Here is a 57453-nt window from a genome sequence, read left to right on the forward strand (position 1 = left end):
GTTGCTCAGGCCGGGCCCGTCGTCCTCAGCCCACCGACGAATACGCCACCACGCCGCGCAGTACCCCGTCCATGGCCTTACGGGCCGTGCGGGCGACCGTGCCGCCGGGCGGGGCCGCGGCCGCGATCTGGCCGAGGACGTCGATCAGCTGCTTGCACCAGCGGACGAAGTCACCGGCGGGCATCTCGGCCTCGCGGAGCACCTCGTCGAGGCCGAAGCCGGAGGCCCAGCGGTAGGCGGCCCAGGCGAAGCCGAGGTCCGGCTCCCGCTGGCCGACGCCCTCCGCCTGGTTGATCTTGTGGTCCTCCTCCAGGGCATCCAGCCGGCCCCAGATACGGACCATCTCGCCCAGTGCGTCCTTGGCCTTCCCCGTCGGCAGCTTGGGCGCCACCGCGTCGTCCGCCTGCCGCGCCTCGTACACCAGCGCCGAGGCACAGGCCGCCAGCTCCGCGGGGCCCAGCCCCTCCCAGACGCCCTCGCGCAGACACTCGCTCGCCAGCAGATCCAGCTCGCCGTAGAGCCGGGCGAGCCGGCGGCCCTCGTCGGTGACGGTGTCGCCTTCGAGGTAGTCCAGCTCCGTCAGCAGGGCGCAGATCCGGTCGAAGGTACGGGCAATGGTGTTCGTCCGGCCCTCGATCCGGCGCTCCAACTGGCGGGTGTCACGCAGCAGTCGGTGATAGCGCTCCGCCCAGCGGGCGTGGTCCTCCCGCTCGGCACAGCCATGGCAGGGGTGCGCCCGGATCTCCGTACGCAGCCGGGCGATCTCACGGTCGTCGGCCGCCTCCGAACGGGGCTTACGGTGCCGCGAGGGGACCATGTGGCCGGCCTTCGTCCGCAGCGCGGAGGCCAGATCACGGCGCGACTGCGGGCTGCGGGCGTTGAACGACTTGGGGATCCGCATCCGGTCCAGCGCCTTGACCGGCACCGGGAAGTCGATCGAGGCCAGCCGCTTGACCTGCCGCTCGGCGGTCAGCACCAGCGGCCGCGGCCCGTCCTGCGCATCGAAGCCGCGGTGGCCATTCGTCCGCCCCGAAGGCATCCCGGGGTCGAGGACGAGCGCCAGGCCCGCGTACTTGCCGGTCGGCACATGAATGACATCGCCGGGCTTCAGCTTCTCCAGCGCCGTCGCGGCCGCCACCCGCCGCTGCGCCGCGCCCTGCTTGGCCAGCTCCGTCTCCCGGTCCTTCAACTGCCGCCGCAGCCGGGAGTACTCCTCGAAATCACCGAGGTGGCAGGTCATCGAACCGCGGTAACCCTCCAGCCCCTCCTCGTTCTTCTGCACCTGCCGCGAGATCCCGACCACCGACTTGTCGGCCTGGAACTGCGCGAAGGACATCTCCAGCAGCTCCCGCGAACGGTGCCTGCCGAACTGCGAGACGAGGTTGACCGCCATGTTGTACGACGGCTTGAACGAGGACCGCAGCGGATAGGTACGCGTCCCGGCGAGCCCGGCCAGCGCGCCCGGGTCCATCCCCCGCTGCCACAGCACCACCGCGTGGCCCTCGATGTCGATACCGCGGCGCCCGGCCCGGCCGGTCAGCTGGGTGTACTCGCCGGGGGTGATGTCGGCGTGCTGCTCGCCGTTCCACTTCACCAGCTTTTCCATCACCACGGAACGCGCGGGCATGTTGATGCCCAGCGCCAGTGTCTCGGTGGCGAAGACGGCCTTGACCAGGCCCTTCACGAACAGCTCCTCGACGACCTCCTTGAAGGTCGGCAGCATGCCGGCGTGGTGCGCGGCGATGCCCCGCTCCAGGCCCTCCAACCACTCGAAGTAGCCCAGCACATGAAGGTCGTCATCCGGAATCCCGGCCGTCCGCGCCTCCACTATGCGGCGGACCTGCTCGCGGCCCTCCTGGTCGTTGAGCCGCAGGCCCGACGCCAGGCACTGCTGGACGGCCGCCTCGCAGCCGGCCCGGCTGAAGATGAAGGTGATCGCGGGCAGCAGGCCCTCGTTGTCGAGACGGTCGATGACCTCGGGCCGGCTCGGCGTCCAGATCCGGGCGCGCTGCCGCCGCTCCCGCTCCCGGTCCGCCTCGCGCATATTGCGGCCCCGGCGTTTGTCCCGCCCGAACGTCGGCCGGCTGTTCTCCATCCGCGCCAGCCGCTCCAGATCGGGATTGACCTCACGGCGCCCGCCGCGCTGCCCGTCCCGCTCCTCGAACAGGTCGTATATCCGGCGCCCCGCGAGCACGTGCTGCCACAACGGCACCGGCCGGTGCTCGGAGACGATCACGGCGGTGTCGCCACGCACCGTGTCCAGCCAGTCGCCGAACTCCTCGGCGTTGGAGACCGTCGCCGACAGTGACACCAGCGTCACCGACTCGGGAAGATGGATGATCACCTCTTCCCAGACGGCGCCACGGAAGCGGTCGGAGAGGTAGTGCACCTCGTCCATGACCACATAGCCGAGGCCGACCAGCGACTGCGACCCGGAATAGAGCATGTTCCGCAGCACCTCGGTGGTCATCACGACCACCGGAGCCTCGGAGTTGACGCTGTTGTCGCCGGTCAGCAGACCGACCTTCTCGGCACCGTAACGTCTCACCAGATCCTGGTACTTCTGGTTGGAGAGCGCCTTGATGGGCGTGGTGTAGAAGCATTTGCGGCCCTGCTCCAGGGCCAGGTGGACGGCGAATTCGCCGACGATCGTCTTGCCGGATCCGGTAGGAGCCGCGACCAGCACGCCCTGGCCGGCCTCCAGCGCCTGACACGCCTCGATCTGGAACGGATCCAGCCCGAAGTCGTACATTTCACGGAAAGGGGCGAGTGCGGTGGCCTGCTCGGCCGCCCAGAGCTTGGCGGCGGCATAGCGCTCAGCAGGGGACATGTCCTCGGTCATCGTGCTTACGAGCCTACCGGCCACCTCTGACAACGACCCGATCTCTATCCCGCGCATTTGCCGGTGGCTGGGCGCCGTTCGCCTACGGCGGTGGGTGGCGGGCCGGAGGGGACGCCCGGTACCCCGCCCTCGGCGCGGGCGGCCCTGCTCCCAGAGGTAAGGCACCCCGGCGTTCGCTCCGGTCCTGCGGGCGGGGCACCGGACATCCCCTCCGACCACCGTCCGTACGCGGCTGACCCGCCATACGGATCACCGTTACGGCAAGGCAGCGGCACCCCTTGGCAGGCACCTGGTCCGGCCACGCCCCGCAGCTTGGGCGCGGGCCGAGCTGGTCCGTGACGGGCGGTGCCACCGGCCGGCAGTCGGCAACGGGGGACGGGCGGAGGGGATGTACCGGGGCCCGCCCGCAGGACCGGAGCAAACACCGGGGCAATCAAACGCTCGTAGCCGCGTCGCCCGCGCCGAGGACGGGTCCCGGTGCGTCCCCTCCGCCCCCCGCGGCACCCACGCAACCCGCAAAGGCGCCAGCCACAACGGCCCCGCACCAAACAACGTACGGCGACAAAACAGGGGCGCGGGGAACGGCGCGCCCAGCCACAACCGCACCCGCAGCCAACCCACACGCGCCGCTACCCCAGGTCACAACCCATCACGTGAAGTCGTCGTACCCCCCACGACGCCCCGCATCCCGCTCACTCGCCTCACCACTAGCCTGCTCCGGCAGCATCCGCTCCGACGCAACCGGCTCGATCTCCCCGACCTCGCCGGGCGTCAGATCGAGCTCCGACGCCTCGTCGTCGCTCAGCCCCGCGTCCGGGTTGCCGCGCTTGCGGCGACGGTCGTTGAAGAGGCAGATGCCGACGGCACCGAAGTACAGCACCACGATCGGCGCGGCCAGCAGCCCCATCGTCAGCGGATCACCGGTCGGCGTGGCGAGGGCCGCGAACACCGTGATGCCCAGCACCATGAACCGCCACCAGCTCATGATCCGGCGGCCGGTGAGCACTCCGCCGAAGTTGAGCAGCACCAGGAGGAGCGGCAGCTCGAAGGCGAGGCCGAAGACCAGAACCATGCGCGTGACGATGTCGAAGAACTCGTCAGCGGGGAAGAAGTTGGCCCAGTCGCTGGGGGTCAGGCCGACCAGCGCGCCCGCGGTGGTCGGCAGGACCGCGTAGGCGAGGTACGCGCCGCCCAGGAAGAGCGGGGCACCGGCACCGACGAAGCCGAGGGCGTACTTCTTCTCGTGCCGGTGGAGACCCGGCGCGAGGAAAGCCCAGAGCTGGTAGAGCCACACCGGGGTGGAGATGACGACACCGGTGGTGAGGGACACCTTGAGCATGATCGTGAACGGTGCGAGCAGACCGTTCGCCACGATCTGGGCACAGGGGTGGGTGCGCGGGCCGGAGGGCGCCTTGTCGCAGCCGACCGAATCGATGACCGGGCCCGTGACGAAGTGGGCGATGGCGTCGTACTGCCACATCGCGATGACGGTGATCACCATGATCGCCAGCACCGATTTCAGCAGCCGGTTACGCAGCTCACGCAGATGCGCCGCGAGCGGCATCCGCCCCTCGGGGTCCTTATCCTGCTTGCGGGCAGACTTGGGCAACCCACTTCCTCGTCTCGTACATCAGCCGCTGCCGACCGGGCCGGTGCGACGGGGTCGGTTCGGTCAGCTCTGGTTGGTGCGGTTCGGCTCGGCCACGGGGCGCGAGCTGCTCACATCACCGGGAGCCGCCTGAATCGTACGAGGGGCCTGCTGGGCAGCATCGGCGGAAGCCTCGGAGGAGGTGCCGGTCGAGGCGGCACCGTCCGCGTCGCCGTCCTTCTTCATCGCCTTGGCCTCGCTCTTGAGGATGCGAGCGGACTTGCCGAGCGAACGCGCCATGTCCGGAAGCTTCTTCGCACCGAACAGCAGCACAATGACGACGAGGATCAGAATGATCTCGGGGGCCCTCAAGTTGCTCAACATCTGCGACTACCTTCTCGCCGGGGCGGCGTGTGCTGTGGTGCCTGCCGAATGGGGGTCGGACTGGCGTCCTGGTCCTGGCTCGCTCGATCGTAACGTTTCGTGGTGAACGCTGGGCAATGCCCATGCATCTTCCGAATTGCCTCGACTGCCGCGCGCTGTGAACCGCAGGAGGAAGCCTACCCCTCTGCTCTGCGGCGGAGCAGGGGCGCGCATCCGGACGGCGACGCCTCAGTCCCGGCCGGCCTCGTGCATCCGGGAGGCGAGCGGCACCGCCGCCCGCTCCAGGTCCTCACTGGCCCGCTGGATCCGCTCCGAGGTGGCCCCGACCTGGCGGGCCAGCCGTCGCACCTCGACGAAGACGCGGATGGCGAGGATGCCGAGCACGGCGATCCCGGCGAAGCCGAGGGCGATTGCGATCATGGGCCAGAGCATGGGACGAGCCTAACGGTCAGCCCATGTGCAGCCGCAGCGTGCGGACGCCGCCACCGGTGAGCAGCTCGACGATCCGCTCGCCGGCCGGTTTGCGCACCGCGCGGCGGCAGTCCGGGCAGGTGAAGGAGTAGAAGGTGGTGCGGCTGCTGGCGCCGATCGCCAGCCGGAAGGCATCCGAGGCCAGTTCGAAGCGGCCCCGGCAGTCCGGGCAGGCTGCCTTGTAGAGCACCGGAGCGGGCCGGGCCGGCACGGTGGTGGTCGCCATCGTCATCCTTCGCTGCCTCGTCCTTCGCCCCGCGCGGTTCGGCTCGCCCGGCCCGCCGAACGGCCCGCCGCGCTCACTCGCCGTACGCCACGAGGGCCTGCTCGGCGGCCTGCCGCGAGCTGTCGGCGAGGGCCTGCGGCGCCACGATCCGGCCGTCCCGGCCCAGCCGCAGGGCCAGCCGCCGCAGCGAGGCCGGGTCGGGGGTGCGCAGGGTGATGCGCAGCCCGCCGTCGGGCAGCTCCTCGGCGCTGTCGTGCGGGTAGTACTCGGCGACCCAGCGGCCGCCGGGCCCGACCTCGATGGAGACCTCGGGGTCCTCGGCCGCGGGCTGCACCAGGCCCTCCGACAGATCACGCAGCTCGACCGGGGGCGGGTCGGCGGGCGCGTCCAGCAGCTTGATCTCGGCGACCCGGTCGAGCCGGAAGGTGCGCCGGGCCTCCGAGAGCCGGCACCAGGCCTCCATGTAGGTGTGGCCGACGGCGAAGAGCCGGATCGGGTCCACCTCGCGCTCGGTCAGCTCGTCGCGGGCCGGGGAGTAGTAGCGCAGCCACAGCCGCCGCCGCTCGGCGATGGCGCGGTCCACGTCGGCGAACACCCCGCCCTCGGATTCGAAGGTCACCGAGAGCCGGGAGCTGGCGCCGGCCGCCTCACCGGCCGCCGCCTCCAGCTTGGCGGTGGCGCGCAGCAGTGCCTGCCGGTCGCCCTCGCGCAGTCCGGGCAGGGTGGCCACCGCGCGGGCCGCGACCAGCAGCGCGGTCGCCTCGTCGGCGGCCAGCCGCAGCGGCTCGGCGACATCGTCGGGGTTGTGCCACCAGATGCGGTCGCCGTCGGTGTCGATGTCCAGGAGGTCGCCGCCGCGGAAGCTGGTGCCGCACATCGGCAGGATGTCGAGGTCGGCGATCAGCTCGTCCTCGGTGATGCCGAAGGCGCGGGCGACGTCCCCGACACGGGCGCCGGGGCGCTCGCGCAGGTAGGTCACCAGGGACAGCATCCGGCGGGTCTGGTCGATCGCGTTCGTCGCCATGGGTCTCGTATCCCTCTCAGCCCTTGGCCACGGCACGCAGCCGGTCGATGACATCGGCGCGCAGTTCGGCCGGTTCCAGGACGACCACGTCGGGGCCGAACTCCACGAGCCAGGCGTCGAGTCCGTGCCCGTTGGGGATCTCCAGCTCGTCCCAGCCGTCGCCCAGCTCGCGGACGGTGAGCGCACGGGCGCGCAGCGGGTACCCGTGCTCGGCGCGCAGCTTGATCCTGGCGGTGCCGGTGGCGGTCTCGCCGGCCCAGCTCTCGACGGTCTCGCGGACGGTGACGTGATCGGGCACCGGCGCGGTGAACGCCCCTTGCCGGGAACGGACCTTGCCGGTGATCCGGGAGAGCCGGAAGACCCGCTCGGCCCGGCGCTCACGGTCCCAGCCGGCGACGTACCAGTGGCCCCGCCAGCATTCGAGGATCCAGGGTTCGACCTGCCGCTGCTCGGGGTGCGCGGCATTCGACTTGCGGTAGTCGAAGACGACCGGCCGGCGGTCGCGGCAGGCCAGCATCAGCGGCTCGAACGCGGCCTCATGGGCGGGGATGCGGGGTTCCAGCGCGCTGTGCGGCTGCCCGGCGTCGTAGTCGGCACCGTCCCCGGCCAGCGGCATTCCGGCGGCACGCAGCTTCTGGAGCGCACCGCTGGCGGCGCCCGCCAGCCGGGCCTGCTGCCAGATCTTGGCGGCGAGCCCCAGGGCGGCGGCTTCCTCGGCGTCCAGGGTGATCGGGGGCAGACGGTTGCTGTCGCGGCGGGCGAGGTAGCCGATGTCGCCCTCGATGCCCTCGACGGTCTCGATGACCAGGCCCAGCTCGCGCAGATCATCCTTGTCCCGCTCGAACATGCGGTTGAACGAGTCGTCGCTGCTCGCCTCGATATAGGCCTCGATGGACGACCGCAGTTCACGTTTGGTCAGTGGGCGTCGCGTCCCCAGCAGGCACAGCGCCAGATTCATCAGCCGCTCGGCCTTGGCAATGGCCATCGACGCCCTTTCTCGTTTGAACTTCCGATCGTTGACCGTACCGCTCGCGGTGGTCAGGGCAAAGCCGGACGGAGTAAGCCCCCACTCCTTCCGTCCGCCCGACGGGCGCTGCCGGCGGCGTCCGGCGCGTGTGCCAGAGGCCGTCGGCCGGAAGGGAGTGGGGGCTTACTCGTCCGAGGGCCCGTGCCATGACGGCACGGGCCCCGGTCACGTCAGCAGCGGCCGCGTACGGCGACCGGCACCTGGTCTCAGACGGAGACCAGGTCGCAGACGAAGATCAGCGTCTCGCCGGGGGCGATCAGGCCGCCGCCGGCGCCACGGTCGCCGTACGCGAGGTGCGCGGGGATGGTCAGCCGGCGGCGGCCGCCGACCTTCATGCCCTGCACGCCCTGGTCCCAGCCGGCGATGACCTGGCCGGCACCGAGCTGGAACTGGAGCGGCTTGCCGCGGTTCCAGCTGGCGTCGAACTCCTCGCCGGTGCTGAAGGACACGCCGACGTAGTGGACGGAGACGGTGTCCCCGGCCTTGGCGACCGGCCCGTCGCCTTCCGTCAGGTCCACGATCTCGAGCTCGGTGGGAGCCGGGCCCTCAGGAAAGTCGATCTCGGGCTTGTCGATGCTCACGGATGTGCTCCTACTTACGAATCTTTACGATTACGGCGCCAGTCTCGCAGATCAGCGTCAGTTCACGCTGAGGACGTCCACCGAGAACACCACATCGGAACCGATGGACTTCTGCTGGTCAGGGCTCAGCTTGCTCTTCGGGACCACGACCAGCACCCGGCTGCCGGCCTTCTGGCCCTTGAGCCCTTCCTTCCAGCCCGGCAGCTGTGCGACCGGCACATCCTGCGCCCCGGGCTGCCCCGGCGCCCAGGTGTCGGCTACCACCTTGCCGTCCTTCCAGGTGACCGCCGTGTAGTGGGCCCGCACGGTGCTCTTCGCATCGACCGTCGCGCCCTTGCCCTTGATGATCGTCGCGCTCTCGATGTCCTTCGGCGCGTCCTGGCCCTTGGGGAGGGTGATCTTCGGCGCCTTGCCGTCGATGTTGGTCCCGACCTTGGGGAGATCGCTGTTGTCCTGCGCGACCGGCTTACCGTCGATCTTGCTCGGCATGATCTTCTTGAGGTCGACGACGAAGACCAGCGTGGAGTTGGCCGGAATGCTCTGCTGAGCCTGCGCGCCGTACCCCTTGTCCGGCGGGATGACCAACTCGACGCGGCTGCCGAGCTTCTGGCCCACCAGGCCCTCGTCCCAGCCCTTGATGACCTTGCCGCTGCCGATCTCGAAGGTGGCCGGCGCGCCGCGGTCCCAGCTGTTGTCGAAGGCCTTGCCGTCCCAGGTCTGGCCGAGGTAGTTGGCGTTGAGGGCCTCGCCCTTCTTCACCGCCGGCCCGTCGCCCTTTTTGAGGACCTTGACCTGAAGCTTCTTGGGCGGGGTGCCCTGGCCCTTCTCGACCTTGGGCTTGGCATCCGCCTGCCCACTCACCTTCGGCGCTGAGCCGCCCTCGGATGAGTCGTCATTGCCGCAGGCCGCTGCGGAAACGAGGAGCAGGGGCACGGCGATCAGGGCTGCGATTCGGCGTCGGCGCACGTATATCCCTCAAAACGGGCTGCGATCAATGAATGGACGAAGCCACTCTAGCCACGCCAAGCGGAAGTGGCGGGGCCGTGCCACACGGACCCCGCCACTCTCCCATCCGGTCGGCACTCTCACCGGCACCACACGCTCGGGACACCGTCACTCGACCGGGTCGGATCCCCACCCTGAGTTACGCAGGGAATCCGCCCCCGATACCGGCAGCGGCATACGTCCCGCAGCCCGCTCACATTCCTGCGATCAGCTTCTCCACCCGGTCGTCCACGGAGCGGAACGGGTCCTTGCACAGCACCGTGCGCTGCGCCTGGTCATTGAGCTTGAGGTGCACCCAGTCGACCGTGAAATCGCGGCGCTGCTCCTGCGCCCGGCGAATGAAATCGCCGCGGAGCCTGGCACGGGTGGTCTGCGGCGGCACCGACTTGCCCTCGAAGATCTTCAAGTCATTGCAGATCCGCGCCGCTTGACCCTTCCGCTCCAGGAGGTAATAGAGCCCCCGGCGGCGGTGGATGTCGTGATACGCGAGGTCTATCTGCGCCACTCGTGGGTGGGACATGGTGATGTTGTTCTTTGTCCGGTACCGCTCGATGAGCTGATGTTTCATCACCCAGTCGATCTCGGTCGAGACCCGGTCGAGCTCCTCGTCCCGGATCGCTTCGAGCGTACGGCCCCACAGTTCCAGGACCCGCTCGACGAGGCCCGTACGGATTCCGCGGCGGTCGCAGAAATCCACGGCCTTTTCGTAGTACTCCTGCTGGACCTCCAGCGCGGAGGCCTCGCGCCCGCTGGCCAGCCGCACCTTGCGCTGACCGGTGATGTCATGGCTGACCTCACGGATGGCCCGGATCGGGTTCTCCAGCGTCAGATCGCGCATGACCGTGCCCGCCTCGATCATGCGCAGCACGAGATCGGTGGCACCGACCTTCAGCATCATGGTCGTCTCGGACATGTTGGAGTCACCGACGATGACATGCAGCCGGCGATAGCGCTCGGCGTCCGCATGCGGTTCATCGCGGGTATTGATGATCGGGCGGGAGCGGGTGGTCGCCGAGGAGACGCCCTCCCAGATGTGCTCCGCGCGCTGGCTGACGCAGTAGACGGCGCCGCGCGGAGTCTGTAGCACCTTGCCCGCGCCGCACAGCAGCTGACGGGTGACGAGAAACGGAATGAGGATGTCCGCGAGCCGGGAGAACTCGCCATGGCGGGCGACGAGATAATTCTCGTGGCAGCCGTAGGAGTTTCCCGCCGAATCGGTGTTGTTCTTGAAGAGATAGACGTCGCCCGCGATTCCCTCCTCATGCAGGCGGCGCTCGGCGTCGACGAGCAGGCCTTCGAGAATGCGCTCGCCGGCCTTGTCGTGGGTGACCAGCTCGGTCACGTTGTCGCACTCGGGAGTTGCGTATTCCGGGTGCGAACCCACGTCCAAGTACAGGCGGGCGCCGTTCCGCAGGAAGACATTGCTGCTGCGGCCCCATGACACGACACGGCGGAAGAGGTACCGCGCCACTTCGTCAGGCGACAGTCGGCGCTGTCCCCTGAACGTGCACGTGACGCCGTACTCGTTCTCCAGCCCGAAAATGCGGCGGTCCATGACTGAACATTACGCCTGATGGCCTGCTCTGAAACCGGGTTCGGCGGCCCCGTTTCGATCATTTTCCGTCGTGGGACCACCCGGCGTACGCCGCACGGGATCCCCGAGAAATCGCTTCGTCGACAAAAGGACGAGCATCGCGGCGATCCCGCCGGCCCCCGCCACCGCGAAGCCCGCGACCGCGCCGCCGCTCTCCACCGCCGGGCCCACCACCGCGGCCCCCACCGCCGCGCCGACGCCGAACGTCGTCACCAGCCAGGAAAACGCCTCCGTCACCGTGCCCTTGGGCGCGTGCCGGTCCACCACGACGAACGCGCAGGCCAGCGCCGGCGCCAGGAACACACCGGCGACACCGGTCAGCACCGTCATCCCGGCCACGTCCGGCACCAGCACCAGCGGCACATAGCCCACCGCCAGCAGACAGACCAGCAGCCGCAGCCGGCTCTCCGGCCGACCCGGCCACTCCCGGGCGCCGTAGACGAGACCGCCGGCCAGCGCACCGACCCCGAGCGCGGACAGCAGCACGCTGGAGACCATTCCGCCGCCGTGCTCATCGGCGTACGCCACCGCCGCGACCGCGATCGCCCCCATGGCCAGCCCCACGAAGAGGAACGCCCCGATCAGCACCAGCATCCCGACCGAGCGCAGCGCCCCCAGCCAGTGCGCCTCACGGGGCCCGCTGCGCCACTCCCGGGACGGCCTGGACACGACGACGGAGAGCGCGCCAAGCACCCCGAGCAGATTGATCACCAGCAGCGCCACCCCCTCCGACCAGGCCGCCACGCACAGCGTCACCAGCAACGGCCCCACCGCGAACATGACTTCCTGGGCCACCGCGTCCAGTGCGTAAGCGGCGTGCACCCGGTCCGCGCGCTTGAGGACCCCGGGCCACAGCGCCCGCAGACCGCCCTCCAGGGGCGGGGTGAAGAGACCGGCGATCACCATGGCGACGTAGGCGAGCCACAGCACATCCAGGCCGACGGCCGCCAGCAGCGCCATGCCGAGCGCGGAGAGCACCGCGGCGGGCAGCATCACCCGCGGCTGCCCGTAGAGGTCCACGGCCCGGCCGAGCAGCGGCTGCCCGATGGCGTTGCAGACGCCGTAGACCGCGGAGAGCGCACCGGCCAGGGCGTAGCTGCCGCCCTCGGCGCGCACGAAGAGGACCACGGCCAGCGCCGCGGTGGCGTTCGGCAGCCTGCCGACCAGCGTCCCCGCCAGGAGCCGGGCCGCATGCCGGGTCCTGAGCAGCTCCGCGTATCCCGCGGCCATCCGCGCCCCTTTCCTGTCCGGCCGGACCGGACGTGTTACGTATAACCTGCGCCGTTATACGTATCATGACGACCACCCGTGGTCCACCCGCGGTGGCCGAACGTGAGGAGCGAAACACCCGGTGAGCAGCAACGAGGCCGCACCGTCCCCCGGTGAAGACACCGTTCCCCCGGCTCACGAATCCACTGGAGCAGGGCAGGCCCCCCTCACCGGAGCGGCCGGCGCCGCGCGCCCCGGCGGCCCGGCCACCGCCCGCGTCACCAGCCGGGACGTGGCCCGCGCCGCCGGGGTCTCGCAGGCCGCCGTCTCGCTCGTCCTGGGCGGCAAATGGCGCGGCCGGGTCTCCCCCGGCAAGGCGGAAGCCGTCCGCGCCGCCGCCCGCGAGCTGGGCTACCGGCCCAACCTCGCCGCCCGCAGCCTGCGGATGGGCCGCACCCGTACGGTGCTGCTGGTCGTCCCCGCCCTGACCACCGAGTTCTTCGCCCGCGTCTACACCGGCGCGGCCCGGGTCGCCGCCGAGCACGGCTTCGGTGTGGTCCTCTACCCCTCCCCCGAGGGCATCGGCCCGGCCCGCGACCCCTTCGACTCCGCCGCGGCCACCCTGGACGGGGTGATCGCCTCATCCATGGCCGCCGAGGCGCTCACCGCGCTCCGGGACGCGGATCTGCCGCTGGTCATGCTGGACAGCGACCCCGGCGACGACCGGGCCGGCGCCACCGTCAACCTCGATATCGCCGACGGCGTACGGCAGTTGACCGGCCATCTGAGCGCCCTCGGCCACCGCCGCATCACCCACCTCGCGGCCGATATCCGCTCCTGGACCTTCGAGGTGCGCGCCCGCGCCGTCGCCGAGAGCCTCCAGGGCGTGCCCGGCGCTCTGCTGCGCCGTCAGCCGGCCGCCCTCGGCGTGGACGCCGGGCTGCACGCCGCGCACGCCGCCCTCACCGGCCCCGGCCCCCGCCCCACGGCGCTGCTCTGCGACGACGACATCATCGCCGCGGGCGCCTGCAAGGCCGTCCGCCGCCTGGGCCTGCGCGTCCCCGAGGACGTCTCCGTCACCGGCTTCGACGACCTGGCCCTGGCCGTGGCCGTCGAACCGGAGCTGACGACCGTACGGCTGCCCGCCGAGGAGTTCGGCGAGGCCGGGATGCGGGCCCTGATGACGGTGCTCGACGGGCACCCGGCGGACGCCCCCACGCTGCCCGTGGAACTGGTCACCCGCGGCTCCACCGCCCCGCCCCGGGACGCCTCCTGACATGCCACGCGCCCCGGTGGGCGGTGACCCACCGGGGCGCGTGAACCGGGCCTCGAAAGCGGTACCTCGTCAGAGCAGCGGGCCGGACTCCCCCTCGGAGTCGTCCTTGCCCTTGGCTCCCTTGGCGCCCTTGCCGCCGGCTCCTTCGTCGGACGCCCCGGCCTCGCCGGCACCGGCGTCCGCGTCCGCCGCCGGCTCCTTGGCGTCCGCGGCGGCGTGCTCGTCCAGGAGCCGCGACAGCTGCCGCCCCAGGATCCGCTTGAACTTGCGCTGCTGCGGTCGCGTGCGGTCCAGGGTGGCGACCTCGAGCTGCTCGGCGGTCAGTGTGCGCTCACCGCCGTTGGTGTCCCGCGACAGCGAATCCACCGCCAGCTTCAGCGCCTCGGCCAGCGTCATGCCGTCGCGGTGCCGCTGGTCGAGATAGCTGCTGATCTGGTCGGCATTGCCGCCGACGGCCACCGAACCGTGCTCGTCCACGATCGAGCCGTCGTGCGGCAGCCGGTAGATCTGGTCCTCCTCGGGCGCGCTGCCGACCTCGGCGACGATCAGCTCGACCTCGTAGGGCTTCTCGGCGGCGCTGGAGAAGATCGTGCCGAGCGTCTGGGCGTAGACATTCGCCAGACCGCGCGCGGTCACGTCCTCCCGGTCGTAGGTGTAACCCCGCAGATCGGCATAGCGCACACCGCCGATCCGCAGATTCTCGAACTCGTTGTATTTGCCGACGGCCGCGAAGGCGATCCGGTCATAGATCTCGCTGACCTTGTGCAGGGCGCGGGAGGGATTCTCGGCGACGAAGACCACGCCGTCGGTGTATTGCAGCACCACGACACTGCGGCCGCGCGCGATGCCCTTGCGGGCGTACTCGGCGCGATCGGCCATGGCCTGCTGGGGTGAGACATAGAACGGCGTCGACACCGGCTATCCGTCCCTTCCTGTCAAGAGCTCTCTCAGTGGCTGGGGGCACACCCAGCGGGAGCTGGGGGAGCATTGCGGAACATCCGTCCCGTCAGAGCAGCGCGGCGCGCGGACCGTCGGGCTGCTCCAGGCGGCGCTCATGAATGGCACGGGCGACCTCCGCGACCTCGGATTCGGTCCGCTTCTTGAAGCCGTCCTCGGTGATCACCGTGACGATCGGGTAGATCCGCCGTGCCATGTCCGGTCCGCCGGTCGCCGAATCGTCGTCCGCGGCGTCATAGAGCGCCTGGACGACGGCCGTGACCGCCTGATCCTCCGTGAAGTCCTCCTGGAAGAGCTTCTTCAGGGCGCTGCGCGCGAAGACCGAGCCGGAACCCGTCGCCGCGAAACCCTGCTCTTCCGAGCGCCCGCCGGTGACGTCGTACGAGAAGATACGGCCCTTCTCGCGGTCCAGGTCATAGCCGGCGAACAACGGCACCACGGCCAGGCCCTGCATGGCCATCCCGAGATTGCTGCGAATCATCGTCGACAGACGATTCGCCTTGCCCTCCAGGGAGAGTTGGGCACCCTCGACCTTCTCGAAGTGCTCCAGCTCCAGCTGGAAGAGCTTGACCATTTCCACCGCGAGACCTGCCGTGCCCGCGATGCCGACCGCCGAATACTCGTCGGCCGGGAAAACCTTCTCGATGTCACGCTGCGCGATGACATTGCCCATGGTCGCTCGCCGGTCACCGGCGAGCACCACGCCCCCGGGGAACGACGCGGCGACGATCGTCGTGCCGTGCGGCGCCTCGATGGCACCCTGTACCGGCGGCAACGGGCGATTGCCCGGCAGCAGCTCGGGAGAGTGCGCGCCGAGGAAATCCATGAACGACGAGGATCCAGGCGTCAGGAAGGCAGCTGGTAGACGCCCGGTGCTTCGAGTATTGGCTTCCACACGTTTCCTTCCGGATATGCGATGGCCCTGCGCATGGCGACGGGGTCATCCCTCAACTTGCCGAGTGCCGAGTTGCAGTTGATGCACCGTACGCCTCGGACCTTACCCGTATCGGGGGTGTGATCCACATGCCCGGGGCCCGGCTCGGGACGGATCGGGCGGAGACCGGCCGCTCCTTGATCATCGCGCCCGCCCGGCGGCGCCCGCGCCCGCCGGGACCGGAGGACCGGCTTTCGGTGTACGGCATCGCCGCCACGGGGGCGGGCGCGTGCCCTGGTGTATTCCCGGGCCTACGAGGTGCCGGGGTGCCGGCGGCCGTCGCCTCTCCCCGGACGCCGCCCGAAGGCTGCGCGCGGTCATTCCCTTCCGCACCGCGCGCAACGCTTCAGCCCCCCTGCACCGAACGTGTCCGGTCCGCTCTACTGCCCGCCCTTCTGGACAAATGACCTCACGAAATCCTCTGCGTTCTCCTCGAGGACATCGTCGATCTCGTCCAGCACCGAGTCCACGTCGTCCGACAACTTTTCCTGGCGTTCCTTGAGGTCTTCCGAAGCCTCCGCGTCCTGCGTCTGCTCCTCGACCTCTTCGGTGGAACGCGTGGCCTTGGCCTGTCCGCCGCCGCTGTCCTTGGTCGCCATGTCCCTCACCCCGCTCGGTTCGCCCCGCTCGATGTGACCTTCAAGATCCGACCCTACAAGCAGGGTCCGACATCGGCCCTGCACTTGCTGCAACGCCCGGGAGTCACCTCGATGATTCCCGCCCCGCGACGATTTCAGCCGCGGATCGGCCGCGGATCGCCACAAAAATTGTCGTGCACCTGCCGCGGCTCAGCGACCGGAGAGCGTCCTGACCAGCTCCTCCGCGGTACGGCAGCGGTCAAGGAGCTCCTTGACGTGCTTACGGGTCCCCCGCAGCGGCTCCAGTGTGGGAACCCGTTGCAGGGAGTCACGACCGGGCAGATCGAAAATGACCGAATCCCAGGAGGCCGCGGCGACATCGTCCGCGTACTGCTCCAGGCAGCGGCCCCGGAAATACGCCCTGGTGTCCTCTGGGGGCTTCTGCTCCGCCCGGGTGACGTCCGACTCGTCCAGGAGCCGCTGCATCTTGCCGCGGGCCGCCAGACGGTTGTACAGGCCCTTGTCGGGGCGCACGTCGGCGTACTGGAGGTCGATGAGGTGCAGCCGCGCCGCGTCCCAGTCCAGGTTGTCCCGGCGCCGGTAGCCCTCCATGAGCTCACGCTTGGCGACCCAGTCCAGCTCGCCGGACAGGCTCATCGGATCGTTCTCCAGCCGGCCGAGCACGTCCTCCCACCTGGTCAGGACGTCCTTGGTCTGATCGTCCGCATCCGCTCCGTAACGGTCCTCGACGTATTTGCGGGCCAGCTCGAAGTACTCCATCTGGAGCTGTACGGCGGTGAGCGTGCGGCCGCTGCGGAGCGTGATCAGATGTTGCAGGGTGGGGTCGTGGGAGACCTGGTGGAGGGTGCGGACGGGCTGGTCGACGGCCAGATCGACGGCGATGAACCCGTCCTCGATCATGGAGAGCACCAGTGAGGTGGTGCCCAGCTTCAGATAGGTCGAGATCTCGGAGAGGTTGGCGTCGCCGATGATCACGTGGAGCCGGCGGTACTTCTCCGCGTCCGCGTGCGGTTCGTCGCGGGTGTTGATGATCGGCCGCTTGAGCGTCGTCTCCAGGCCGACCTCCACCTCGAAGTAGTCCGCGCGCTGGCTGAGCTGGAAGCCGTGCTCGTGGCCGTCCTGGCCGATACCGACCCGGCCGGCGCCGGTGACCACCTGGCGGGAGACGAAGAACGGGGTCAGGTGCCGCACGATGTCCGAGAACGGGGTCTCCCGCTTCATCAGGTAGTTCTCGTGCGTGCCGTAGGAGGCGCCCTTGTTGTCGGTGTTGTTCTTGTAGAGGTGGATGGGCTGGGCGCCGGGGACCTGGGCGGCCCGCTCGGCGGCCTCGGCCATGATCCGCTCGCCGGCCTTGTCCCACAGGACGGCGTCACGCGGATTGGTGACCTCGGGGGCGCTGTATTCGGGGTGGGCGTGGTCGACGTAGAGCCTCGCGCCATTCGTGAGGATCACATTGGCCAGGCCGATGTCCTCGTCCGTGAGCTGGCTGGCGTCGGCATTTTCCCGTGCGAGGTCGAAGCCGCGGGCGTCCCGCAGCGGGTTCTCCTCCTCGAAATCCCAGCGGGCACGGCGTGCCCGGTGCATCGCGGCCGCGTAGGCGTTGACGACCTGGGACGAGGTGAGCATGGCATTGGCGTTCGGGTGGCCGGGGACGGAGATCCCGTACTCCGTCTCGATTCCCATTACTCGCCGTACAGTCATGCGGCCCTCCTAGCCCGGCGGCGCCCCCGGATGGGGTCGGCGCTCAAGTACCGCTGTGCTTCCGGTCCGTGTGCGTGCCCCACGCCCGCACAGCGTGACGTAGCGGTACCGAAGAGCCTAGAACGCCTTAGCGGCGCTGGGGAGATCATTACAGTCATTGCTCCAGTCCGGTTTTCCCTGGTTCACCGCGCCCTTATGGGGAGCGGTTCTGGCGCCCCCGGAAAAGCGTCCGGCTGCGGACGCCCCGTGCAGGACATCCGCAGCCGGAGAGCGGTGTTACAGGTATTGGCCGGTATTCGCCACCGTATCGATGGAGCGACCGGTGTCGGCGCCCTGCTTTCCGGTGACCAGCGTACGGATGTATACGATCCGCTCGCCCTTCTTTCCGGAGATCCGGGCCCAGTCGTCCGGATTGGTGGTGTTGGGCAGGTCCTCGTTCTCCTTGAACTCATCCACGCATGCCTGGAGGAGGTGGGAAACCCGAAGCCCCTTCTGATTGTGTTCGAGGAAGGCCTTGATGGCCATCTTCTTCGCACGTCCTACGATGTTTTCGATCATCGCACCGGAGTTGAAGTCCTTGAAATAAAGGACTTCCTTGTCACCATTGGCGTAGGTGACCTCCAGGAAGCGATTTTCCTCGGATTCCGCATACATCTGCTCGACGACCGACTGGATCATTCCGCTCACTGCGGCCTTCCGCGAGTCGCCGTGTTCGGCGAGATCGTCGGAGTGCAGCGGCAGCCTTTCCGTGAGGTACTTCGAGAAGATGTCCTTGGCGGCCTCCGCGTCCGGGCGCTCGATCTTGATCTTCACGTCGAGACGGCCGGGGCGCAGGATCGCCGGGTCGATCATGTCCTCGCGGTTCGAGGCGCCGATCACGATCACGTTTTCGAGGCCCTCGACACCGTCGATCTCCGAGAGCAGCTGCGGGACGATGGTGTTCTCCACGTCCGAGCTGACGCCGGAGCCCCGGGTGCGGAAGAGGGAGTCCATCTCGTCGAAGAAGACGATGACGGGGGTGCCCTCGCTCGCCTTTTCCCTGGCGCGCTGGAAGACCAGCCGGATGTGCCGCTCCGTCTCGCCGACGTACTTGTTGAGCAGCTCGGGGCCCTTGATGTTGAGGAAGAAGCTCTTCCCCGCGGGCTGCCCGGTCACCTCGGCGACCTTCTTGGCAAGGGAGTTGGCGACCGCTTTGGCGATGAGGGTCTTGCCGCAGCCGGGCGGGCCGTAGAGCAAGACGCCCTTGGGCGGGCGGAGTTCGTGCTCCTTGAAGAGGTCGGGGTAGAGGTACGGAAGCTCGACCGCGTCCCGGATCAGTTCGATCTGGCCGCCCAGACCGCCGATCTTGGTGTAGTCGATGTCCGGGACCTCTTCGAGGACGAGTTCCTCGACCTCGCTCTTCGGGATGACCTCGTAGACGTAGCCGGAGCGGGGCTCGAGGAGCAGGGCGTCGCCGGGGCGGATGGTGATGTCCAGCAGCGGCTCGGCGAGCCTCACCACCCGTTCCTCGTCGGTGTGCCCGATCACCAGGGCGCGCTCGCCGTCCTCAAGGATCTCCTTGAGGGTGACGATGTCGCCGGCGCTCTCGAACTCCATGGCCTCGACCACGTTGAGCGCTTCATTGAGCATGACCTCTTGGCCGCGCCTGAGGTCCTCGGTCTCCACACTGGGGCTGACATTCACCCGGAGCTTTCTGCCGCCGGTGAAAATGTCGACCGTGCCGTCATCGTTCGTCTGAAGGAAGACCCCGAAGCCGGCCGGCGGCTGCGCGAGCCGGTCGACTTCCTCCTTCAGGGCGACGATCTGGTCGCGGGCCTCGCGGAGAGTATTGGCGAGACGCTCGTTCTGCGCCGAGACGCCGGCCAGGTTGGTCTGCAGCTCGACGATCCGCTCTTCGAGAATCCTCGTGTGACGCGGAGAGTCGGCGAGCTTGCGTCGCAGGACGGCGATCTCCTGCTCAAGATAGGCAACCTGGCCGGCGGGATCTTCAGACCCTCGCCCGGGCCGGATGCCGCGGTTGATGTCGTCGTCGTGGGCTGCCACGGTCCTCACCTCCTCCAAGGAGCTGGACGCTTCCTGACCCTACCTGGGCCGGTGCAGGTTGAAACCCCTAGATCGAAAAGACTGTCGGGGCGTGTCCGATCTTCACCCTTGCGCACGTCCTCACGCCAAGGGAATACCCACCCAACAACATCGGAAAGCGAGCGGTTGTATCGTCGACTTGGTCAACACCCGTCAGGGCTGGCGCCACTTAGACAAAAACGGTTCACGTACGCAGGAACGGCAGGCGAGATGACCGCGCAGGACGAAGCCCCAGAGCTGGAAGTATGGATCGACCAGGATCTGTGCACCGGGGACGGCATCTGTGCGCAGTATGCGCCGGAGGTCTTCGAGCTCGACATCGACGGCCTGGCCTACGTCAAGAGCACCGATGACGAGCTGCTCCAGGACAAGGGGGCCACAACGCCCGTCCCACTGAAGCTGCTCGATGACGTGCGGGATTCCGCGAAGGAGTGCCCCGGGGACTGCATCCACGTCCGCCGCGTCAAGGACCTGGTCGAGGTCTACGGCCCGGACGCGGAGTAGCCCCGCCACAGCGGAACGCTCCCGGTGCACACACCGTGTGACCGGTCAGACGCGCCGGGTGCTCACAGCGGCGGGGAGTTCGCTCTGGACGAACTTCCCGCCCTTCCATTGCCACTTGAGGCTCTTGCGCACGTCCGGGCAGCAGCGCGGGACGTCCTGCGTGGAGTAGCCCAGGACCGCCGCAGAGATCGCGCCATCCTTGACGGCGAGGGTTTGGACGCTGCGCTGCTGCGCGGGCGCGAGGAGTGTCGCCACGACCCGCGGGGCGGCCCGGCGCCCGTCCGGCTGCGCGAGGACGTAGACGCCGCTGGGCGGGGAGCCCGTACCGCTGTGGCAGCGGACCACCGCGACGGTCTCGGTCGTCCCGTCGCCGTCGAGGTCTCCGGACGCCCTTTTCACCACGTCGAGGCGGTTGGGGCCGCAGTCGACCGGAAAGGTCACCCGGCTCGGGTCGGGGGCGGCGGCGGGGTGCCGGCCGGTGGCGCCCGGGGAGGTCGTGGCCGTGGCGTCGGGGGGCTGGACGAAGGACGCGGCCGCGACGACCGCCGAGATGGCGGTGGCGGTGGCGAGCCAGTGCATGGGGCGCGGCTGGGTGTGCAAGAGGTCCTGGCCTGCCATGGGCTGCACGCGGGCTAACTCCTGTGAAGTGCTGTAGCGGTGGGAGTGCCCAGCATCGTTCCACAGGAGGGTGCGGCAAGGAACCAGCGGGGCCGGAGTTTTCCGTGCAGATCCGGGGTGGAAACGCAGCGGCGCCGCCGGCGGATTCCCGTGCGGGAACTCGTCGGCGGCGCCTGGTGGTTCGGTGGCCGGTTCCGGACGGTCAGCCGCGGTCGGCGGAGCCGCCGCCGGATGCCGCCGCCGCGTCCTTGCCGGGGCCCGTGTAGTCCTCGCCGTACGCGCCCTTGGCGGGGCGGCGGCGGCGCAGCGGGGGCTCGACGCCGTCGGCGAGGCGGCGGGCGGTCAGCAGGAAGCCGGTGTGGCCGATCATGCGGTGGTCCGGGCGGACGGCGAGGCCCTCGACGTGCCAGGTGCGGACCATGGTTTCCCAGGCCGACGGCTCGTTGAAGGTGCCGTGCTCGCGGATCGCCTCGACGGTGCGGGCCATCTGCGTCGTCGTCGCGACGTAGGCGCAGAGGATGCCACCGGGGACCAGGGCCTTGGAGACGGCCTCCAGGCACTCCCAGGGGGCGAGCATGTCGAGGATGACGCGGTCGACGTCGGTGTCGGAGAGGTTGTCCTGGAGGTCACCGACGGTGAGCGTCCACGCGGGGTGCGGACCGCCGAAGTAGCGCTCCACATTCTGCGTGGCGATCTCGGCGAAGTCGGCGCGGCGCTCGTAGGAGTGCAGCATGCCGTCGTCGCCGATGGCACGCAGCAGGAAGCTGCTGAGCGAGCCGGAGCCCACACCTGCCTCGACGACGCGGGCGCCGGGGAAGATGTCGGCCATCGCCAGGATCTGCCCCGCGTCCTTGGGGTAGACCACGGCGGCACCGCGGGGCATGGACAGGACGTAGTCGGGGAGCAGCGGGCGCAGCGCGAGGTAGGCGACGTTCCCGGTGGTACGGACAACACTGCCCTCGGGAGCACCGATCAGCTCGTCGTGGGGGAAGGCTCCCTTGTGGGTGTGGAAGCTTTTTCCCTCTTCGAGCGTGAAGGTGTAGTGGCGTCCCTTGGGGTCGGTGAGCTGGACCTGGTCCCCGACCTTGAAGGGCCCGCGACGGCGGGCGGCACCGGTCGGTTCGGACATGTGACCAGCCTACCGGCCCGTCGGGGCCGCGCCGACCAGTGGGCGGGCCGTGCGGGAGCGAGCCCTAAGAGGACACCTTCCGGGCCATGGCCGAGACGAAGGCCCGCTCGACGTCGCCGGTGGACAGCACGCCGTAGATCTCACCGGTCTCCTCGACGACGAGGTATTCGGTGGCGGGGGTCGCCCGCAGGTACTCCAGGAGGTCCTCGCCCGCGAGTTCGGCGGAGACCCGCATACCGTCCTTGAGGTCCTGGGAGAGGGTGCCCACGGGGACCCAGGGGCGGCGGTGGTCGGGGACACCGACGATGGCGGCCTCGCGGACGAGGGCGGTGGGCGTGCCCTGGCGGTCGACGACGACCAGGGCACGGGCGCCGGCGTCGTTGGCGCGGCGCAGCGCCTCGGAGAGCGGGGTGTCGGTCTCGACGGGGACGGCGCGCCGGGTCAGCGTGCGGGCGGTGAGGTCGGGGAGGCGTTCGCGCAGCCGGGCCATCCGCAGGCTGTTGCCGGCGCCGGTCCAGATGATGGCGGCGAGGATCGCGGCGAGCAGCGCGTCGGTGAGCGAGTCGGCGCCGCCGATCTCGGGTCGGGCGGCGCCGAGGGCGCCGGTGTGGGTGAGCAGCGGCAGCCCGATGAGGACGGTGACGGCCAGCGCGCGGCCGACCCAGGCGGCGGCGATGGTGCCGCTCATGGGCCGCCCGGTGAGCTTCCAGACCAGGGCGCGCAGCATCCGGCCGCCGTCCAGCGGGAGGCCGGGCAGCAGGTTGAAGACCGCGACGATGAGGTTGGAGATCATCAGGCCCGCGAGCAGGACCCCGGGGACGGTGCCGGGCTCGACCAGCTGCATGCCCGCGTAGAAGACCCCGGCGAGGACGAGGGAGAGCAGCGGGCCGACGAAGGCGAGGACGAACTCCCGGCCGGGGGTCTCGGTCTCCTTCTCGATCTCCGAGACGCCGCCGAAGAACTGGAGCTGGATGCGGCGTACGGGGAGCTTGAAGCGGATCGCGGCGACGGTGTGGGCCAGCTCGTGGACGAGCACCGAGGCGTAGAAGGCGACGGCGAAGAAGAGCGAGACCAGATAGCGGGCGGCGCCGAGCTCGGGCAGCACGCGCTCCAGCTGGCCGCCGAAGACCCAGGTGATGAGGGCGGCGACGAGGAACCAGCTGGGCGCCACGTAGACGGGCACGCCGAAGGGACGGCCCATCAGAATGCCGCCCCCACTCCTCTTCTTGCCCGGGCCCGGGGTGGGTCCCTTCGGTGCGTTGTTGCGCTCGGGCGGCTCGGGCGGCTGGGGCCGCACGGACTCCTCGGGGTCCTGCGACTTCCCGCTCTCGTCCACGGCGTCCCCTCATTGACTACGGCATTCGCCCCTGCTCGGCCTGATATCTCGATCATGCAGGGCGAAGGGGTCCGCCGTCGATGGTATGCGGAGCAACCGGGCCAGGTCCGCCTCGGGGGCCCCGCGCCGGTGACCCGTCCGCGCCTGTCAGTGGCGGGCCGTAGGGTTTTGTGGCATGGGATGGAGCACGGAGCAGGCCGGGGCGGACACGCAGAGTGGGCAGGGCGGCGGCGAGCCGGGCGCGGCGGCGGCCGGGGCGGGGCCGGGCGACGGGGAGCGGGCGCGGCCGCCGGTGGCGCTGTCGCCGTCGCGGGCGAGCGATTTCATGCAGTGCCCGCTGCTGTACCGCTTCCGGGTGATCGACCGGCTGCCGGAGAAGCCGAGCGCGGCGGCGACCCGGGGCACGGTCGTGCACGCGGTGCTGGAGCGGCTCTTCGACGCCCCCGCGGCGGAGCGTACGGCGGCCGGGGCGCGGGCGATGGTGCCGGGCGAGTGGGAGAAGCTGCTCGCCAAGCGGCCGGAGCTGGCCGAGCTGTTCGCGGACGATGCCGAGGGCGAGCGGCTGGCGGGGTGGCTGGCGGAGGCCGAGGCGCTGGTGGAGCGGTGGTTCTCGCTGGAGGATCCGACGCGGCTGGAGCCGGCGGACCGTGAGCTGTATGTGGAGACGGTGCTGGAGTCGGGGCTTCAGCTGCGGGGCTTCATCGACCGGGTGGATGTCGCGCCGACCGGCGAGGTGCGGATCGTCGACTACAAGACCGGCAAGGCGCCGCGGCCGCAGTTCGCCGAGGGAGCGCTGTTCCAGATGAAGTTCTACGCCCTGGTGGTGTGGCGGCTGCGCGGTGTGGTGCCGCGGCGGCTTCAGCTGGTCTATCTGGGCAGCGGCGATGTGGTGACGTACGACCCGGTCGAGGCCGATCTGCGGGGCGTGGAGCGGAAGTTGCTGGCGTTGTGGGAGGCGATCCAGCTGGCGACGGTGAGCGGCGACTGGCGGCCGCGGCCGACGAAGCTGTGCGGCTGGTGCGACCACCAGGCGCACTGTCCGGAATTCGGCGGCACTCCCCCGGTGTATCCGCTCCGGGTGCGCCCGGCGGAGGGCGGTGTGCCGCCGCAGGGCAGAATGGGGGAGATCTAACGAAGGAGAGCTCGTGGCCATCCGCGTCCTGCTGGTCGACGACCAGCCCCTGCTGCGTACGGGATTCCGGATGATTCTGGAGGCGGAGCAGGATCTGGCGGTCGTCGGGGAGGCCGGGGACGGCCTCCAGGCACTGGAGCAGGTCCGGGCGCTTCAGCCCGATGTGGTGCTGATGGACATCCGGATGCCCCGGATGGACGGGGTCGAGGCGACCCGGCAGATCACCGGCCCGGCGAACGACGGCCCGGCGAAGGTGCTGGTGCTGACGACCTTCGATCTGGACGAGTATGTCGTCGAGGCGCTGCGGGCGGGGGCGAGCGGCTTTCTGCTCAAGGACGCGCCGGCCAATGAGCTGGTGCAGGCGATCCGGGTGGTGGCGGCGGGCGAGGCGATGCTCGCCCCGAGCATCACCCGACGGCTGCTGGACAAGTACGCGGGGCATCTGCCGTCGGGCGAGGAGCCGGTGCCGGACACCCTGCACACCCTCACCGAGCGCGAGGTGGAGGTGCTGAAGCTGGTGGCCCGCGGGCTGTCGAATGCGGAGATCGCCGCGGATCTGTTCGTGAGCGAGACGACCGTCAAGACGCATGTGGGCCATGTGCTGACGAAGCTGGGGCTGCGCGACCGGGTGCAGGCGGCGGTGTACGCGTACGAGAGCGGTCTGGTGCGCCCCGGCGCGCAGTAGGGCGGCGGGGCCTGACGGCCCGGCAGACGGACGACGGCGGGGCCGGCCCGGGGAGATTTTCCCGGGCCGGCCCCGCCGTGGTGTGCAGATGTCCGGTCAGGCCTCGGTCGGCTTGCTGATCTCCCAGAAGCGGAAGACGGTCGACGGGTCCAGGGTCCATTCCAGACCGGAGACCCCGTCCCGGGCCACGGCGTACTGCTTGCCCTGCCAGATCGGGATCATCGGCACGTCCTCGGCGACGATGTCCTGGAGCTCCCGGAACTGGTCCTTGGTGGCACCGCGGTTCGGCTGGTCGGCCGTCTTGGGCAGCAGCCGGCCGGTGATGGCGGGCGAGCTGTAGTTGTTAGCGACCACACTTTCCTTGCCGAAGAACGGTGCGGTGAAGTTGTCGGGGTCCGGATAGTCGGGGATCCAGCCCTTGACGTAGGCGCCGAACTTGCCGTCGGCCATGCCCTGCTCGTACTCCTTGGTGGGCAGGGTCCGCACCTTGGCGTTGAACAGCCCGCTGGCGTTGAGCTGTTGGGCGATCTCCTCGAAGGCCGGGACGGTGCCGGGGCCGTAGCGCCCGGGGGTGGCCCACAGCGTGAGCGGCACCTTGCCGTTGTAGCCGGCGGAGCGCAGCGCGTCCTTCGCCTTGTCGGGCTTCGGGCGGTCGCCGTAGGTGTTGAAGAAGGAGGTGCTGTGGCCCGTGATGCCGGCCGGGACGATCGAGTACAGCGGCACCGCGGTGCGCTGGTAGACGTCCCGGACCAGGGTCGAGCGGTCCAGGAGGTAGGCGATCGCCTTACGGACGCCGAGCTTGCCGGCGACCGGGTCCTTGAGGTTGAAGACCAGGTGCATGACCTCGGCGCTGGCGCCCTCGACGACCTGGGTGCCGTGCTGCTGCTTCAGCGAGGCGTTGTCGAGTGCGGCGATGTCCTTCATGGCCAGACCGCGGTAGGCGACATCGACGTCGCCCTTCTCGACAGCGTTCTTGAGCGCGCCGGGAGCGTTGAAGAACTTCACGGTCATGCCGGAGTTCTTGACCTTGGCCGGGCCCTTGTAGGAGCCGTTGACGGCGAAGACGGCCTTCTGGGAGTTGTAGTCCTTGAGGGTATAGACGCCCGAGCCGACGGCCTTGCCGTCGGTGCGCAGCCGGTCGGCGGGGTACTCCGCGTGGTTGACGATGGAGCCGGCGCCGGAGGCTATCTTCATGGGGAAGGTCGCGTCGGGTGTCTTCAGCCGGAAGACCACGGTCTTGGAGTCCGGGGTCTCGACCTTGTCGAGCGCGGAGAACATCACGGCGGGGCCGTCCTCGTCCTTGATGCGCCGGGTGCGGTCGAAGGAGTACTTGACGTCCTTGGCCGTCAGCTTGTCACCGTTGCTGAAGGTGAGACCGTCCTTCATGGTGCAGCGGTAGACCTTGCTCTCCCGGTCGGTGAAGCCGCAGCGCTCGGCGGCTTCCGGCTCGGGGGTGGTGCCTCCCTTGGGGAAGCTCAGCAGGGACTGGAAGACGTTGTTGAACAACAGCCAGGAGCCGGGCTCGTAGCCGGACGCGGGGTCGGTGGACACGACCTTGTCCGTCATTCCCATGACCACGGCCTCGCCGTTGCCGGCCGCTCCCGAGTCGTCCGTGCCGCACCCGGCGACCGCGAGCAGAGCTGTGGTCAGCCCCGCCCCGATCGGGGCGGCCAGCCACTGGTCACGCTTCCTCACTAAACGGTCCTCACGTTCTGGGTCATGCCTGTCGGGCCGCGGCGGGGAGGCCACGGCGGGGGTGTGCTGCATGGGCGCTATCCGCCGGCTCAGTCGGCGACGCCGCGGCTGAGCTCCCAGATCTGGAGCCCCGAGGCGGAGTTGAGGGCCCATTCAAGGCCGGTGATGTCATCGCGGGCGGCGACGTACTGCTTGCCCTGCCAGAGCGGGAGGAGCGGTACGTCGTCGGCGATGATGTCCTGCGCCTGCTTGAAGTCGGCCCCCGCGGCGTTGCGGTCCGACTGCTGGCGGCTGGACGGGATCAGCTGCGACTCGATCTTTCCGTTGCGGTAAGGGGAGCCGAGGAAGTTCTGCTTGCCGATGAAGGGCGCGATGTAGTTGTCGGCGTCCGGGATGTCCGGGAACCAGCCCATGTTGTAGACGGAGTACTTGCCGTCCAGGGCGTTGGTGCGGAACTGCTGCCAGCCGTCGACACCCTTGATGCTGATGTCGAACAGCTTGGTGCGGTTGAGCTGGCTCTGTATCGCACGGACCTCCTTCACGGTGCTGGATCCGTAGTGGTTCGTGGTGTACGTGAGGGTGAACTTCACCGGAGTGGTGATCTTCGCCTCGCGCAGTGTCTTGCGGGCGGCCTCGACGTTAGGGTTCCCGTACTTGTTGAAGAACGAGTTGATGTGCCCGGTGAGGCCGGTGGGCACCATCGAGAACAGCGGGTCACCGGTGTACGAGTAAACGTTTCGCACCAGGTCCGAGCGATTGATGAGCTGCGCCATCGCCCGCCGCACGGCCTTGTTGGAGACGGCCGGGTCCTTGGTGTTGAAGGCCAGGTAGCGGATCTCCTGGCCCGGCATCGTCTGGAGCCTGATGCCGTTGTCCTGGGCCTTCTCCAGGCCCTTGACCTGGTCGGGCGACAGGCCGCGGTTCATCACGTCGACGCTGCCCTTGCGCAGCGCATTCTCCGTGGACACCGAGTCGTTGAAGAAGCGCATCTCGACCTTCTCGTTCTTCACCTCCACCCCGCCCTTGTAGGTGGGGTTCTTGGTGAAGACGACCTTGGTGATGCGGTTGCCGCTGTGCTCGGCCTTGAGCGTGTACGGGCCGGAGCCGACCACGTCGAAACCGCTGTAGAGGCGGCCCTTGGGGTACACCTCGGGGTCGACGATGGCCGCGGCGGGCGTGGTGAGCTTCTGCGGGAAGGTGGCGTCCGGCTTCTTGAGGTGGAAGACCACCTCGCTGTCACTGGGCGCCTCGACCTTGTCGATGCCGTCGAGCAACGACACCGGACCATTGGTGTTGTTGATGGTCTTCATGCGGTCCATGGAGAACTTGACGTCCTGCGCCGTCAGGGCATGGCCGTTGGAGAACTTCAGGCCGTCGCGCAGGGTGCAGCGGTACTGCTCGTTCTGGGTGTCACGGAACCCGCAGGACCGGGCGGCCTCGGGCACCGGGGCGGTCCCGGACCGGGGCAGCCGCATCAGCGTCTGGAGGGTGCTGCGCATGACGTTCCACGCGTCGACGTCGTAGGCCTGCGACGGGTCGAGCGGCGCGGGGGCCGCCTTCGTGGCCTCGATGGGGGTGGCGACACCCACGACGATCGGATCGACGCCCTCGCCGGCACCGTCCGAGCCGCCGCAGGCAGCAAGAACGGGAGCGAGGAGACCGGCCAGCGCCGGCAGCACCAGGGTCTTGCGATTCATCGTGGGCAGGTTCCTTATCAGCGCAGCAGTGTTGCTCGCGTCGACATTAGTAGGAACGGCCAGCCGCGCTGGGACTCAATGGAGTTGTATCGATATGGCACCTGGATATCGATGGCAAGCCGCTCGATATCCGGACGGTGGAACGATTCACACGTTGCTCCACCAATCCGGACACTTACCCCCGCCTTAAGCACCCCGGAGACCCCCTGGAACACCTGTGGGGCCCGCTGTCGACGGCCAGGCACGTGAGAAACGTCACGCGTTCAAGGATCCCTGGCGAAGCAACAATTCAGTCAGTGTATTCGTCACGGAAAATGAGCGGGCGGCTCCCCTCGGTTCCCGTCGACTTTCCCGGAGTACGCTCAGTGCACGGTGCCCCGGCTTTCCGTGATGAGCGTCCGGAGAAATGGGAGATCAACTTCTTCCAGCGAACGGACGACCGTACGCCCCAGGGCCGGCGGGATCGGCGTCACCGAGGGCACCGCGACGACCGGGCAGCCCGCCGCCTCCCCCGCCGTCACCCCGGTCAGGGTGTCCTCGATGACCGCACAGCACGCCGGGTCCGCCCCCAGCCGCGCGGCGGCCGTCAGATACGGGTCGGGGTGCGGTTTCGTGCGCTCCAGGTCATCGCCCGCCAGGGTCAGCCGGAAGTTCTCCGCGCCGAGTGAGTGCAGCATCTGGTCGACGATGGCGCGGTGCGAGGCGGAGACCAGGGCGGTGGGGATCCCGTGCGCGGCCAGCTCGGCCAGCAGCCTGCGGGCGCCGGGCATCAGCGGGACACCGCGCCCGATCCGCGCCAGGAAGGCGGCGTTGAGCAGCACGCTGAGCTCGGTCAGGCTGATGTCGACGCCGGTGGCCTGAATCAGATAGCCGGCGCTGCGGGTCATCGGGCCGCCCACCACGACCTCGCGGTGCGCGTCGTCGAGGATGTGCCCGAGCTCGGCGAAGACCTCCGCCTCCGCCTCCCACCAGAAGCCCTCGGTGTCGACGAGGGTGCCGTCCAGATCGAGGAATACGGCCTGGAGGGTCGCGGCTTCGGCCGTGCGGGTGCCGACTGCGGGGATGCTGCTGGTCATCCATCCACCTCCGTTACGACGTCCCCCAAGGGACGAAAGGGCCGGTCGCCATCCCCGGCTGGGGAAACGACCGGCCGCCACCGGACCGATAAGTGTACGACGGTACGTGCCGGAATGCGTGGTGATACAGGTCAGGGCCGTCCTGGGGAGTTCCCCGGGACGGCCCTGGCCGGTACACGCAGAGTTACCACTTGGTGCTGCCGTGACCGGAGGCCATGCCTGGGTTCCGGTCAGGGCGCTCGCCCGTTACCGCGCGTTGAAGTACTTGGCTTCCGGGTGGTGGATGACGATGGCGTCGGTGGACTGCTCCGGGTGGAGCTGGAACTCCTCGGAGAGCTCGACACCGATCCGGGCCGGCTCCAGCAGGTCGGCGATCTTGGCGCGGTCCTCCAGGTCGGGGCAGGCGCCGTAGCCCAGCGAGAAGCGCGCGCCCCGGTACTTGAGCGCGAACATGTCCTCGACGTCCTGGGGGTCCTCGCCCGCGAAGCCCAGCTCGGCGCGGACCCGGGCGTGCCAGTACTCGGCCAGCGCCTCGGCCAACTGGACGGACAGGCCGTGCAGTTCGAGGTAGTCGCGGTAGGAGTTGGCCTCGAAGAGCTCGGCGGTGGCGGCGCCGATCTTCGAGCCGACGGTGACGACCTGGAGGCCGACGACATCGGTCTCGCCGGACTCCTCCGGACGGAAGTAGTCGGCCAGGCACAGCCGCCGGCCGCGGCGCTGCCGGGGGAAGGTGAAGCGGGTGCGCTCGGTGCCGTCCTCGTGCAGCAGGATCAGGTCCTCGCCCTTGGACACACAGGGGAAGTAGCCGTGTACGACGGCGGCTTCGAGCAGGTTCTCGGTCTGGAGTTTGTCGAGCCAGCCGCGCAGCCGGGGGCGGCCCTCGGTCTCCACCAGCTCCTCGTACGTCGGTCCCTCGCCGGTGCGGGCCTGCTTGAGGCCCCACTGGCCCTTGAACAGCGCGCCCTCGTCCAGCCAGGAGGCGTAGTCGGCCAGCTGGATGCCCTTGACGACCCGGGTGCCCCAGAACGGCGGCGTCGGGACGGGGTTGTCGACGGCCACGTCGGAACGCACCGCGCCCTCGGGCTCCTCGACCTCCAGCGCGGCGGTGTCCCGCTTGGGCACCCGGCGCTGCTTGAGCTCGGGGAGGCTGGCGCCGGGCACCCCGCGCTTGACCGCGATCAGGGCGTCCATCAGGCGCAGCCCCTCGAAGGCGTCCCGGGCGTAGCGGACCTCGCCCTCGTAGATCTCGTGCAGGTCCTGCTCGACGTAGGCGCGGGTGAGGGCGGCGCCGCCCAGGATGACGGGGAAGTCGGCCGCCATCTTGCGCTGGTTGAGCTCCTCCAGGTTCTCCTTCATGATCACCGTGGACTTGACCAGGAGTCCGGACATCCCGATGACATCGGCCTTGTGCTCCTCGGCGGCTTCCAGGATCGCCGAAACCGGCTGCTTGATGCCGAGGTTGACGACGTTGTAGCCGTTGTTGGACAGGATGATGTCGACGAGGTTCTTGCCGATGTCATGGACGTCGCCGCGGACGGTGGCCAGCACGATGGTGCCCTTGCCCTCGTCGTCGGACTTCTCCATGTGCGGCTCCAGGTAGGCCACCGCGCTCTTCATGACCTCAGCGGACTGGAGCACGAACGGCAGCTGCATCTGGCCGGAGCCGAACAGCTCACCGACGACCTTCATGCCGGCCAGGAGGGTCTCGTTGACGATGTCGAGCGCGGGGCGGTCCTGGAGGGCCTCCTCGAGGTCGGTCTCCAGGCCGTTCTTCTCGCCGTCGATGATGCGGCGCTGGAGGCGCTCGTCCAGCGGCAGGGCCAGCAGTTCCTCGGCCTTGCCGGCCTTGAGCGACTTGGCGGTGGCGCCCTCGAACAGCTCCATCAGCTTCTGGAGCGGGTCATAGCCCTCGCTGCGCCGGTCGTAGATCAGGTCGAGGGCGGTCTTGACCTCTTCCTCCTCCAGGCGCGCGATCGGCAGGATCTTGCTCGCGTGCACGATTGCCGAGTCCAGACCGGCCTTGACGCACTCGTCGAGAAACACGGAGTTCAGCACGATCCGGGCGGCCGGGTTCAGACCGAAGGAGATGTTCGACAGGCCCAGGGTCGTCTGGACGTCCGGGTGACGCTTCTTCAGCTCCCGGATCGCCTCGATGGTGGCGATGCCGTCCTTGCGGGACTCCTCCTGGCCGGTGCAGATGGTGAAGGTCAGGCAGTCGATGAGGATGTCGCACTCATGGATGCCCCAGTTGCCGGTCAGATCGTCGATCAGCCGCTCGGCGATGGCGACCTTGTGCTCGACGGTGCGGGCCTGGCCCTCCTCGTCGATGGTCAGCGCGATCAGCGCCGCACCGTGCTCCGCCGCCAGCTCCGTGACCTTCGCGAACCGCGACTCGGGCCCGTCCCCGTCCTCATAGTTGACGGAGTTGATCACCGCGCGGCCGCCGAGCTTCTCCAGGCCGGCCTGGATGACGTTCAGCTCCGTGGAGTCCAGGACCACGGGGAGGGTGGAGGCGGTGGCGAACCGGCCGGCCAGCTCCTCCATGTCCGCGACGCCGTCCCGGCCGACGTAGTCGACGCACAGGTCGAGCATGTGGGCGCCCTCGCGGATCTGGTCGCGGGCCATCTCCACACAGTCGTCCCAGCGCGCGTCCAGCATCGCCTCACGGAACTTCTTCGACCCGTTGGCGTTGGTCCGCTCGCCGATCGCGAGGTAGGAGATGTCCTGGCGGAAGGGCACGGTCTGGTAGAGCGAGGCGGCGCCCGGCTCGGGGCGCGGCTCGCGCGGCGGCGGGGTGATCCCGCGGACCCGCTCGACGACCTGGCGCAGATGCTCGGGGGTGGTGCCGCAGCAGCCGCCGACCAGCGACAGGCCGTACTCGCCGACGAAGGTCTCCTGGGCGTCGGCCAGCTCGGCGGCGGTCAGCGGGTAGTGCGCGCCGTCCTTGCCCAGCACCGGCAGGCCCGCGTTGGGCATACAGGCGATCGGGACCCGGGAGTGCCGCGCCAGGTAGCGCAGATGCTCGCTCATCTCGGCCGGGCCGGTGGCGCAGTTCAGGCCGATCATGTCGATGCCCAGCGGCTCCAGCGCCGTCAGCGCCGCGCCGATCTCGGAGCCCAGCAGCATCGTGCCGGTGGTCTCGACGGTGACCGAGCAGATCACCGGGAGGTCGCTGCCGGTGGCTTTCAGGGCGCGGCGGGCGCCGAGGATGGCGGCCTTGGTCTGCAGCAGGTCCTGGGTGGTCTCCACGAGCAGCGCGTCCGCACCGCCGGCGATCATGCCCTCGGCGTTCTGCTGGTAGGCGTCGCGCAGGGTGACGTACGGGGCGTGGCCCAGCGTCGGCAGCTTGGTGCCGGGGCCCATCGAGCCGAGCACATAGCGCTGCTGCCCGGTCGAGGCGGTGAACTCGTCGGCGACCTCGCGGGCGATGCGGGCACCGGACTCCGACAGCTCGAAGACCCGCTCGGGGATGTCGTACTCCGCCAGCGCGGCGAAGTTCGCGCCGAAGGTGTTGGTCTCCACGCAGTCGACACCGACCGCGAAGTACTCCTCGTGCACGGACCGCACGATGTCGGGTCGGGTCACATTGAGGATCTCGTTGCAGCCCTCCAGCTGCTGGAAGTCCTCCATGGACGGGTCCTGCGCCTGAAGCATGGTGCCCATCGCGCCGTCGGCGACCACCACCCGAGAGGCCAGGGCCTCCCTCAGGGATTGGGCGCGGGACGTGTTGACGGACGTTGGCGTGTTCGAGGCCATGGAGATGCTCCCGTGGTTGCGACGGCTGTCGGCTTTGCACCCTCCTTGAGAGGGCGCACCCGGCCAGCGTAGCTGCCGGTCCGGTACACGTGTTCCCCGTTTCACGCCCTGGACAGCACCACTCCACCCCCCTGCCTGCACTATCCGTGATCGTTGGCAGACTCCGGTGCGTTTATCAAGAAACTGCAGATCGCTGACTTCAGTCGGCATGGACCGATATCGTTCAGCATTGTCGAACCGCACACTTCGGAGGTTGCCCGATGGCACGCACCATCCAGTCGCTGGAGCGCGCCGCAGCGATGCTGCGGCTGCTCGCAGGAGGGGAACGGCGGCTGGGGCTCTCCGACATCTCCTCCTCACTGGGGCTGGCGAAGGGCACCGCGCACGGAATCCTGCGCACGCTCCAGCAGGAGGGCTTCGTCGAGCAGGACGCCGCCTCCGGCCGCTACCAGCTGGGCGCGGAGCTGCTCCGGCTGGGCAACAGCTACCTGGACGTGCACGAGCTGCGCGCCCGCGCCCTCGTATGGACCGACGACCTGGCCCGCTCCAGCGGTGAGGCGGTCTATCTGGGTGTCCTGCACCAGCAGGGCGTGCTGATCGTCCACCACGTCTTCCGGCCGGACGACAGCCGGCAGGTGCTGGAGGTGGGCGCGATGCACCCGTTGCACAGCACCTCACTGGGCAAGGTGCTGTGCGCGTACGACCCGGTCGCGCACAGCGAGGTCGTCGAGGCGGAGCGGGAGGCGATCACCCCGCGCACCGTGACCGGCCTGGGGGACATCGAGGGGCTGCTGGACCTGACCCGGGCGCGCGGCTGGGCGGCGGACGTGGAGGAGACCTGGGAGGGCGTGGCCTCGGTGGCCGCGCCGATCCACGACCGGCGGCGGATGCCGGTGGGCGCGGTGGGGGTCACGGGGGCGGTGGAACGGGTGTGCCAGGACGGCGAGCTGCGGCCGGAAATCATCGCTGCTGTGAGGGATTGCGCACGGGCGGTGTCCCGTGATCTTGGTGCAGGGCGATTCTGACCGGATTCGCCCGTTAAGTTCACCTAAGTTTTTCGCCACGGAACCCTTGACGGGGTTCTACCGGTGAACAAAACTGCCGTTCGTCGGTCGGCATTGTCGAACACCTAACGGCAATATTCGCTATGGTGGGGCATTGCCGCGGGCCGACCACCGCCCTCTAGGAGGGTGCGGACCACCGGACGGGACCCGGGGTTCGTCTTCCCCTGGACGAAGGACAAAGGAGTCGCGGGTGTCCAGCTCCGACATCTTCATCAGCGAGACCATCGGTACCGCTGTTCTGCTTTTGATGGGTGGCGGCGTCTGTGCCGCCGTTACGTTCAAGCGCTCCAAGGCGTTCAACGCCGGATGGGTCGCCATCGCCTTCGGGTGGGGCTTCGCCGTCCTCACGGGTGCCTACATCGCCGCGAAGTCCGGCGCACACCTCAACCCCGCGGTCACCATCGGCATCGCCATTCAGGGCGGCATCGAGTGGAACCAGGTGCCCGTCTATGTCGGCGGCGAGATGCTCGGCGCCATGATCGGCGCGGTCCTGGTGTGGATCACCTACATGGGGCAGTTCCAGGCCCATCTGAGTGACCCCGAGGTCCTGGCCGACCACACCAGCGAGGAGGGCCTGGTCGACCAGTCGGCCGCGCCGAAGGCCGGACCGGTCCTGGGCATCTTCTCCACCGGTCCGGAGATCCGGAACGTGGCGCAGAACCTGCTCACCGAGATCGTCGCCACCGTCGTACTCGTGCTGTCGATCCTCACGCTCGGTCTGAGCGACAACGGCAAGGGCGTCGGCGTCATCGGCACGCTCCTGGTCGCGCTGGTCGTCACCGGCATCGGTCTGTCGCTGGGCGGCCCGACCGGGTACGCCATCAACCCGGTCCGTGACCTCGGTCCGCGCATCGTGCACGCACTTCTGCCGCTGCGGAACAAGGGCGGTTCAGACTGGGGCTACGCCTGGATTCCGGTCGTCGGCCCGCTCATCGGCGGTGCCCTCGCCGGAGGCATCTACCAGCTGGCGTTCGCCTGAGCCGCCGGACCGACCCGTCTCCGCCCGCACAGACTTCTTGGAGCAACCCATGAGCGACACCCCCAGCACCTCCTCGCACGGCCACGGCACTTCCTCCCACGGGCACGGCCCGTTCATCGCGGCCATCGACCAGGGCACCACCTCCAGCCGCTGCATCGTCTTCGACAAGGACGGCCGGATCGTCTCGGTCGACCAGAAGGAGCACGAGCAGATCTTCCCGAAGCCGGGCTGGGTGGAGCACGACGCCACCGAGATCTGGACCAACGTCCAGCAGGTCGTCGACAGCGCCGTCCACAAGGCCGGGCTCACCGCCGCCGACGTCAAGGCGATCGGTATCACCAACCAGCGCGAGACCACCGTCCTGTGGGACCGGACCACCGGTGAGCCGGTCCACAACGCCATCGTCTGGCAGGACACCCGCACCGACGCGCTCTGCAAGGAGCTCGGCCGCAACGTCGGCCAGGACCGCTTCCGCCGCGAGACCGGTCTGCCGCTGGCCTCGTACTTCGCCGGTCCGAAGATCCGCTGGCTGCTCGACAACGTCGAGGGCCTGCGCGAGCGCGCCGAGCGCGGCGACATCCTCTTCGGCACCATGGACTCCTGGGTCATCTGGAACCTGACCGGCGGGGTCGACGGCGGCGTGCACGTCACCGACGTCACCAACGCCTCGCGCACCATGCTGATGAACCTGCACGGCCTCCACTGGGACGAGAAGATCCTCGCCTCGATGGACATCCCGGCCGCTGTGCTGCCGGAGATCAAGTCCTCCTCCGAGGTCTACGGCCGCGCCACCGGCGGCGTGCTGGCCGGCGTCCCGGTCGCCTCGGCGCTCGGTGACCAGCAGGCCGCGCTGTTCGGCCAGACCTGCTTCGAGCAGGGCGAGGCCAAGTCCACGTACGGCACCGGCACCTTCATGCTGATGAACACCGGCCACGAGCCGGTCAACTCGTACAACGGTCTGCTGACCACGGTCGGCTACCGCATCGGGGACCAGGAGCCGGTCTACGCCCTGGAAGGCTCCATCGCCGTCACCGGTTCGCTCGTCCAGTGGATGCGCGACCAGATGGGGCTCATCAACAGCGCGGCCGAGATCGAGACCCTGGCCAGCACGGTCGAGGACAACGGCGGCGCGTACTTCGTGCCGGCCTTCTCCGGCCTGTTCGCCCCCTACTGGCGCTCGGACGCGCGCGGCGTCATCGCGGGCCTGACCCGCTATGTCACCAAGGCGCACATCGCGCGTGCCGTGCTCGAGGCCACCGCCTGGCAGACCCGCGAGATCACCGACGCCATGACCAAGGACTCCGGCGTCGAGCTGACCGCGCTCAAGGTCGACGGCGGAATGACCTCCAACAACCTGCTGATGCAGACCATCTCGGACTTCCTGGACGCCCCTGTGGTGCGCCCGATGGTCGCCGAGACCACCTGCCTCGGCGCTGCCTACGCGGCCGGACTGGCCGTCGGCTTCTGGTCCAGCACCGACGAACTGCGCGCCAACTGGCGCCGGGCCGCCGAGTGGACCCCCCGGATGGATGCGGCCACCCGTGACCGCGAGTACAAGAGCTGGCTCAAGGCCGTCGAGCGGACCATGGGCTGGATCGAGGACGAGGAGTAAACATGAGCACCCTGCAGAGCGTCCCGGCACTCGGGACGCACCCGGCCAGTGGTTCGCACGCGAGCCGTGCCGAGACCCGGGAGCAGCTTTCCCAGGCGACGTACGACCTCCTGGTGATCGGCGGCGGCATCCTGGGCATCTCCACGGCCTGGCACGCCGCACAGGCCGGGCTGCGGGTGGCACTGGTGGACGCCGGTGACTTCGCCGGCGCCACCTCCTCCGCCTCCTCCAAGCTGCTGCACGGCGGTCTGCGTTACCTCCAGACCGGCGCGGTCAAGCTGGTCGCGGAGAACCACTTCGAGCGGCGTGCGGTGTCCCGTCAGGTGGCACCGCACCTCGCCAACCCCCTGACCTTCTACCTGCCCGTCTACAAGGGCGGCCCGCACGGCGCGGCCAAGCTGGGCGCGGGTGTCTTCGCCTACTCGGCGCTGTCCGCGTTCGGCGACGGCGTCGGCCATGTCATATCCCCGGCCAAGGCGCAGCGCGACGTGCCGGAGCTGCGGACGGACAACCTCAAGGCCGTGGCCGTGTACGGCGACGACCAGATGAACGACTCCCGGATGGCCCTGATGACCGTCCGCGCGGCGGCCGCGGCCGGCGCCACGGTCCTCAACCACGCCGAGGTCACCGGGCTGCGCTTCACCCAGGGCCGGGTCACCGGTGCGGAGCTCAAGGACCGTGTGGAGGGTGCGGAGTTCGGCGTCAACGCCCGCCTGGTGCTCAACGCCACCGGCCCGTGGGTGGACCACCTGCGCAAGATGGAGGACCCGAACGCGGCCCCCTCCATCCGGCTGTCGAAGGGCGCCCACCTGGTCCTCAAGCGGACCGCGCCCTGGAAGGCGGCGCTGGCCACCCCGATCGACAAGTACCGCATCACCTTCGCCCTCCCCTGGGAGGACATGCTGCTGCTGGGCACCACGGACGAGGAGTTCGAGGGCGACCCGGCGGATGTCGCGGTCACCGAGAAGGACACCGCCCAGATCCTGGACGAGGCCGCCTTCTCCGTCCGTGACCAGCAGCTGTCGCGCGATCTGATCACCTACTCCTTCGCGGGTCTGCGGGTGCTGCCCGGCGGCCCCGGCGACACCTCCAAGGCCAAGCGCGAGACGGTCGTCACCGAGGGCAGCGGCGGCATGCTGTCGGTCGCCGGCGGCAAGTGGACGACCTTCCGGCACATCGGCCGTACGGTCATGAACAAGCTCGCCGCGCTGCCCGGCCACCCGCTGGCCGAGGACATGGAGCCGATCGCGCATCTGCCGAAGAAGCTCCCGCTGCCCGGTATCGCCAACCCGAACGCGGTCGCGCACCGGCTGCTGGTCGACGGCGGTACGCCCGGCCCGCGGATGGCCCCGGAGACCGCCCGGCACCTCGCCACCCACTACGGCTCGCTGTCCTTCGACATCGCCCGGCTGGCGAACGACAACCCGGCGCTGGCCGAGCGCATCCACCCCGACGCCCCGGAGATCTGGGCGCAGGTCGCCTACGCCCGCGACCACGAGTGGGCCGAGACGGTCGACGATGTGCTGCGCCGCCGTACGACCCTGATGATCCGGGGCCTCGACACGGAGGACGTCCGGGCCAAGGTGAAGGACATGCTGGCGGGCTGACGCCGGCACAGCACGGCCGAGAGCGGCTGAGAACGGCCGAGAGCGGCTGACGGCACGCCACGGCGTGCGCGGTGAGTGACGATGGGGCGGTCCACGGGGCCGCCCCATCGCCGTTTCCGCATGCGCAGCAGGGGCGGGGCGGCCGCCGGCGGTGACTGTCAGTGGCGGCTGCGATGATGTGAGCCGGGAATCAACCGGGGGGATCCGGAATGCAATGGCGGGGGATGACGCGGGCGTGGCCACGAGGGCGGCGGGCGGTGAAGTGGGCGGCCTGGACGGTCGCGGTGCTGATCGTGCTGCCGGTGACGCTGGCGGGGACGGCACTGCGCGCCCAGTACGCGGGCGAGGCCGCTCCGGAGGCCAGGACCCGCGGGCGTGACGCGCTCTGGCTCGGGCATGCCTGGGTCGACGGCCGGCGGGACGCCTCCGACGTGGCGGCGCTGCGCCGCCGTGTCCAGGGCACCGGCATCCGTGATCTGTACGTCCACGCCGGGCCGTTGGAGCACGACGGCACCCTGCCTCCGGCCCGCAAGGCCCATCCTCAGGCCGGCCGGCTGATCTCCGCGCTGCACCGCGCGCTGCCGTCGGTGCGGGTGCATGCCTGGCTGGGTGACCGGCTGGTCTATGGGCCGGGCGAGCACGGCGGGCTCCGGCTGTCGGACGCCTCGGCCCGTGCGGCGATCGTGGCGAGCGCCCGTCAGGTGCTGGCGGCCGGGTTCGCCGGGGTCCATCTCGATCTGGAGCCGCTGCACTCCGGCAATGCCGACTATCTGCGGCTGCTGGACCGGCTCGGGCCCGTGGTCCGGGGCCGGGGTGCGGTGCTCTCCGTCGCCGTCCACCAGATCGACCCGCTGCCCGGACTGCACGCGGTCAGCGGGGCGCTGACGGGCCACCGCAAATGGATATCCCAGCGGTTCTTCGGGCAGGTGGCGCGCCGGGTCGACCAGATCGCCCTGATGTCGTACGACACCGGGCTGCCGGCCGAGAGCCTCTACGGCGGTTATGTGGCCCAGCAGACCCGGCTGGCGCTGGCGGCGGCGGGGCCGCACACCGATCTGCTGATGGGGCTGCCGTTCTTCCACACCGAGAGCATCGGCCATCACGCCTCGGCGGAGACGGTACGGGCCGCGGTGCGGGGCATACGTCTGGGGCTGACCCGTGCGGACCCGGGCCGTCGGCGGTTCGGAATGGCGCTGTATGTCGACTTCGCCGCCACGGACGAGGACTGGGCCGCGTACGGGACGGGCTGGGGACGGCGTCACCGGTCATAATGGGCGGCCAGACATCGGATGTCTGGGCGGTATCCGGGCGGGTCCAGCGGGGAGGTCGGCATGGCGGTCACCGACGAGGCCATCGAGAAGATCAAGGGCATGATCGTCTCCGGGGCGCTGCGGCCGGGCGACCGGCTGCCGAAGGAGAGCGAGCTGGCGGCCGACCTCGGACTGTCCCGCAACTCCCTGCGCGAGGCGGTGCGGGCGCTCTCCCTCATCCGCATCCTGGACGTGCGCCAGGGCGACGGCACCTACGTCACCAGCCTCGATCCGCAACTCCTGCTGGAGGCCATGAGTTTCGTGGTGGACTTCCACCGCGACGACACGGTGCTGGAGTTCCTCGCCGTCCGCCGCATCCTGGAGCCGGCCGCCACGGCGATGGCGGCCGGCCGGATCGGGACAGCGGAACTGGACTCCCTGGAGGCCCAGTTGGACGCGCTGGGGCCGAGCCCCTCGGTCGAGGATCTGGTCGCCTGCGATCTGGAGTTCCACCGGGGGATCGTGGCGGCGTCCGGCAACTCCGTGCTCTGCTCGCTGCTGGACGGACTGTCCGGCCCGACCACCCGGGCCCGGGTCTGGCGGGGGCTGACGCAGAAGGACGCGGTGGCCCGCACCCTGACCGAGCACCGGGCGATCCTCGGTGCGCTGCGCGACCGGGACGCGGAGGCGGCGCGGGCCTGGGCGACCGTGCACATCGCGAGCGTGGAGCAGTGGCTGCGCTCCTCGCTGTGAGGCCGGCCGGCCTACGGGGCCGGGCCCGGCCGGCACCGCCTCCGGCCGGGCACCGCGTGGCCAGGCACGGCAGGCCGGCAAAGCGTCCGGCCGGTGCCCGCCGCCGCGCCCGGGGTCAGGCCGCGAAGCCGCCGTCCACCGCGATCGAGGCGCCCGTGATGTACCGCCCGCCGTGGCCCGCCAGATGGGCCACGGTCGCCGCGACATCCGAGGCCCGGCCGTAGGCACCCAGCGCGGTGAGCCCGGCCTGCATCGCCGCGCTCTCGCCGTCGGCGGGGTTCATATCGGTGTCGATCGGGCCCGGGTGCACGAGGTTGGCGGTGATGCCGCGCGGCCCCAGCTCCTTGGCAAGGGTCTTGGTCAGGCCGGTGAGCGCGGCCTTGCTGGTGGCGTAGAGGGTGCCGCCGGGGAAGGCGACCCGCTCGGCCATACAACTGCCGATGGAGATGATCCGCCCGCCCTCGGTCAGATGCACCGCCGCGGCCTGCGCCGCCAGGAACGGCGCCCGGACATTGGTCCACAGCACCCGGTCGACATCGTCGAGCGAGATGCCCTCGAACGGTCCGATCACGCCGATGCCCGCGTTGTTCACCAGGATGTCCAGCCGCCCGAACCGGTCGACGGCGCCGGCCACCGAAGCCCGGATCTCTTCCGCGTCCCCGCTGTCGGCCCGTACCGCCCAGCCCTGCCCGCCGGCCCGCTCGATCTCCTTGACCACCTGGCCGGCCTGCTCGTGCCCGTTCCGGAAGGTCAGGGCCACCGCCGCGCCGTCGGCGGCCAGCCGCAGCGCGATCGCCCGGCCGATCCCCCGGCTGCCGCCGGTCACCAGGGCCGCCTTGCCGGCGAGCGGCCGGGGGCCGTTCGCCGCCGCCGTCGTCTCCGTCAGCACCGTCGCCGTCATCGTCATCACCTTCGTCGAGTCGTCCGTGGTCGGGCGCGGCCGTGCGGAATGCCGTGGCTTCCGTAGGGGCCGCACCGTGTCGCGGGGGTTTCTCCGCGGTACGACTCGATCTTCCGGCGCGGCGGGCGCCGGAGCTGGCGGAATCCGGACGCCACGTCAGCGGCCGGGCGGCTCCGCCTCCGACGGCTCCCCGACCCCGTAGACCCGCCCGGCGGTCCCCCCGAAGACGTCCGACCGTTCCGCAGCCGACAGCTGCCCGGTGGCCGCCTCCGCGAGCGCCACCACGTCCTCGTAACCGGCGGCCAGGGTGCACACCGGCCAGTCGGAGCCGAACAGCACCCGGCCGGGGCCGAAGGCGTCCAGGACGTGCCGGGCGTAGGGCAGGATCTGCTGCGGCCGCCAGGCGTCCCAGTCGGCCTCGGTGACCAGGCCGGACAGTTTGCAGCTGACGTTCGGCAGCGCGGCGAGGGCGGTGACGGCGTCCGCCCACGGCTGCCACTCCCCCGTGACGACCGGCGGTTTGGCGGCATGGTCCAGTACGAAGGCCAGCTGGGGCAGGGCGCGTACCGCGGTGTGTGCGGCGGGCAGTTCGCGCGGGGTGACCAGCAGGTCGTAGACCAGCCCGGCGTCGGCCAGGACCGCGAGGCCGCGCAGCACGTCGGGGCGGGTGAGCCAGTCGGGGTCCGGTTCGTCCTGCACCTGGTGCCGGATGCCCACCAGACCGGCGGGCAGCGCCGCGAGGACCTCGGCGAGCGCCGGGTCGCGCAGGTCGGCCCAGCCGATGACGCCGGTGACCGGGCCCTCCCCCGCGGCGACGGTGAGCAGTTCGGCGGTCTCCTCGTACGAGGACGACGACTGGACGAGGAGGGTGCCGTCGATGCCGTGCCCGGTCAGCTGCGGGGTGAGGTCGCAGAGGCGGTAGCTGCGGCGGATCGGGTCGGCCCAGGGCCCGTCCATCCAGGGCTGTTCGCGCCGGCTGAGGTCCCACAGGTGGTGATGGGCGTCGATACGCATCAGGGGCGTGCTCCGGGCTCGCTCAGTCGTTCAGGGGCAGCGGCAGATCGGGGTCGAGCAGGCCGCGGGCGACGAGCGTATGCCACAGCCGGTCGGGGATGTCATGGGTGAACAGCCGTGCGTTCTCGGCCACTTCGTCCGGTGCAGCGGCTCCCACCACGGCCGCGGCGACGGCACGGTGCCCGAAGGGGAAGCGGAGCGCCGCCGCTTTGAGCGGCACATCGAACTCCGCGCAGACGGACGCAAGTTGACGCGCCCGGTCGAGCACCGGGCCGGGCGCCGCTGCGTAGTTGTAGGGCGCACCGGGTGACGGGTCGGCCAGCAGGCCGGAGTTGTAGACGCCACCGACGACCACCGAGGTGCCGCGGCGTGCGCAGACCGGCAGCAGATCGTCCAGGGCGGTGCGCTCCAGCAGGGTCCAGCGGCCGGCGCACAGCACCACATCGACATCGAGGTCGGCGACCAGGCGGGCCAGTACGTCGCTGTGGTTCATGCCGAACCCGATGGCCCGGACCACTCCCTGGGCGCGCAGCTCGGCGAGGGCGGGGAAGCCGGTCTCGTACACCTCGGGCAGCCGGTCCTCGACGTCGTGCAGATAGACGATGTCGACGGCGTCCACCCCGAGCCGGGTCAGCGACGCGTCGAGCGTGGCCCGGATACCGTCGCGGGAGAGGTCCCACACCCGGGCCCGCGCGGGGGTGTCCACGAAGCCCTCGCCCGCCGCCCGCTCCCCCGGGGCGAGCGGGCGCAGCCGACGGCCGACCTTGGTGGAGAGGGTGTAGGTGGTGCGGTCGTGGCCGCGCAGTGCCCGGCCCAGGCGCTCCTCGGACAGGCCCACGCCGTAGTGGGGCGCGGTGTCGAAGTAGCCGGCGCCGGTGGCGAGGGCGGTGCGGACGACCTCGCGGGCCCGCGCCTCCGGGACGGCGCGGTAGAGGTTGCCGAGCGGCGCACAGCCCAGCCCCAGTGGCGGGACGGTGACGCCCGAGCGCCCCAACTCCCGTGGCCCGTACGGCGGATAGCGCATGGCGGCCGCTCAGTCCTGCTTCTCGCCGCTGGTGAAGCGGGAGATGACCAGCGCGACGATGATGATCATGCCGTTGAGGAACTGGGTCCACAGCGGTGGCACCCCGCCCAGCGTCATCACATTGATCACCAGCTGGAGCGTCAGGACGCCGGTGAGCGCGCCGAAGAGGGTGCCCCGGCCGCCCTTGAGCCCGATCCCGCCGATCACCGCGGCGGCGAAGACCTGGAAGATCCAGCCGTTGCCCTGGCTCGCGGAGACCGCGCCGTAGTGGCCGGTGTAGAGAATCCCGGCGAAGGCGGCGAGCACCCCGGCCAGGGCCAGCACGATCCAGGTGAGGCGGTCCACCCGGATACCGGCCGCGCGGGCCGCCTCCGGATTGCCTCCGATGGCGTACAGCGCCCGCCCGTGCCGGAGATAGCCCAGGGCCGCGCCGCCGAGCGCGAAGAGGGCGAGGCAGATCCAGACGGCGGCCGGCACGCCCAGCCAGTCGGCCTTGCCCAGATAGGCGAAGGACTCCGGAACGTCGCCGATGGACCGGCCCTCGGAGAGCCCCACATGCAGCCCGCGGAGCATGGTGAGCATGCCGAGGGTGGCGATGAAGCCATTGACCCGCAGGGTGAGCATGAGAAAGCCGTTGACGGCGCCGACCGCCGCGCCCACGGCCAGACAGAGCGGGAGCGCCGTCCAGGCCGGGAAGAGCTCCAGCCCGGCGAAGCGGGTGCCGTCGGCGGGCATCACCAGCCACAGGGCGAGCACCGGCGCCAGGCCGATGGTCGATTCCAGCGAGAGATCCATCCGCCCGGTGATGAGGATCAGCGCCTCGCCGAGCACCAGCAGGCCCAGTTCCGTGGACTGCTGGATGACGCCGATGAGGTTGTCCTGGGTGAGGAACGCGGGCGACACGATGAAGCCGATGACGCCCAGTACGAAGATCACCGGCACCAGGGAGAAGTCCCGCCACCGGGCCGGCCCGGTCCAGGGCCGGCGGCGCGGCGGCGGCCGGTCCACCGCGTCGGCGGCCGGCGGCGTTGCGGTCTCGGTCATGGCGCGGTCCCTTCCGTTCCTTGCGTGGTCCGTGGGCCCGGTGCGGCGTCCCGGCCGCCGCCCGCGCCGGGCGGGCCGCCCGTCGTACGGCCGGCGACAGCCACCCCCTCCATGGCGGCGACCAGTTCGTGGTCGCGCCAGCCGGCCGGGAATTCGGCGGTCACCCGGCCGTGGAAGACGGCCAGTACCCGGTCGCAGACCCGTAGGTCGTCCAGCTCGTCGGAGACGATCACGGCGCCGCTGCCGCCGTCCGCGACCTCCCGTACGACCCCCAGCAGCGCGTCCTTGGACTTGACGTCGACGCCGTTGGTGGGCCGGATCGCGATCAGCACCGCGGGCTCACGGGCCAGCGCGCGGGCGATCACGACCTTCTGCTGATTGCCGCCGGAGAGCCCGGACACCGGCTGGCCGGGCCCGGTGGTCCGGATGTCGAGCGCCGCGATCATCCGCCGGGCGAACGCCCGGGTCCGGGAGGGCAGTACGGTGCCCATCGGCCCGAGCCGGCCGGTGACGGTGAGGGTGGCGTTCTCGGCGACGCTGCGGCCCGGGATCAGCCCCTCGCGGTGCCGGTCCTCGGGGACATAGCCGATGCCGGCGTCGAGGGCGTGCGGGACGCTGCCCGTACGGACCGGGCGGCCGCGCACCGCGATCCGCCCCGCGTCCGGCGTCCGCAGCCCCACCAGGGTCTCGCCGATCGCGGTGCTCCCGCCGGCCGTGGCACCCGCGAGCCCGACCACTTCACCGGCCCGTACGGTCAGGTCGAGCGGCGCGAAATGCCCGTCCAGCGCCAGGGCTTCGGTCCGCAGCACCGGCTCGCCCGTGGGACGCGCGCCCGTCCGGGGCTTCCGTACGGCGGCCGTCTCCTCCCCCGTCATCGCCGCCACCAGTGCCTCCTTGGCCAGCCCGGGGACCGGCGCGGTCAGCACCTGCCGGGCGTCGCGGAAGACGGTGACGGTGTCACAGAGCTCGTGGACCTCCTGGAGGTGGTGCGAGATGAACAGGAAGGCCACGCCCTGGGCGCGCAGCCCGCGCAGTTTGGCGAAGAGCCGGTCGATGCCGCCCGCGTCGAGCCGGGCGGTGGGCTCGTCGAGGATGATCAGCCGGGCGCCGCAGGACAGCGCGCGGGCGATCTCCACGAACTGCCGCTGCTCGACGCCGAGATCCCGGATCCGGGCGGCGGTGTCGACCTCGACGCCGTATTCGGCGAGCAGCGCGCGGGCACGGGTGTGCAGCGCCCGCCAGCGGATGGTCCGGGTGCCCTGGAAGCGGCCCAGGTAGAGGTTCTCCGCGACGGTCAGCTCCGGCACGGTCATCGACTTCTGGTAGACGCAGGCGACCTTGCGCTGCCAGGCGGCGGTGTCGCCCCAGCCGGGCGCCGGTGCGCCGCCGAAGGTGACCCGGCCGGCGTCCGGGCGTTCCATGCCGGTCAGCACGGACACCAGGGTGGATTTGCCGGCGCCGTTGCGGCCGACGAGGGCGTGCGCCTCGCCGGGCCGTACGGTCAGCCGGGCGCCGTCGAGGGCGACGGTGGGCCCGTAGCGCTTGACGATCCCCTCGGCGTGCACTGCCGCCGCCCGCTCATGGCTCGCCACGGCGCTACTTCTTCTTCGCCGGCTGGTTGGCCCACAGCTTCTTGTCGTCGACGGTGTCCTTGGTGACCAGCGGCGCCGGCAGCTGGTCCTCCAGACCGTTCTTGATCTTCACGATGGTGGAGCCGTGATCGGTCGGCCCCGGCCGGAAGGTCTTGCCGTCCAGGCCCGCCCTGGCGTAGTAGAGCGCGTACTTGGCGTAGAGGTCGGCGGGCTGGGAGAGGGTGGCGTCGATCGTGCCGGCCCGGATCGCGTCCAGTTCGTCCGGGATGCCATCGTTGGAGATGATGGTGATGTGCCCGTCGGAGCCGGCCGGTGCGAGCCGCTTCTTCTGCTCCAGGAGGGCGAGCGTGGGCCGGAGGAAGGCGCCGCCGGCCTGCATGTAGATCCCGTCGAGGTCCGGGTGCTGGGCGAGCAGGCTCTGGAGCTTGCCGGAAGCGACCTCGCCCTTCCAGTCCGTGGCCAGCTCATGCACGGTGATCTTCGGGAACTTCTTCTTCATACAGGCGGCGAACGCCTCCGAGCGGTCCCGCCCGTTGATCGAGCTGAGGTCGCCCTGGAGTTCGGCGACCCGGCCCTTGCCGCCCAGCTTCCTGCCGAGGTAGTCGCAGGACTTCTCGCCGTAGGCGCGGTTGTCGGCGCGTACGACCATGTAGACCTTGCCCTCGTCGGGGCGGGTGTCCACGCTGACCACCGGGATCTTCTTCTCCGCCAGCCGTTGCAGCTCGGCGGCGATGGCGCCGGTGTCCTGCGGTGCCATGACGATCGCTCTGGCGCCCTGGTCGGTCAGTGCCTGCACATTGGAGACGACCTTGGCGATGTCGTTCTGCGAGTTGGACAGCGGCAGCGCGCCCGGCCCGCCGTGGTCCAGGTCCCTTTCCAGGTACTGCTGGTAGGAGTTCCAGAAGTCGGTGTCCGTACGGGGCAGATCGATGCCGATCCTGCCGCCCGCGGTGTCGCCGCCGCGGTTGCAGCCGGCGAGCGCGGCGATGGCGAGCACCGCGGCACAGGCCGCCGCGCCGGTGGTACGCAATCTCATGCTTGGTCCCTCGGTCGTGGTGTGCGGCTCCTACGGCTCTCCCCGACAGCCCGGTTCACGTGTCACCCCGCAAACGCACGCCCTGCATCCCGCCGTCCACCGCGAGTGCCGTGCCGGTGATGCCGGAGGCGGACGGGGACGCCAGCGAGGCGATGGCGGCGGCCACTTCGTCCGCCGTCAGCATCCGGCCCATCGGCTGACGGGCGTTGAGGGCGGCGCGTTCGGCGGCCGGGTCGTCGGCGTGGTCCAGCAGGCGGCCGATCCACGGGGTGTCGGCGGTGCCCGGGTTGACGCAGTTGACGCGGATGCCCTCGCGGAGGTGGTCGGCGGCCATCGCGAGGGTCAGCGAGAGCACCGCGCCCTTGCTGGCGCTGTACAGCGCGCGCTGTGGCAGGCCCGCGGTGGCGGCGATGGAGCAGGTGTGGGTGATGGAGACCCGGCCCGGGGCGCCGGCCGCGGTGCGGCGCAGGGCCGGCAGCGCGGCACGGGCGGTGCGCACCAGGCCCAGCACATTGACGTCCAGGACCCGGCTCCACTCCGCGTCGTCGTTGTCCTCGACGGTGCCGATGGCGCCGGTCCCGGCGTTGCCGACAAGGGTGTGCAGGGCGCCCAGCTCCCCCACCGCCTCGGCGACGGCGGCCCGTACGGCGGCGTCGGAGGTCACATCGGCGGTGACCGGGATCGCCCCGGCGGGCGCGCCGGCCGGGTCCCGGTCCAGGACGGCGACCCGCGCGCCGCGCGCCAGCAGCAGCGCGGCGGTGGCCGCCCCGATGCCGGAGCAGCCGCCGGTGACGAGGGCGGCCATCCCCTCGAAGTCGGCCGGGTGGTGGCCGGTCCGCGGTCCGTCGCTCATACGGAGACCTCCTGTTCGCCGTGCGGGCGCCGCGGCTGCTGACGGGCGCGCCACACGGGCCCGTCGGGGAAGCGGTGTGCGGCGAGCGACCCGGGTTTCATCCGGGCCGAGAAGCCGGGCGCGGTCGGGGCGCGGTAGCGGCCGCGGTCGATGACGACGGGGTCGCTGAAGTGGTCGTGCAGATGGTCGACGTACTCGATGACCCGGTCCTCCCAACTCCCGGACACCGCCACGTAGTCGAACATCGCCAGATGCTGCACCAGCTCGCACAGCCCCACCCCGCCCGCGTGCGGGCACACCGGTACCCCGTACTTCGCGGCCAGCAGCAGGATCGCGAGGTTCTCGTTGACCCCGGCGACCCGGGCCGCGTCGATCTGTACGAAGTCCACGGCGCCCGCCTGGAGCAGCTGTTTGAAGACCACCCGGTTGGCGACATGCTCACCGGTGGCGACCTTCACGGGCTGCCCGGAGCGCACCGCGGCATGCCCGAGGACGTCGTCGGGGCTGGTCGGCTCCTCGATCCAGTGCGGGGTCCAGGGCGCCAGCGCGGTCATCCAGCGGACCGCTTCGGCCACGTCCCAACGCTGGTTGGCGTCGACGGCGATCCGTACGCCGGGGCCGACCGCTTCCCTGGCCAGCCGCAGCCGCCGTTTGTCGGCGTCGAGGTCGGCGCCCACTTTCAGCTTGATCTGGCCGAAACCGTCGGCCACCGCTTCCTTGGCCAGCCGCACCAGCTTGCCGTCGTCGTAGCCGAGCCAGCCGGGCGAGGTGGTGTACGCGGGGTAGCCCTCGGCCTTGAGGCGGGCGGCCCGGGTGGCGCGGCCGGGTTCGGCGGCGCGCAGCAGGGCCAGCGCCTCGTCCGGGGTCAGGGCGTCGGAGAGGTAGCGGAAGTCGACGAGCGAGACCAGTTCCTCGGGGGTCAGCGCGGCGAGGAACTCCCACACCGGGAGCCCGGCCCGGCGCGCAGCCAGGTCCCAGGCGGCGTTGACCAGCGCCCCGGCCGCCATCTGCATCACCCCCTTCTCGGGGCCGAGCCAGCGCAGCTGGGAGTCGTGGGTGAGGTCGTGGTGCAGGGCGGCGAGATCGGCGGCGGTGGCGGGGGCGGGGCGGCCGACGACGTAGGGCGCGAGGGACCGGATCGCGGCGGCCATGACCTCGTTGCCGCGCCCGATGGTGAAGCAGAGGCCGTGGCCCTGCGGTCCGCCGCCGGTGTGCAGGACGGCGTAGGCGGCGGAGTAGTCGGGGTCCGGGTTCATGGCGTCCGAGCCGTCGAGCCGCTCCGAGGTGGGGAAGCGGACGTCGTGGACCTCGAGCTCGGTGATGGTGCCGGTCCCTGCCATGCGCATGCCCCCTGGGATGTTGCGGAAGAACATCGGACCTTTGACGGACATCCGATGTATAGACCCGCGCGTAAGACCGCGTCCAGACCCCGTACGGAAGTTGAGCCAACGACCCTCGGGACAGGTCGGATGAATCGCTACCGCTTCCTGCAAAGGGGCTACGGACCGGCACCACGGAAGCCGTAGTCTTGGGATCGCACGTAATGGAACTGCTGCCGGCGGCCGCCCCAGGCGGCCGGGCCGGTCGGAAGGAGGCGCTGGGTGATCGAGCTCGAGGGGGTACCCGAGCTGATCGACCCGGTCATGGTGGCCGCGTTCGAAGGCTGGAACGACGCCGGCGACGCCGCCTCCGCCGCGGTCGCCCATCTCGACCGGGAATGGAAGGGCGAGGTCTTCGCCGCGCTGGACGCGGAGGACTACTACGACTTCCAGGTGAACCGTCCCACCGTCTTCCTGGACGGCGGGGTACGCAAGATCACCTGGCCGACGACCCGGCTCTCCGTGGTGCGCGTCGGCGACACGAACGGCAAGGGGCGCACCCGCGACCTCGTCCTGGTCCGCGGGATCGAGCCCAGCATGCGCTGGCGCTCGTTCTGCAACGAAATCCTCGGCTTCGCCCATGAGTTGGGCGTGGAGATGCTGGTGGTGCTGGGCTCGCTGCTCGGCGACACCCCGCACACCCGCCCGGTGCCGGTCAGCGGGGTCACCTCCGACGCCGACCTGGCCGCCCGGCTCGATCTGGAGGAGTCCCGCTACGAGGGCCCCACGGGCATCGTCGGCATCCTCCAGGAGGCGTGCACCCATGCCGGTGTCCCCGCGGTGAGCCTGTGGGCCGCGGTGCCGCACTATGTCTCCCAGCCGCCCAACCCGAAGGCCAGCCTCGCGCTGCTCAACCGCCTGGAGGACCTCCTCGACGTCCGTATCCCGCTGGGCGAGCTGACCGAGGACGCCCGCGCCTGGCAGCTGGGCGTGGACCAACTGGCCGCCGAGGACAGCGAGGTCGCCGAGTACGTCCAGTCGCTGGAGGAGGCGCGGGACACCGCGGATCTGCCCGAGGCGTCCGGCGAGGCCATCGCCCGCGAGTTCGAGCGCTATCTGCGCCGCCGCGACCCGCAGTCCGGTCCGGGCGTGGCGACCGAGGGCGGGCTGGCCGACGGCCGCGACAGCTCCTACCTCCGCGACACCACCAGCGGCCGCACCCGTCCGCCCCGCCCGGTCTCCAAGGAGCCCCGCGAGCCGAAGGCCGGCGACGAGACGGCGACGGGACCCAAGGACACGGCCAAGGGCAACGGCACGCCGGAGAGCCCGGATGCGTCGGGCGGCACGGACCCGGCCGACTCCCCGGGGCCGGAGGACGGCCCGGAGAGCAGCGGAAGCTGAGCGCGCCGGGGACCCGCTCCCCGGTGGGGCGCCGGACGGCCTGCGGGCCGGTGCGGCGCCCCTGGCGTTTCCCCTCCCGGGCCTCCCGGGTCTCCCGCGCCTCCCGGGCCCTAAGTCCCCGGCCCCGTAAGGCGAAAGGGGCGCTTCCACCGGCCGGCGGAAGCGCCCCTGAGGGTCGGATATGACGGGTCGTTACAGGGCCACGCCGAGCAGCGCGTCGACCGCGCGGGAGACGAGACCGGGGGCGCCCTCGTCGGTGCCGCCCTCGGCCTGCTGCGCGGCGGCCCAGCGGTCCACGGCCGCCAGGGCGGCCGGGGAGTCCAGGTCGTCGGCGAGCGCCGTACGGATCTCCTCCAGGAGAGCGTCGGCGGACGGACCGTCAGGACGGGAGACGGCGGCCCGCCAGCGCGCCAGCCGCTCCTCGGCCTCCGCCAGCACCGCGTCGGTCCACTCCCAGTCGGCCCGGTAGTGGTGCGCGAGCAGCGCCAGCCGGATCGCGGCCGGGTCGGTGCCGTCGCGCCGCACCGTGGAGACGAAGACCAGATTGCCCTTGGACTTGGACATCTTCTCGCCGTTCAGGGCCACCATCCCGGCGTGCACATACGCCTTGGCGAACGGGTGCTCGCCGGTGAGCGCCTGGGCGTGCGAGGCGCCCATCTCGTGGTGCGGGAAGGCGAGGTCGGAGCCGCCGCCCTGGACGTCGAAGCCCATGCCGAGGTGGTCCAGGGCGATGGCGACACACTCGATGTGCCAGCCGGGCCGGCCGCGGCCGAGCGAGGCCCCGTCCCAGCTCGGCTCGCCGTCCCGGGCGGCCATCCACAGCATCGGGTCGAGCGGGTTCTTCTTGCCCTCGCGCTCCGGGTCGCCGCCGCGCTCGGCGGACAGCAGCCGCATCGCCTCGGCGTCCAGCCCGGAGACCTCGCCGAAGTGCGGGTCGGAGGCGACCGAGAAGTAGATGTCACCGTCCAGCTCGTAGGCGGCGCCGGCGTCGCGCAGCCGCTCCACCAGCGGGACGATGCCGGGTATCGACTCGACGGCGCCTATGTAGTGGCGGGGCGGCAGCATCCGCAGGGCCGTCATGTCCTCGCGGAAGAGGGCGGTCTCGCGTTCGGCGAGCGCCGTCCAGTCGTCGCCGGTGGCCACGGCCCGCTCCAGCAGCGGATCGTCGACATCGGTGACGTTCTGTACGTAGTGCACCTGACGCTTCGTGTCGAGCCACACGCGCTGAACCAGGTCGAACGCGTTGTAGGTCGCCGCGTGCCCCATGTGGGTGGCGTCGTAGGGCGTGATGCCGCAGACGTAGATACGGGCGACGGGACCGGGGTCGAGGGTTACCCGTCCGCCGGTCGCGGTGTCGTGGATCCTCAGGTCGCGGCCCTGGCCAGGCAGGGCGGGGACCTCAGAAGCGGGCCATGCATGCATGCCTTGAGCGTAACCGGACGGATGTTCCGCATACGAACCGGACCGGAGGTCTGGCCGGAAAGGCGGTCTTGTGTTCGACGGCCGTACGTGCATGCGCCCCGTCGCCACGGCACGGATTCCCGACGGCTCAGACGGGCGGCCAGGGGGTCGCGGGCCATTCGCCGCTCGGCTCCGGGTGCCGGCCGCTGCGCAGCAGCCCCGCCACCCGCGCCCGCAGCGCCTCGGTCTCGGCGTCCGTGATCAGTTCGGCCAGTCGGGCGGCGAGCGGCCGGCCGTCCGCCAGCGCCCGCTCCAGGCCCCGCAGGACCTCCAGCGTCTCGTCGGTCAGCGGCTCCCCCGCCCACCCCCACAGCAGCGTGCGCAGCTTGTCCTCGGCGTTGAACGTCACCCCGTGATCGATGGCGAAGAACTCCCCGCCGGCGCCGGGCAGCAGATGACCGCCCTTGCGGTCACCGTTGTTGATCACCGCGTCGAGCACCGCGAGCCGCCGCAGCCGCGGATGGTCGGCGTGCACCAGCAGCGCGGTGCGGCCCTCACCGATCTGGGCGAGCCCGACGGCCTTCCAGCCGGGCCCCGGCTCCTCGTCCTCCACCAAGGCCAGCAGCTCGGGCACCTCGTCGCTGCTCTCCGGCGGATCGATCCACTCCTGGACCATGCCGGTCCCGTACGGGCCGTCCCGCAGCACCGTCGGGGGGATCAGGTCCCAGCCGCAGGCCCGGGAGACCTCGTACGCGGCGACCTCCCGCTGGGCGAGCGTGCCGTCGGGGAAGTCCCACAGCGGGCGCTCACCGGCGACCGGCTTGTAGACACAGGCGGCGCTTTGACCGTCGTACGCGACCGTGCAGTACAGCACCGCGTTGGACGCTTCCTCGATCCGGCCGCGGACGGTCAGCTCCCCTTCGGCGAGCAGCGCGTCCGACGGGTTCCCGGCGGGCTCCGACGCGGCGGCCGGCGGGTCCTGCGCCCGGGCGGGGCCGGGCAGCGGCGTGGCGGGCTCTGCGGCGGACTCCATGGCGCTCAGGCGTCCCGCCGGTATCCGTTCTGGCGCGGGCATACGTGTCCCTCCGGGTCGAGCGGCAGGCTGCACAGCGGGCACGGCGGGCGGCCGGCGTTGACGACCTCCAGCGCCCGCTTGGCGAACGCCCTGGCCATGGTGCCGGTGAGGCGCACCCGCAGCATCGGGGGGCCGTTCTCGTCGTCCTGGAGCAGCCGCTCCTCGGCGTCCGCGAGGTCCTCGTCGCTGTCCGCGTCCAGCTCGACCAGGGCCTGCGCTTCGACGATCATCCGCTCGTCCTCGCCGTCCCAGGCGAGCGCCATCGTGCCGACCCGGAACTCCTCCTCGACCGGCGATTCCAGCGGCGCGGTGTCGGACAGCTCGGCGGGCGAGACCGCGGGCACCGGGGCGTTGCCGCCACTGCGCCGGACGACCTCGTCCAGCAGCTCGTCGATCCGCTCGGCGAGGGCGGCGACCTGGGTCTTCTCCAGGGCGACGCTGGTGGTGCGGCCGGCCGCGGTGGCCTGGAGGTAGAAGCTACGGCGGCCAGGCAGCCCGACCGTACCGGCCACGAAGCGGTCCGGCGCGTCGTAGAAGAACACCTGACGGGACAACGTCCTGCTCCGATTGCTCGACTGCGGGGTCACTGCGGTCGCTGCACGTCCTGCGGTCACTGCGCGGATCGCAGGTGCGTGGCGGGCAGCGCCGTCGCACCACCCTACTGCGCCGACTGATCACGCTGCTCCCGCACCACCGCCGACTGCCGCGTCCCGCTCGGCCGCCGCGGCACCGCCTTCCTCCCGGGGCGCGAGCGATCCGAAGTCACCGGTGTCCCCGAGCCGGACGAGGTAGGGGCGCAGCCGGGTGTAGCGGATCGCGGTGACCGAACAGGGCTCGACGGAAATCCGCTGAAAGAGGTCGAGGTGCATGCCCAGGGCGTCGGCGACCAGGGACTTGATGATGTCGCCGTGCGAGCACATGGCGTAGGTCGCCTCGGGGCCGTGCGCCTCCTCGATCCGGGCGTTCCAGTCCCGTACCGCGTCCACCGCGCGGGCCTGCATCGCGCGCATCGACTCCCCGCCGGGGAAGGCGGCCGCGGACGGGTGCTGCTGGACGATCTCCATCAGCGGCTCGTCGCCGAGTTCGGCGAGTTTCCGGCCCGACCACTCGCCGTAGTCGCATTCGTTGATCCGGTCGTCAAGGTGCAGCGTGAGCCACGGCCGGGCCTCCAGCAGCGGCGCCAGGGTCTCCCGGCAGCGCTGGAGCGGGCTGGAGACGACGGCGGTCAGCGGCACCCGTGCCAGCCGTGCGGGCAGCTCGGCGGACTGGGCCGCGCCGCGCTCGTCGAGCGCGACTCCGGGCGCCCGCCCTGCGAGCACCCCGGCGGTATTGGCGGTGGAGCGGCCGTGCCGCACCAGGATCAGCGTGGGCATGACCGCCACCCTACGTTCCCCGTATGCCTTCCCGGCAGGTGGCCGTGCGCTTCCTGGCGGGTGGCCGGGCGACGCGCGAGAATGCCGGTGTGATCGTCGACAGCGCCATCTACCGGGAGGGCCGTCGCACCGAGTGCACGACCGACTTCTCGCACGCCCTGGAAGAGGCGCGGGCCGAGGGGCACTCCTTCCTGTGGCTGGGGATGTACGAGCCGACGGAGGAGGAGTTCGCGCGCGTCCGGTCCGAATTCGCGCTGCACCCGCTGGCCGTCGAGGACGCGCTCAAGGCGCATCAGCGGCCCAAGCTGGAGGTCTACGACGACTCGCTGTTCATGGTGCTGAAACCGGTCACCTACGACGACCAGGCGGACACGGTGACCGCGTCGGAGCTGATGGTGTTCGTGGGCGACTCGTTCGTCGTCACCGTCCGGCACGGTGAGGCCAGCCCGCTGGCGGCGGTGCGGCACCGGCTGGAGGAGCATCCGGAGATCCTGCGGCACGGCCCGGGGGCGGTGCTGTACGCGGTCAGTGACGCGGTGGTGGACCACTACATCGACGTGGCCGCCGAACTCCAGCTGGATCTGGAGGAGTTGGAGGCGGAGGTATTCGCTCCGGTACGCGGCCGGGACACCCGGAACACCGCCGCCGAGATCTACGCGTTCAAGCGCGAGGTGCTCGAATTCCGCCGGGCGACCGGCCCGTTGGCGGAACCGATGGCCCGGCTCCAGAACCCCGGGGTGCCCTTCGTGCACGCGCACGCCCGGCCGTTCTTCCGCGATGTCGACGACCATCTCACCCGCGCCAACGAGTCGGTGGAGGGCCTGGACCGGCTGTTGTCGGACATTCTCTCCGCCCACCTGGCGCAGATGGGCGTACGGCAGAACGACGACATGCGCAAGATCTCGGCCTGGGCGGCGCTGGCGGCCGTGCCCACCCTGATCGCCGGTGTCTACGGCATGAACTTCGACACCATGCCGGAGCTGAAGTGGGATCTGGGGTACCCGGTGATCCTGGGAGTGATGATCATCATCGAGGTGTCGCTGTACCGGCTGTTCAAGCGCCGCGGCTGGCTCTGACGCCGGTTCCGCGGCCGGGGGCGGTCCGGGCCGTGCGGCCGGTCCGCTCAGGCGAATTCCGGTGCGGAGGTGGCCGGTCCGCCCAGCGCGTTCCGCCGCTCGGGCATCCGGAGGCTGACCATCCGACGCCAGCCGGCCAGCCGCTCATAGCCGTACACCGCCCAGATCCCGGCGGCGAGCGCGGCGGACTTCGCCGCGGGCCACTCCAGGATGCGGCCCATGTGGGCCATCACCGCCAGGCTGACCTCCCGGTAGACGACGATCTCGGCATGGGCGCACTCCCGCAGGGTCCGCTGGATGGCGCGGCCGTGCCCGGCGCGGGCCAGCCGCAGCAGCTCCTCATGGCAGTACGCGAGATGGTTGTCCTCGTCGTGGGAGATCATCCGGACCGCTTTGCCCAGCTCGGGGTGGTCGCCGAAGTGCTTGGTGAGCATCACCATCTGGTCGGCGGCGCGCTGTTCGGTGACCCGGCTGTGGGAGAGGTAGATGACGATGTCGCGCTCGCTGAGCGGCTGCTCGCGGCGCAGCTTGTCGTGCGTCAGGCCGATGCCCCGCCGCTCCAGCAGCGCGGTGTAGTCGGTCTCCACCGGGACGCCGGTCGGCGTCAGTCCGCGCTTGCGCATCAGGGCCTGGAAGATCCTGCCGTGCTTGTCCTCGTCGGCGCCGTGCCGGGTGACCTTGGGTGCCAGCTCCCGCATGGACGCCGGAAGCAGCGCGGCGATCCGGCCGTTCTCCCAACCGCCCTGCGCCTCGCCGCTGGCCGCGATGGAGCAGAACAAACGGAAGGAGTCGTCGTTGTCGACGATCTCCTGGAACAGGCTTCGGGCCGAGAGCATCTTTGCCACCTCCGAACGACACACCCGTAATGGACGAGTCAATGGGGGTGCTCCATGGGCGGCAACCGGAGCGGCGGCCCGTTCGGCCGTTCGGGCGAGCGGTGTCCCCGTCGCGGGCGTAACCAGCGTGCCCGTGGCCGCGTTGTGATGCTGACGGCCGTGGTGGGGAAGACCCCCGAGCCCCCACCACGGCCGCGGGGCCTCGCCGGCCCGGCGCTCCGGCGCCGGGCCGGGTGGGAGGCCGAGGGGCCCGGCCCCCCGGTGGGCGTTACGCCAGACCGGCGCGCTCCAGGGCCTCGGTACCGGCCCGCAGGGACGCCAGCCGGTCCTCCAGGGAGAAGCCCGCCGGGGCGAGCGTCAGAGTGGTCACGCCGGCCGCCGCGTATGCCTGCATCCGGTCGGCGATCCGGTCGACGGAGCCGAGCAGCGTGGTCTGGTCGATCAGCCGCTCCGGGATCGCCGCGGCGGCGCCTTCCTTGTCGCCGGACAGGTACTTCTCCTGGATCTCGGCAGCTTCCTTCCCGTAACCCATGCGCTGCGCGAGCTGGTTGTAGAAGTTCTGCTTGGGGCTGCCCATACCGCCGACGTAGAGCGCGGTGTAGGGGCGGAACATGTCGGCCAGCGCGCTGACGTCCTTGTCCGCGCCGACGGCCAGCGGCAGCGTCGGACAGACGTCGAAGCCGTCCAGCGTCTTGCCCGCCTTCTCGCGGCCGGCCCGGAGGTGCGCGATCGCAGTCTCCTCCAGGTGGTCGGCCGAGGGGAAGATCAGCAGCGCGCCGTCGGCGATCTCACCGGTCTGCTGGAGGTTCTTGGGGCCGATCGCGGCGATGTAGAGCGGGATGTACTCGCGCTGCGGGTGCACGGTGAGCTTCAGCGGCTTGCCCGGACCGCCCGGCAGCGGCAGCGTCCAGTGCTCGCCCTCGTAGGACAGCCGCTCGCGCGACATCGCCTTACGGACGATGTCCACGTACTCGCGGGTGCGGGCCAGCGGCTTGTCGAACTTGACGCCGTACCAGCCCTCGGAGACCTGCGGCCCCGAGACGCCGAGGCCCAGGCGGAACCGGCCCCCGGAGAGCGAGTCCAGGGTCGCGGCCGTCATCGCGGTCATCGCGGGC

At 70.5% G+C, this 57453-nt stretch carries 50 protein-coding genes (1 of these 50 only partly in view); 12 read left to right on the top strand and 38 right to left on the bottom strand.

The features are described 5' to 3' along the window. Positions 1-25: 25 nt before the first annotated feature. The 11 genes from AC3EUV_RS11835 to AC3EUV_RS11885 all read right to left on the bottom strand — a co-directional run bounded on the left by AC3EUV_RS11835 (position 26) and on the right by AC3EUV_RS11885 (position 11972). Positions 26-2842, bottom strand: a complete 2817-nt coding sequence (locus tag AC3EUV_RS11835; protein WP_435602829.1) for a DEAD/DEAH box helicase — start codon at positions 2840-2842, stop codon at positions 26-28. Positions 2843-3491: 649 nt separating this feature from the next. Continuing rightward, positions 3492-4451 (bottom strand): twin-arginine translocase subunit TatC, encoded by a 960-nt coding sequence (gene tatC, locus AC3EUV_RS11840; RefSeq protein ID WP_432144804.1) that lies wholly within the window; start codon positions 4449-4451, stop codon positions 3492-3494. A 63-nt stretch (positions 4452-4514) separates the two neighbouring features. After that, positions 4515-4814: a Sec-independent protein translocase subunit TatA gene (gene tatA, locus AC3EUV_RS11845; protein WP_432144805.1), complete on the bottom strand. Its 300-nt coding sequence runs from the start codon at positions 4812-4814 to the stop codon at positions 4515-4517. A gap of 228 nt (positions 4815-5042) precedes the next feature. Then, on the bottom strand, positions 5043-5246 hold the full coding sequence (locus tag AC3EUV_RS11850; RefSeq protein WP_432144806.1) for a hypothetical protein: 204 nt from the start codon (positions 5244-5246) through the stop codon (positions 5043-5045). 16 nt (positions 5247-5262) lie between these two features. After that, positions 5263-5517, bottom strand: coding sequence for a hypothetical protein (locus tag AC3EUV_RS11855; protein ID WP_432144807.1), 255 nt, complete (start codon positions 5515-5517; stop codon positions 5263-5265). Positions 5518-5584: 67 nt separating this feature from the next. Continuing rightward, positions 5585-6535, bottom strand: a complete 951-nt coding sequence (locus tag AC3EUV_RS11860; RefSeq protein WP_435602830.1) for a helix-turn-helix transcriptional regulator — start codon at positions 6533-6535, stop codon at positions 5585-5587. 16 nt (positions 6536-6551) lie between these two features. After that, positions 6552-7520 carry a helix-turn-helix transcriptional regulator gene (locus AC3EUV_RS11865; protein ID WP_432144808.1) on the bottom strand — a complete coding sequence of 323 codons (969 nt, stop codon included), beginning with the start codon at positions 7518-7520 and terminating at the stop codon, positions 6552-6554. Between the two features lie 248 nt (positions 7521-7768). Beyond that, complete coding sequence (locus tag AC3EUV_RS11870) at positions 7769-8143, bottom strand: FKBP-type peptidyl-prolyl cis-trans isomerase (protein WP_244415854.1); 375 nt, start codon at positions 8141-8143, stop codon at positions 7769-7771. 57 nt (positions 8144-8200) lie between these two features. Continuing rightward, entirely contained in the window at positions 8201-9109 is a 909-nt protein-coding gene (locus tag AC3EUV_RS11875; protein ID WP_432144809.1) for an FKBP-type peptidyl-prolyl cis-trans isomerase, read from the bottom strand. Between the two features lie 232 nt (positions 9110-9341). Next, positions 9342-10703, bottom strand: coding sequence for a Pup--protein ligase (pafA, locus tag AC3EUV_RS11880; RefSeq protein ID WP_085927767.1), 1362 nt, complete (start codon positions 10701-10703; stop codon positions 9342-9344). Between the two features lie 9 nt (positions 10704-10712). Next, positions 10713-11972 carry an MFS transporter gene (locus AC3EUV_RS11885; RefSeq protein WP_432144810.1) on the bottom strand — a complete coding sequence of 420 codons (1260 nt, stop codon included), beginning with the start codon at positions 11970-11972 and terminating at the stop codon, positions 10713-10715. A gap of 121 nt (positions 11973-12093) precedes the next feature. On the opposite strand from AC3EUV_RS11885, the gene AC3EUV_RS11890 reads away from it, so the two are divergent. Next, positions 12094-13227 (top strand): LacI family DNA-binding transcriptional regulator, encoded by a 1134-nt coding sequence (locus AC3EUV_RS11890; RefSeq protein WP_432144811.1) that lies wholly within the window; start codon positions 12094-12096, stop codon positions 13225-13227. A 69-nt stretch (positions 13228-13296) separates the two neighbouring features. On the opposite strand, the gene prcA is transcribed toward AC3EUV_RS11890, so the two are convergent. From prcA to arc, 6 genes are all read right to left on the bottom strand, one after another. Continuing rightward, a complete protein-coding gene (gene prcA, locus AC3EUV_RS11895; RefSeq protein WP_432144812.1) occupies positions 13297-14142 on the bottom strand; it encodes a proteasome subunit alpha in 846 nt (281 codons plus the stop codon). 91 nt (positions 14143-14233) lie between these two features. Beyond that, positions 14234-15079 carry a proteasome subunit beta gene (gene prcB, locus AC3EUV_RS11900; RefSeq protein WP_432144813.1) on the bottom strand — a complete coding sequence of 282 codons (846 nt, stop codon included), beginning with the start codon at positions 15077-15079 and terminating at the stop codon, positions 14234-14236. Then, the gene (locus AC3EUV_RS11905) at positions 15031-15207 is read right to left on the bottom strand and encodes an endonuclease domain-containing protein (protein ID WP_235467351.1); all 177 of its coding nucleotides are present in this window, start codon (positions 15205-15207) and stop codon (positions 15031-15033) included. The genes prcB and AC3EUV_RS11905 overlap by 49 nt, the downstream gene beginning before the upstream one ends. A 291-nt stretch (positions 15208-15498) precedes the next feature. Further along, entirely contained in the window at positions 15499-15717 is a 219-nt protein-coding gene (locus tag AC3EUV_RS11910; protein WP_018087774.1) for a ubiquitin-like protein Pup, read from the bottom strand. A gap of 189 nt (positions 15718-15906) precedes the next feature. Then, a complete protein-coding gene (gene dop, locus AC3EUV_RS11915) occupies positions 15907-17418 on the bottom strand; it encodes a depupylase/deamidase Dop (protein ID WP_432144814.1) in 1512 nt (503 codons plus the stop codon). A gap of 276 nt (positions 17419-17694) precedes the next feature. Continuing rightward, positions 17695-19461, bottom strand: coding sequence for a proteasome ATPase (gene arc / locus AC3EUV_RS11920; RefSeq protein WP_042157154.1), 1767 nt, complete (start codon positions 19459-19461; stop codon positions 17695-17697). A 249-nt stretch (positions 19462-19710) separates the two neighbouring features. Between arc and AC3EUV_RS11925 the strand changes: the two genes are divergently transcribed. Further along, positions 19711-20004 carry a ferredoxin gene (locus tag AC3EUV_RS11925; RefSeq protein WP_042157156.1) on the top strand — a complete coding sequence of 98 codons (294 nt, stop codon included), beginning with the start codon at positions 19711-19713 and terminating at the stop codon, positions 20002-20004. A 45-nt stretch (positions 20005-20049) separates the two neighbouring features. Here the strand turns inward: AC3EUV_RS11925 and AC3EUV_RS11930 are convergent, their stop codons facing one another. The 3 genes from AC3EUV_RS11930 to AC3EUV_RS11940 all read right to left on the bottom strand — a co-directional run bounded on the left by AC3EUV_RS11930 (position 20050) and on the right by AC3EUV_RS11940 (position 23087). Beyond that, on the bottom strand, positions 20050-20622 hold the full coding sequence (locus AC3EUV_RS11930; protein ID WP_435602951.1) for a hypothetical protein: 573 nt from the start codon (positions 20620-20622) through the stop codon (positions 20050-20052). A 202-nt stretch (positions 20623-20824) separates the two neighbouring features. After that, a complete protein-coding gene (locus AC3EUV_RS11935; RefSeq protein ID WP_387248832.1) occupies positions 20825-21751 on the bottom strand; it encodes a tRNA (adenine-N1)-methyltransferase in 927 nt (308 codons plus the stop codon). A 64-nt stretch (positions 21752-21815) separates the two neighbouring features. Continuing rightward, a complete protein-coding gene (locus tag AC3EUV_RS11940) occupies positions 21816-23087 on the bottom strand; it encodes a site-2 protease family protein (RefSeq protein ID WP_432144815.1) in 1272 nt (423 codons plus the stop codon). Positions 23088-23262: 175 nt separating this feature from the next. Here AC3EUV_RS11940 and AC3EUV_RS11945 point away from each other — a divergent pair, with 175 nt between their 5' ends. Together AC3EUV_RS11945 and AC3EUV_RS11950 are read left to right on the top strand one after the other, a co-directional pair. Then, positions 23263-24219: a RecB family exonuclease gene (locus AC3EUV_RS11945; RefSeq protein WP_432144816.1), complete on the top strand. Its 957-nt coding sequence runs from the start codon at positions 23263-23265 to the stop codon at positions 24217-24219. A 13-nt stretch (positions 24220-24232) separates the two neighbouring features. Then, positions 24233-24904 (top strand): response regulator, encoded by a 672-nt coding sequence (locus AC3EUV_RS11950; protein ID WP_387248826.1) that lies wholly within the window; start codon positions 24233-24235, stop codon positions 24902-24904. 96 nt (positions 24905-25000) lie between these two features. Here the strand turns inward: AC3EUV_RS11950 and AC3EUV_RS11955 are convergent, their stop codons facing one another. The 4 genes from AC3EUV_RS11955 to metH form a co-directional block, all read right to left on the bottom strand. Beyond that, complete coding sequence (locus AC3EUV_RS11955; protein ID WP_435602831.1) at positions 25001-26599, bottom strand: ABC transporter substrate-binding protein; 1599 nt, start codon at positions 26597-26599, stop codon at positions 25001-25003. 89 nt (positions 26600-26688) lie between these two features. Next, a complete protein-coding gene (locus AC3EUV_RS11960) occupies positions 26689-28296 on the bottom strand; it encodes an ABC transporter substrate-binding protein (RefSeq protein ID WP_435602832.1) in 1608 nt (535 codons plus the stop codon). 362 nt (positions 28297-28658) lie between these two features. Then, the gene (locus tag AC3EUV_RS11965; RefSeq protein ID WP_432144819.1) at positions 28659-29372 is read right to left on the bottom strand and encodes an HAD family hydrolase; all 714 of its coding nucleotides are present in this window, start codon (positions 29370-29372) and stop codon (positions 28659-28661) included. 246 nt (positions 29373-29618) lie between these two features. Next, a complete protein-coding gene (gene metH / locus AC3EUV_RS11970; RefSeq protein ID WP_432144820.1) occupies positions 29619-33128 on the bottom strand; it encodes a methionine synthase in 3510 nt (1169 codons plus the stop codon). 260 nt (positions 33129-33388) lie between these two features. On the opposite strand from metH, the gene AC3EUV_RS11975 reads away from it, so the two are divergent. The 6 genes from AC3EUV_RS11975 to AC3EUV_RS12000 all read left to right on the top strand — a co-directional run bounded on the left by AC3EUV_RS11975 (position 33389) and on the right by AC3EUV_RS12000 (position 40393). Then, complete coding sequence (locus AC3EUV_RS11975) at positions 33389-34153, top strand: IclR family transcriptional regulator (protein ID WP_432144821.1); 765 nt, start codon at positions 33389-33391, stop codon at positions 34151-34153. A 229-nt stretch (positions 34154-34382) separates the two neighbouring features. After that, complete coding sequence (locus AC3EUV_RS11980; RefSeq protein WP_435602833.1) at positions 34383-35171, top strand: MIP/aquaporin family protein; 789 nt, start codon at positions 34383-34385, stop codon at positions 35169-35171. Positions 35172-35220: 49 nt separating this feature from the next. Next, on the top strand, positions 35221-36783 hold the full coding sequence (gene glpK, locus AC3EUV_RS11985; protein ID WP_432144823.1) for a glycerol kinase GlpK: 1563 nt from the start codon (positions 35221-35223) through the stop codon (positions 36781-36783). 2 nt (positions 36784-36785) lie between these two features. Then, positions 36786-38390, top strand: a complete 1605-nt coding sequence (locus tag AC3EUV_RS11990; protein WP_432144824.1) for a glycerol-3-phosphate dehydrogenase/oxidase — start codon at positions 36786-36788, stop codon at positions 38388-38390. Positions 38391-38614: 224 nt separating this feature from the next. Then, positions 38615-39661, top strand: coding sequence for a glycoside hydrolase family 18 protein (locus AC3EUV_RS11995; RefSeq protein WP_435602834.1), 1047 nt, complete (start codon positions 38615-38617; stop codon positions 39659-39661). Positions 39662-39721: 60 nt separating this feature from the next. Then, entirely contained in the window at positions 39722-40393 is a 672-nt protein-coding gene (locus tag AC3EUV_RS12000) for a FadR/GntR family transcriptional regulator (protein ID WP_432144826.1), read from the top strand. Positions 40394-40508: 115 nt separating this feature from the next. On the opposite strand, the gene AC3EUV_RS12005 is transcribed toward AC3EUV_RS12000, so the two are convergent. From AC3EUV_RS12005 to AC3EUV_RS12040, 8 genes are all read right to left on the bottom strand, one after another. Beyond that, complete coding sequence (locus AC3EUV_RS12005) at positions 40509-41294, bottom strand: SDR family NAD(P)-dependent oxidoreductase (RefSeq protein ID WP_432144827.1); 786 nt, start codon at positions 41292-41294, stop codon at positions 40509-40511. 156 nt (positions 41295-41450) lie between these two features. Next, entirely contained in the window at positions 41451-42308 is an 858-nt protein-coding gene (locus tag AC3EUV_RS12010; protein ID WP_432144828.1) for an amidohydrolase family protein, read from the bottom strand. Positions 42309-42330: 22 nt separating this feature from the next. Beyond that, positions 42331-43332, bottom strand: coding sequence for an aldo/keto reductase (locus AC3EUV_RS12015; protein ID WP_435602835.1), 1002 nt, complete (start codon positions 43330-43332; stop codon positions 42331-42333). Between the two features lie 9 nt (positions 43333-43341). Continuing rightward, a complete protein-coding gene (locus AC3EUV_RS12020; RefSeq protein WP_435602836.1) occupies positions 43342-44376 on the bottom strand; it encodes an ABC transporter permease in 1035 nt (344 codons plus the stop codon). After that, positions 44373-45968, bottom strand: coding sequence for a sugar ABC transporter ATP-binding protein (locus AC3EUV_RS12025; protein ID WP_435602837.1), 1596 nt, complete (start codon positions 45966-45968; stop codon positions 44373-44375). Before AC3EUV_RS12025 ends, AC3EUV_RS12020 begins: the two co-directional genes overlap by 4 nt. Positions 45969-45972: 4 nt before the next feature. After that, the gene (locus tag AC3EUV_RS12030) at positions 45973-47004 is read right to left on the bottom strand and encodes a sugar ABC transporter substrate-binding protein (RefSeq protein WP_432144832.1); all 1032 of its coding nucleotides are present in this window, start codon (positions 47002-47004) and stop codon (positions 45973-45975) included. A 55-nt stretch (positions 47005-47059) separates the two neighbouring features. Further along, positions 47060-47857, bottom strand: a complete 798-nt coding sequence (locus tag AC3EUV_RS12035) for an SDR family NAD(P)-dependent oxidoreductase (protein ID WP_435602838.1) — start codon at positions 47855-47857, stop codon at positions 47060-47062. After that, positions 47854-49197, bottom strand: coding sequence for an enolase C-terminal domain-like protein (locus AC3EUV_RS12040; protein ID WP_435602839.1), 1344 nt, complete (start codon positions 49195-49197; stop codon positions 47854-47856). The genes AC3EUV_RS12035 and AC3EUV_RS12040 overlap by 4 nt, the downstream gene beginning before the upstream one ends. A gap of 261 nt (positions 49198-49458) precedes the next feature. Between AC3EUV_RS12040 and AC3EUV_RS12045 the strand changes: the two genes are divergently transcribed. Beyond that, positions 49459-50577, top strand: coding sequence for a PAC2 family protein (locus AC3EUV_RS12045; protein ID WP_432144835.1), 1119 nt, complete (start codon positions 49459-49461; stop codon positions 50575-50577). Positions 50578-50769: 192 nt separating this feature from the next. Here the strand turns inward: AC3EUV_RS12045 and mshC are convergent, their stop codons facing one another. The 4 genes from mshC to AC3EUV_RS12065 form a co-directional block, all read right to left on the bottom strand. Continuing rightward, on the bottom strand, positions 50770-51999 hold the full coding sequence (gene mshC, locus AC3EUV_RS12050; protein WP_435602840.1) for a cysteine--1-D-myo-inosityl 2-amino-2-deoxy-alpha-D-glucopyranoside ligase: 1230 nt from the start codon (positions 51997-51999) through the stop codon (positions 50770-50772). A gap of 127 nt (positions 52000-52126) precedes the next feature. After that, the gene (locus tag AC3EUV_RS12055; RefSeq protein WP_435602841.1) at positions 52127-53011 is read right to left on the bottom strand and encodes an SCO1664 family protein; all 885 of its coding nucleotides are present in this window, start codon (positions 53009-53011) and stop codon (positions 52127-52129) included. A gap of 5 nt (positions 53012-53016) precedes the next feature. Next, positions 53017-53607 carry a DUF3090 domain-containing protein gene (locus AC3EUV_RS12060; RefSeq protein ID WP_129247423.1) on the bottom strand — a complete coding sequence of 197 codons (591 nt, stop codon included), beginning with the start codon at positions 53605-53607 and terminating at the stop codon, positions 53017-53019. A gap of 120 nt (positions 53608-53727) precedes the next feature. Beyond that, on the bottom strand, positions 53728-54426 hold the full coding sequence (locus tag AC3EUV_RS12065) for a histidine phosphatase family protein (protein ID WP_432144838.1): 699 nt from the start codon (positions 54424-54426) through the stop codon (positions 53728-53730). Positions 54427-54515: 89 nt separating this feature from the next. Here AC3EUV_RS12065 and corA point away from each other — a divergent pair, with 89 nt between their 5' ends. Further along, complete coding sequence (gene corA / locus AC3EUV_RS12070) at positions 54516-55502, top strand: magnesium/cobalt transporter CorA (RefSeq protein ID WP_432144878.1); 987 nt, start codon at positions 54516-54518, stop codon at positions 55500-55502. A gap of 47 nt (positions 55503-55549) precedes the next feature. Here corA and AC3EUV_RS12075 read toward each other — a convergent pair whose 3' ends face one another. Together AC3EUV_RS12075 and AC3EUV_RS12080 are read right to left on the bottom strand one after the other, a co-directional pair. Next, positions 55550-56338 carry a ferritin-like domain-containing protein gene (locus AC3EUV_RS12075; RefSeq protein WP_432144839.1) on the bottom strand — a complete coding sequence of 263 codons (789 nt, stop codon included), beginning with the start codon at positions 56336-56338 and terminating at the stop codon, positions 55550-55552. Between the two features lie 268 nt (positions 56339-56606). Further along, on the bottom strand, positions 56607-57453 hold the 3' portion of the coding sequence (locus tag AC3EUV_RS12080) for an LLM class F420-dependent oxidoreductase (RefSeq protein WP_432144840.1). It continues 209 nt past the right edge of the window; only the last 847 of its 1056 coding nucleotides appear in the window; its start codon lies beyond the right edge, outside the window; its stop codon occupies positions 56607-56609.

The sequence above is a fragment of the Streptomyces sp. bgisy130 genome (assembly GCF_057708345.1).

Bases quoted from the DNA above. Each gene is read 5' to 3' on its own strand.
- AC3EUV_RS11835 (WP_435602829.1), bottom strand. From the start codon at position 2,842: ATGACCGAGGACATGTCCCCTGCTGAGCGCTATGCCGCCGCCAAGCTC.
- tatA (WP_432144805.1), bottom strand. From the start codon at position 4,814: ATGTTGAGCAACTTGAGGGCCCCCGAGATCATTCTGATCCTCGTCGTC.
- AC3EUV_RS11850 (WP_432144806.1), bottom strand. From the start codon at position 5,246: ATGCTCTGGCCCATGATCGCAATCGCCCTCGGCTTCGCCGGGATCGCC.
- AC3EUV_RS11855 (WP_432144807.1), bottom strand. From the start codon at position 5,517: ATGACGATGGCGACCACCACCGTGCCGGCCCGGCCCGCTCCGGTGCTC.
- AC3EUV_RS11860 (WP_435602830.1), bottom strand. From the start codon at position 6,535: ATGGCGACGAACGCGATCGACCAGACCCGCCGGATGCTGTCCCTGGTG.
- AC3EUV_RS11865 (WP_432144808.1), bottom strand. From the start codon at position 7,520: ATGGCCATTGCCAAGGCCGAGCGGCTGATGAATCTGGCGCTGTGCCTG.
- pafA (WP_085927767.1), bottom strand. From the start codon at position 10,703: ATGGACCGCCGCATTTTCGGGCTGGAGAACGAGTACGGCGTCACGTGC.
- AC3EUV_RS11885 (WP_432144810.1), bottom strand. From the start codon at position 11,972: ATGGCCGCGGGATACGCGGAGCTGCTCAGGACCCGGCATGCGGCCCGG.
- AC3EUV_RS11910 (WP_018087774.1), bottom strand. From the start codon at position 15,717: ATGGCGACCAAGGACAGCGGCGGCGGACAGGCCAAGGCCACGCGTTCC.
- dop (WP_432144814.1), bottom strand. From the start codon at position 17,418: ATGACTGTACGGCGAGTAATGGGAATCGAGACGGAGTACGGGATCTCC.
- AC3EUV_RS11925 (WP_042157156.1), top strand. From the start codon at position 19,711: ATGACCGCGCAGGACGAAGCCCCAGAGCTGGAAGTATGGATCGACCAG.
- AC3EUV_RS11930 (WP_435602951.1), bottom strand. From the start codon at position 20,622: ATGGCAGGCCAGGACCTCTTGCACACCCAGCCGCGCCCCATGCACTGG.
- AC3EUV_RS11935 (WP_387248832.1), bottom strand. From the start codon at position 21,751: ATGTCCGAACCGACCGGTGCCGCCCGCCGTCGCGGGCCCTTCAAGGTC.
- AC3EUV_RS11945 (WP_432144816.1), top strand. From the start codon at position 23,263: ATGGGATGGAGCACGGAGCAGGCCGGGGCGGACACGCAGAGTGGGCAG.
- AC3EUV_RS11960 (WP_435602832.1), bottom strand. From the start codon at position 28,296: ATGAATCGCAAGACCCTGGTGCTGCCGGCGCTGGCCGGTCTCCTCGCT.
- AC3EUV_RS11965 (WP_432144819.1), bottom strand. From the start codon at position 29,372: ATGACCAGCAGCATCCCCGCAGTCGGCACCCGCACGGCCGAAGCCGCG.
- metH (WP_432144820.1), bottom strand. From the start codon at position 33,128: ATGGCCTCGAACACGCCAACGTCCGTCAACACGTCCCGCGCCCAATCC.
- AC3EUV_RS11975 (WP_432144821.1), top strand. From the start codon at position 33,389: ATGGCACGCACCATCCAGTCGCTGGAGCGCGCCGCAGCGATGCTGCGG.
- glpK (WP_432144823.1), top strand. From the start codon at position 35,221: ATGAGCGACACCCCCAGCACCTCCTCGCACGGCCACGGCACTTCCTCC.
- AC3EUV_RS11990 (WP_432144824.1), top strand. From the start codon at position 36,786: ATGAGCACCCTGCAGAGCGTCCCGGCACTCGGGACGCACCCGGCCAGT.
- AC3EUV_RS11995 (WP_435602834.1), top strand. From the start codon at position 38,615: ATGACGCGGGCGTGGCCACGAGGGCGGCGGGCGGTGAAGTGGGCGGCC.
- AC3EUV_RS12000 (WP_432144826.1), top strand. From the start codon at position 39,722: ATGGCGGTCACCGACGAGGCCATCGAGAAGATCAAGGGCATGATCGTC.
- AC3EUV_RS12005 (WP_432144827.1), bottom strand. From the start codon at position 41,294: ATGACGGCGACGGTGCTGACGGAGACGACGGCGGCGGCGAACGGCCCC.
- AC3EUV_RS12010 (WP_432144828.1), bottom strand. From the start codon at position 42,308: ATGCGTATCGACGCCCATCACCACCTGTGGGACCTCAGCCGGCGCGAA.
- AC3EUV_RS12015 (WP_435602835.1), bottom strand. From the start codon at position 43,332: ATGCGCTATCCGCCGTACGGGCCACGGGAGTTGGGGCGCTCGGGCGTC.
- AC3EUV_RS12020 (WP_435602836.1), bottom strand. From the start codon at position 44,376: ATGACCGAGACCGCAACGCCGCCGGCCGCCGACGCGGTGGACCGGCCG.
- AC3EUV_RS12030 (WP_432144832.1), bottom strand. From the start codon at position 47,004: ATGAGATTGCGTACCACCGGCGCGGCGGCCTGTGCCGCGGTGCTCGCC.
- AC3EUV_RS12035 (WP_435602838.1), bottom strand. From the start codon at position 47,857: ATGAGCGACGGACCGCGGACCGGCCACCACCCGGCCGACTTCGAGGGG.
- AC3EUV_RS12040 (WP_435602839.1), bottom strand. From the start codon at position 49,197: ATGGCAGGGACCGGCACCATCACCGAGCTCGAGGTCCACGACGTCCGC.
- mshC (WP_435602840.1), bottom strand. From the start codon at position 51,999: ATGCATGCATGGCCCGCTTCTGAGGTCCCCGCCCTGCCTGGCCAGGGC.
- AC3EUV_RS12055 (WP_435602841.1), bottom strand. From the start codon at position 53,011: ATGGAGTCCGCCGCAGAGCCCGCCACGCCGCTGCCCGGCCCCGCCCGG.
- AC3EUV_RS12065 (WP_432144838.1), bottom strand. From the start codon at position 54,426: ATGCCCACGCTGATCCTGGTGCGGCACGGCCGCTCCACCGCCAATACC.
- AC3EUV_RS12075 (WP_432144839.1), bottom strand. From the start codon at position 56,338: ATGCTCTCGGCCCGAAGCCTGTTCCAGGAGATCGTCGACAACGACGAC.